The sequence below is a fragment of the Bacillus sp. J41TS8 genome, from assembly GCF_018333035.1.
Taxonomy (GTDB): Bacteria; Bacillota; Bacilli; order Bacillales; family Bacillaceae; genus Bacillus; species Bacillus paralicheniformis.
In genome coordinates this window covers 1-49,255 of the sequence record NZ_BORF01000023.1, presented here as the reverse complement: position 1 = coordinate 49,255, position 49,255 = coordinate 1, and the positions used below count along the sequence as shown (strand labels likewise).

The following is a 49,255-nucleotide window of genomic DNA, read 5'->3' as shown; positions in this document are numbered from 1 at the left end:
CAAAAAGCTGGCGAATTGGACCTGGAAAGGTCCTCATCGCCAGCTTTTTCGTCGAAAAAATAGAACAAAATGGACAAAAATAGGTCGGATCATAGAAATCCGACCTATTTTGTCAACGGTCTGAAAGCTCTCTTTTACAGAGAGCTTGTTTGCAGGTGTTAAATCAATCTTTTAATAATTCATCACCTAACCAAATAGTAACAATTCCATCGTCTCCATAAGGTTCAATTAGTTCGTCCTCCAGACTTAAAATCAAGTCCTCATATGAAGATGATGACATCATCAGCGGATTTTTCTCGATTTAAACAAAAAAGCACTCAATCAGAGATTAAGTGCTCGAATATATTAAATTATTCTTCATCGTCCAACTCTTCGTCTTCTTCCCAGTTTTCTTTCATTCGTTTAAGTTTATCATAAAAAAACTCTATAAAACTGCTGGCTACAACATTTTCATATCCATTTTCTCGATCCCAGATAAATACTGGACATTCCCCATTCTCCATCTTGTTTGTATCTAAACAATAAGCAAAGAAGTCAATATCTTCAATAACTACTAACCCATCTGTAAGGTTATAATGTTTTCTATATTCATTTGTGAATTCAACTACAGATGCTCCACCAAAATCATAACCGAGTATATCTACTCCATATACTCCACCTGATCCATAGTTTCTTAAAAACCATTTATAACTTTCAGGAAGAATGGTTTGTAAGTCATTTTCAGTTTTTGTAATTTTTTCTTCACTAATTCCTCCTGTAAAATCATGGGGAGTAGCATGTTTGTTGTCATTTTCTTTTATAAATATTTCCACTTTAGAATAATCCATTTTTTCATATCCTCTGTTAGGGGGAATTTCATCCCCGGTATCACTCTCATTTTTCGTTAGGCTAAATCAATATAATATTTGTCGTCATCCATCACTTTAATTAGAAATTCTTCTAATGAATCTGCTATCTTTATATCATCATAATAAATCGGATTGTTTTGCTCTTCACTTAATTCAATTAATAATAACGCACTTTCATTCGCCTCAAAAAATATTAATTTATCTTCTTCCAAATCCTCATAAATTTCGATATCAGGATAAAATTCAAAATCATTAGTTTTCAATCTAGCATCTCGTATTGAAGATGGCCCCATAATCCGATTGATGTTATATTCTGATCTTTTTAGAAAGCCATACCCTACTTCCAATAGAAACTTCCGTAATTCAATAGGCATCTTTAATCCCAATGTTTCTTCTACCTCTTGTATTTCTTCCTCACTTACCGGATAAAATTGATTTTCTTGATCATCTTTAATAAAATCGTATTTCATTTTATTTACCCCCTTTAAATAATTCATTCGCAGGTGACCCTGTACCATGGATACCAGATTGATGTTCATTTGGAAATTTAGCAGGGGGTATATTCTACCACTCATGTTCTCCGTGAAAGCTATTTTCAATTATATGATGTGCATCATACTTATCACCTTTTCTTCTAACTGGCTCTCATGATACGATTTCTAATCCAAGTTATCTATTGCTTCTTGAAAACTGTCTTGTAAATACTCATCAAAAATAGAATATCTTTCAATCTCCTTTTTACTTATGTCATCCCACCTTATTACACAGTGATTTTCTTCAGTATTGAGACAATAAACAAATTCGTCCACATTTTGAATAACTAAGTATTTATCAGGTAAACCAAAATTTCTAAATCTTTCTGTAGCCTCAACTACTGAAGCATAGCCATTTCCTTCAACACCCAAAACTTCAACCCCACATATACCTCCTGAGCCATATGCTTTAACAAACTCTTTATATTGCCTTGGAAATTTGCACCCTAGTTTCTCTTCAGCCCTCGAAATATCTTCATCGGGCACTGCTCCGAAAAAATCACCTTTTTCTACATATTCATTTATCATCATTGAAATTTGAGCATTCATTACATATATTTAACTGAACCTAAAAATTCAAATTCACTATCACCAATAGATACCTTCTTTTTGACACCTTTATAGTTGAAATTATATAAGAGTACCAACGCGTTATAATTTTTTGTCAGGTGCTTTCCACATACTGAAATAAATTCTGGGATAATCGTATCATCGTAAGAGAAGTCTTCTAATAATCGCCTTACTGAGTTACTAGACTCTTCATAAAAATCTGCTTCACGAACAGACTCGTCATACCTTTCTATATTAAAGCTATGAGCAAATATTGAAGGAATAAAATCACCATCTTCAGTATAAGAAGTTTTAAGAATCTTTTCTAATTCTTCTGGAGAACTGATACTGCCTACCCAAAGTGATACAAACTCTTCTTTTTGCATAAAGCTACCTCCTCTTCTATAGCTGCGCCTTTAGTGCCGACGACAGACGTAGTAACCATTCCGATAGCCATATTTAACAGATTCTTCCCAAAACGCCTTCAATTCCGCCCTATTCCTTGCTGGCTTTCTCCAATTTGTTCAAAAAACCTTGAAAGGCACTGCCGTTCAAGGTGAAAAACGCATTAAATTTTCGGAACTTCAATCACATTCCCTGGTGACTTATCAAGTAAGCATCGGGAATATGCGGGTTGTTTTTTTTTCAGCTTAAACCTTTGAACCCTTGTTATTTCAGGATCGGATGAAATATTTTGAGATTTAAACTGCAAATATAAGCTTTTGATAAGTTTCGATTAAGAAATCCTTCCATTCTTCTAAAGCAGATGCTGAAACATCGTCTGGGCTTTCGAGCATACGATAACCATCTGCATAATGGAACATTAATAACCCCGTACCATAATTGCAATTTTCATTCTCAAGAATTGCTTTTGGAACTTCAAAACCACTATTCCAATTATAATTCGCTGCAAAAACGTGAAGAATAACAGGGTTTTCAATATTTCTCATCACTCTTACTAGATCGTCTTTATCTGTATTATAAAGCAGCTCCTCGAGGAACTTAATATCTTTCTTATCCAATACTGTTTTACCTCCTAACAAAAACACTTTAAATATTAGACCAATTGTTTAAGCTTTCTCCTTCATAATAAGTTCCCTTAGGGAGCTTATTATGAAGGACTATTTGAATTTAAATACTGTTCTAAGAACCTAATGTTATTTTCATCATTAGGAAAATTGCATAGATTTCAGACCACTTCTTATATGAAGATGATGTCCATCTCGGATTTTTCTCGATTTAAACAAAAAAGCACCCAATCAAAGATTAAGTGCTTGAGATTTAATATATTATTCTTCCTCGTACCAATCTTCTTTAGCTTGATTTAAATATTCCCATAAAAACTCAAGGAAGTTAGGAGCCTTTTGGTGATCATATCCGCTTTGATAAACCCATGTAACTACAGGACATTCTCCGTTATCCATTTTTTGTGTATCTAAGCAATAAGCAAATGCATCTACATCAACGACTACTACAATGTGATTTGGTAAGTCATAGAGCTCCCTATAGTCTTTGGTGAACTCTACGACTTCAGGGGATACAAGTCCATGACCCAATATTTCGACGCCAAAAGAGCCGCCTGAGCCATAGTTTCTTAAAAACCATTTATAACTTTCAGGAAGAGTGGTTTGTAAGTCATTTTCAATTTTTTTGATTTTTTCCTCATTAATTCCTCCTGTAAAATCATGGGGAGTAGCATGTTTATTTATAAAGTCTATAATTAATTCTTTAGTATTCATTGAGATCCACCTTTCAAGCTCTTTTCATATTGTTCAGCTCTCCACATCCAGTATTTTCTTCTGAAACTATCGTATTGTTGTTGCAGTTCAGGATTATTTCTAAAGCTATCCCCCTTCTCCACTAATTGGTGTAGTACTTTATGGTATTTTTTATGAGTGGTATGAAGTATCTCCAACATCGTACCTGGCTCTTTTTGTATTAAATGATGTAAATTAATTGGTTTGCCATCTTCCCCTATGGGCGCTTTTCCGCTTTTCATTAATTCTAAATTAGTTATATTTTTATTTGGATGCTTCATGTTGAAGTCAATGTTTTTAAGTTGATAAATTCTTCTGTCAACATCTTTTAAGTTTCCTTTTGGTTTTACTTTACCTTTAACTTCAACTGCATTGTACTTCTCTTTATTTAACCATGGTACTGAGATTTTACCACCTGTAAACGGTTTTCTGCTTATATCAGAGACTTTCTTCGCAAATTGAATAAGACTATCTTTTATATGCTCCCCATTAAGCACATGATAAGGGACTTTCCCCCCGCCTGCAAGCTGAATTTGCGGCGCAAAAGGGTTGTGTATTTGAATCCCTTTTATGTTTGAAGCAACCCTTTGCATCGATTTCTTGAAAGACGCTACGCTTTTTTCCAAAGCTTGTTTCGATACTTTTTTAGAAGCTTTAGTTGCTTTGGCAGCGACTTGCCCTACCTTCCCCGCTTTGGCAGCTTTTGCTGCTTTGTCAACGCCTTTAGAGCCGACAATCGATGTCCCGACCATTCCAACGGCATAGCTAAACCATCTGGCTTGGGTGTAAGAATCACCATTGACGACATCTCGTTGATACGAGTCTTCAATTCCTTTTTTTATAATATTGAATGTGACATCAGGATGATGAAGCGTAAAGTTAATGCCCTCAATCGTTTCGTCTGCGTGAACGACCATGTCCCATAGGCCTACAGCAGTGTCGACAACTGCATTTTTGAGTCCTTCAGTGCTTCCTTTAATTGCGTTGCCAAAATCACGAGCGCCTTCAATTTGATTGAAATACCGCTGTTGCCAAGGGGAAAGGTTTTCGTAGCCAATTTCCGTGGCCATCTCATAAAACTCTGAAGCCGTTGAAAAATTGAAATCATCAAGCTTCTTTTTTAGTTTAGAAATGTTATTATCCTGTTTGCTAACTTCGCTAACTTCTTTTTCTAGCTTTGCTCTCTTATCCAGCTTATCCAACATGACGCCCATCGCTGTGTCTTGTCCACCACGCAAAGCATCCATTTTATCCGGCTTTAAAATCGCGCCTTTTTGATAGCCGGTGATTTCAATTTTAGGGCCTGTGTACATTTTTTCAAGCCTGCTTATGTATCTCTGCATCGTTTCCAGATCGTTTTCGGCCGTTTTGAGGGCGCTTGCCTGTTCCCTGTCGAACGTATGCAGCTTTTCAATTGTCTGATTAATTTCCTTTAATGCTTTTCGATTTTGTTCATGAAAATCGCTGTCATTCAAATCAGGCAAATCGACAATATGGCTGACCTTCGAGATCGTGGCGTTTGTTTTAGAAACCAAATGTTTCGTTGTTCGATCAGCAGCATTTAAGCCATTCTCCAGCTCGTGTTCGAGAAAGGACTGTGAAATAAATCCGTTGTGGTTTGGTTCGAGAGAGTTCAGCGCGGTTTTCATTTTCTTTAACGCAGAACTGTATTCCTCTATAAAAGTATCATAGAACTGTAGAAAAGGGGTGTGGCACTCCTTATAAAATGCACGAATTGCGTCCCCGCCTTTTCCTTTTAAAGCATCATCAAGAGATGCGATATCCTCAACGCTTTTTTTGACTTGAGCAAATTCTTCTGATTGGTGTTTTAATTGTTCCAGCGTTTGATCAATGGCTTTGTGCAGCGCCTGAACATCCAGAGTCTTCATGGCACTCTCCTCTAATACTAAAGTTACAATCATTTTAGAGTTTACCACTTTATAGAAGGGAATTGGGGAATAAATCCTGGTCATCCATTAAAATGAATCCTTAGAATTAGGATAAACAACCTATTCAAAACAGACGACTAAAAATCCGGTCGTCATGTTCTATAATAATTCTCAGCTGTGTAATATCTCCACTCCCAAAATGGCTGCCCATGACACATAACATATCGGTCTAAAAATATCTCAAAATTTAAATCGAGAGGCTTATACTCAAGACCATCCTCAAGTAAATAAAGGTAGTTGGGATCTCCTTCCTTGAGCCTGTCTCTGTCAATCATTAGGTCGCACTCTTCCAGCAAATGTCCAATTGGAATACCGCTAACTTCCTCATACAATTCTTCATCTTTCAGTTCTGTGTCAATTTCCTTGAGGTTAAATAAATGCAGACCTCCGCCAATATTCACTCCATCTAAAAGACTATCAAAAATTCTAGCTCCATTATGTAGAGTTAAAAATTTTTGATAATCATCAGGAAGAGATAATTGATGATGCGATTCGAAAGCGCGTATATCGCATTGAGAGGCTCCGCTGTCAGAGAATGTGACAAGAGCATCTGTAATTTCACCTTCAGAGCCAAGGCTCCTAATGACTCCATTTTGATCTAATAAACTCTTTAAACCATTCACGGTATTCTGAACGAAACTTGTCATGTGTATCCCCTCTTATTACAGGTGATTTGTTTCTCCACCAACGTGAGACTTTTTTATGCACCTCTATTTACAGAGGAAACAAATTGCTCGGGATTCCGTAATCTTCATAAGTGTCTAGGGGTAAACTGCAGCAAACAAATAGCTGCATGAAATAGCCTCCTTGCAAATCTCCCCTCGACTTTCACGGTGCAGTCTTATCCTCAAATGTTTCCTCTGAAGCACAACTAAATCACTCCAGAAATATAGTATCTTTTATTTTTGCTCTAAATCTTTGCTTTTCACTTCCTTTAATATCTCCCTAAGCAACTGTTGAGTTTCCTCGTTTTGTTTGCGATTTATCTTGTTTTCCTTTATCAGTACGATCAAGTAATATAGAAATAAAATGATAGCGGAAAGGATAAGCTAATTAGGCAGCAGCACACTTAACATTTTATATGGAAACCTCCTCTTAAAAGATGCCAGTCAAACGATATGAACACCTTTTTTCCATTGAATATCTGAACCCCCTTTTTGCTTGAGTGAACAGTTGCACTTTAATAACTTGTTTACATAAAACAACTTCCTCAAGCGCCGCTTACTGATCACGTCAATTTTTAAAATGGAGTTTTTTATTTCTTCAAATTTTGACAAAAACAGGGCAAGTCTTGTTGAAACCTGCGCTTTCCCGAGAAATAATTGTGCGAGTCAAACCAATTTTTCATTTCTGTTTGCCTTTTCTGTAGATCAGCCATCCGGCCAGAATGATCAAAAGGCCTGATGCGTCATAGGCAAGGTCGAATAAGAGGCGGTTCGGGCTTAGCGGGTTGACGTGGTGAATCTGAAGAAGATGATGATTGATGATGCCCTCGAGGAAATTAAACCAGCCCGCTCCCAGCAAAGAGGCTCCCCAAAAGATGTGTTGCGGCCGGCTGCTGCTCAAGTCACCTCTGTTCCACAACAGGATCCCGCCGATAAAAAGAATGACGAGCGAAAACAGATGGAACAGTCCGTCGCTCATAATTTGGTGAGAGCGGTCTGTGTCCATGTACACGCTGTGCCATTGAAGTAATTGGTGAAAAACAATGCCATCGATCATGGCGATGATACCCACACCGAACAGAAAAGGTCCCCAAAACGCTTTTTTGTTTTTCATATGATTTGTCCTCCTTTACTTGCTAATCTGTTATGTACCCGCCGGCTTAAAAGATCAAACCGGTTATGTTTACATTCTCTCCTGAAAGCGATTATCCTCTTTTTACCATATGAGTATTTAAAAAGCTGATCCGAAAAGGTGTCTTCATTCCTTTCAGATCAGCTTTTTTATTTATGAAAGGCGTGAAGCCCGCACACGATTTGTTTCCATTTCATTAATGGTAAGTGTCTCAGGGTCAATCACGACACCGTAATCTTGCAATGCTGATTCAATGCTGACAAACTCGTTGAAGACGTCGTCCAGCACCTTTTCGGGTTCACGTTCCAGCGGATTTCCCCAGCCTCCGCCGCCTGCACGGTAAAATTGGATGATGCCGCCCGCAGGCATTTTGACTTCAAAAGCCGTTTCCTCGATCTCTTTGGCTTCGTCTGTTCCATACCCGACGATCACCTTGTTGCTTGGTGCATCGCCAGCTCCGCAGAAGCCTTTTGTTGTATTTCGGACCCCTGCCATCATGACGCTTGTGCGGCTTTCCTTTAAGTGCTGGATCTGAACATCCAACCCGGGGGTGCCTCTCCATCGGCCTGCTCCCGTAAAATCGCTCGTATATTCATGCTTTAATACACGGCTCGGGTATTGAACTTCAGTCATTTCAATAGATGGCAGAATAACTCCTGTCATAACAGGCGGATAAAGCCCCCATCCGTCCGTTTCGTATGCAGCCCCCGCACCGCCGGTATAGCCGTAAAAATTCAGGTTCACCCACGGCTTCCCATCGTCGTATTTTCCGTGGGAATAAGCGAGAGGAAGCTTATGGGCGTTCACTCCGACGCGTTTTGGCGCACATTGGGAAATGGCCTGGAGAACAGCCTCGGCTATTTCTGCTCCTACGCACGCAGTTGCGTGTCCGCACGGTGCCGGCAGCTGCGGGTTCACAACTGTTCCTACAGGTGCAGTTACTGTTACCGGATTCATATATCCTTCATTGATCGGAATATCCTCATCACAGCAAGTCGAAATACCGACAAAAGCAAATGAAGTCGTATTTGAAAGCGGGCTGTTGATGAAGCCCTTTACTTGCGGAGAGGAGCCGGTAAAGTCAATGTGAAGATCGCTGCCTTTGACGGTCACCGTTGCGCGAACCTTAATATCGCGGTTGCCTTGAAAGTCGTGGTCAGCAAATGTTTCACCGACATAGGTGCCGTCCGGCCAGCTGGTGATTTCATCGCGAACCCTGTTTTCTGTATATTGAATCCGGTTGTCAATGGCCGTAATCACCTTCTCGGCGCCATACTTATCCAGCATCGTTTGGATTCGGGAGGCAGCGACCTTGCATGCCCCGATCATCGCGTTTAAGTCGCCTTCAAGCCAATGGGAAAGCCTGTTGTTTGCAACAATTAAATCGAATACATCCCTGCGCTTTTCTCCCCGCTCATAAATTTTTAATGGCGGAATCCGCAGCCCGTCATGCCAAATGTCTTTTGAGCGCGGATTGTACCCTCCGGCAACCGGCCCTCCATTATCGGCCATATGGCTTCGGACAGCAGGAAGCAGGATCGGCTTGCGATTATAAAAAACCGGCATGACGATCGTCCAGTCAAGGCTGTGCGAGCCTCCATGATACGGATCATTCACCAGGAGAATATCTCCGGGATGAAGATCGTACCGAAAAGCGTCCAATAAATGGTCAACTGCGCCTACTACCGCATAAAGGTGCAGCGTACAGCCCGGGGCTTGCGCGACAAGGCGCGATTTTTTGCCAGAAAGGTCAAAGACGCCCGTCGTAAAATCGTGTGCTTCGTTAAACAATGGTGAACGGGCCGTTCTCGTAACAGTGGCGCTCATTTCCCTGGCAACCGCATCAAGGGAACCGCCGACCACCTGTGATAGAATAAAGTCCTGATTAATCATAGCAGCTCCTCCTTTTGAGAGTACGTAAAGACGAGGAGCTCGCCTTTTTTCACATGTTGGTTTACCGTGCTTTCATAAAAGATTTCGTCACGATCTCCCGTTCTTGACAGAGACCCGTATTCTCCCCTTTCACTAAAAGGCAGAAGAAGGTTGAAATAAATATCGTCCTCCTGGTTAAGCAGAGACACTTTCATTTCCTCCCCATTGTCCGTCCACTCCCGGGAAACCATTTTAAAACCGTGGTAAAGCTCCAATTCCTCTGCAGAGACAAGCATCCGTTGACCAAATAAAGCAGGCGGCCCGAAGCCTTTTGAAGCTGATGGATACCCGGGCGCCAAAACGATTGATTTCGTTTCTGCTTCCGCGCCAAGCTCCGGATAAAAAACGGCCTGCGGACCTGTCCCGTAAATCGGCGGAAATTCTTCATTCGTGCTTTGTCCGTTTTGAATGGCTTTATATACCGCTTCAGCGATGAAATGGCCGGTAATGCTTGGAGCTAATGCTGTCGCTGCAGGAAATCCCGGATCCAAAATCGTACCCAGCCTCGTCTTCGTTTGAAAAGGTTGAAGCGTTCCTTCATTGATCGGTATTTCATCGGCAATTCTCGCCAGGAACGGCCAAACGGCAAACGCCTTCGTTAAAGCGGCAGGCGAATTAACCGGCTTTACGGATTGCGCCGATGATCTGCTCAAATCGATTTCAACCGCATCGTCCTTCTTTGAAATTTGCACATGAATTGTACTCTTGCTTCCTTCGGAAACTTCAAACTCCTGGACAGCGCTCATTTCTGTTTCAGGCAGATAAGAGACATGGTGCTCAACCCTTTTGCGGCTGTATTCAAACATGCTGTCGATCGATTCGGTCACTGTTTTCTGGCCGTAGCTGCCAAGAAACGTTTTCAATTGCTGTTTGGCGCCATGCAAACATGTATACATGGCTTCCAAATCCGCTTTAAAAGAAGCGGGCACCCGGCTGTTTGATAATAAGAAACGAAGAATATCGGTCTGTAGAACGCCTTGCTTATAAAGCTTAACAGGTGTAATTCTGATATTTTCCTGCCATACTTCAAATGCATCGGGATGGAATCCGCCCGGATACTCGCCGGCCAAATCGATCATCTGAGCGCGGACAGCGGGGAAGAGTACGAGCTCCCCTTCAAGAAATAACGGCGCCGCCATGGTGAGCGACTGTCCTTTCGTTCCGCCGCTGTATGGATCTGCGACGAGCAACACATCTCCATCTGCGATATCAAATGAAAAATAGTCGAACAGATTTTCCACGCTTTCTTTTAATGCGAACAAATGTTCAGGCTCATATTGATGTTGAACCGCGATTTTCAGCTCATTCGTAAAAATCGCTGTAGCAAATGCCCGGTCTTGCGAAAGCAAAGGGGAACGGGAGATTCGCTGCAAATTATCCCCGATTTCTCTGCCGATCGATTGCAGCTTGCTATAAAGAATTTGAGCTTGGATCATGCATTTCCACCTCTAGTCGTCTGCTGAGAGTGCTTTACTTCAATGACACAGTTGCGGTAAGAATCGATTAGAGCCTCATGTCCCGGATAAACAACAATGGTCGTACCCCATTGCTCAATGATGGCCGGACCGACAATCAAGTTGCCCGGCTCAAGCATTGATCCGTTGAAAATAGGCGTCCTCGTCGGTTCGATGTCAAAATACATATCGCGTTCACCTGTTTTCGCTTTTGAAGGGTCCTCCTGCTCAAACGGCTCCTCTTTAAGCTTTAACGGCTCTCTGACGCCAACCAGGTCAAGGCGGAGATTTAAAATTTCAATGTCGTGCTCGGGATCTTTATGGACAAACATTCTTTCATGAAGGTCATGGAAATCTGCCGCCGTTGCTTCAAGATTCAATTCTGTAATCCTCCGCGTCCTCGATTTTACCGGTACGGTTACTTCATGGACTTCCCCGGCGTAGCGCATATCGATAAAGCGGCGGGTTTCATATTGATTGGTGACCGACTGGCCTCCAAGTTTTTCGCGGGCCGTCTGTTCCATCTTTTCAAAATCGGCATTCATCGCTTGCAGGTCAACGTTTTTCAGACTTTCAAAGCGCGTCCTGAGCTCCGTTACTTTAAGGTTTGCTGCCACATCGCCGAGCGCACAGAAGACCGGGGCAAGGGACGGAACAATAACGGTTTTAATGCCGAGGTCTTCCGCCTGCTTGCCTGCATGGATGGCTCCGGCGCCGCCGACAGCCATTAGGGCGAAATTCCTTGGATCATGACCCCGTTGTGTCGTCACAAAGTGGACTGCATTTGACATATCGCTATTGACGATTTGTGAGATTGCAAGAGCGGCTTCCACTGTCGATATTCCGAGCGGTTCGGCAATTCGTGTGCGGATCGCCTTTTCAGCCAGTGAACGGTCAAGCTTCATTTCTCCGCCTAGAAAGTTATCTGGGTTAATATAGCCTAAGAAAACATTCACGTCCGTAACTGTCGGTTCTTCTCCGCCTCTTCCGTAGCAGGCCGGCCCCGGATTGGAGCCTGCGCTTCGCGGGCCGACTTGTAAAGCTCCGCCGCTGTCAATCCAGGCGATGCTTCCGCCGCCGGAGCCGATCGTGTGAATATCCATCATCGGCAAGGCAACCCGGTATCTGCTGATCCAGTTCTCAGTCGTGATCGCCGGATTTAACTTTTCGATAACCGAGACATCGTAGCTTGTTCCACCCATGTCTACGGTAATGACGTTCTCGTAGCCCGATTTTTCTCCGATAAAGGAAGCAGCCGTCACTCCTCCGGCTGGACCTGAGAGAAGGCCTCCTGCGGCAAATTTTCCGCTTTGAATGACATTTTGGACCCCGCCGTTAGATTGCATGACAAACAGTTCTCCGGCAAATCCGTCTTCGCGAAGCCGTTCGTCAAGATGGTTCAAGTAGCTTTGCATGGAAGGGCCGGTAAACGCGTTGACAATGGTCGTGCTCACCCGTTCAAATTCCCGAATCTGCGGCAGCACTTCATACGATAACGATACAAACATGCCGGGAGCTTCCTCTTGAATAATCTCTTTAACGCGGACTTCGTGCGATGGATTCATGAAGCTGAACAGAAAGCATACAGCAATCGCCTCGATCCCCTCTTGGATAAACCCTCGGACTGCCCGGCGGACGGCTTCTTCATCAAGCTCAGTTACGACATTTCCTGTATGATCCAGTCGTTCAGGAATCCCCACACGATATCTTCTTGGGACAATTTGATAAGGTGCTTCCAAGCGCGGAGAAAACACGCTTTCTTTGTACGCGCGGCGGAATTCGATTTCGTCCCGAAAGCCTTCCGTTGTGAGAAGCCCCACCTTTGCTCCGTTATATTCCAGCAAAGCGTTAGTGGCAACTGTTGTTCCATGGACCACTAATGGACTATTGGCTAACAGGTCCTTTACGTCTATTCCGATGATTTCAGCCATTTTTTTAATTCCGTTCATGACACCATCAGACTGATCAGGGGTTGAAGGCGTCTTCGTCGAAACCATTTTCCCTCCCTTGTTGACAGCCACTAAATCTGTAAACGTCCCGCCGACATCAATTCCAAATACCCATTGGTTTTTTTCATTCATCATTGAAAACCTTTCCTCCTTATCCGCTTAAAAACCAGACGATTCCTCTGTCGCTTCTCCGATTTCGTAACGGAGATTTAATTTTGTGAAAATAAATGTAAAAACGATATAAATCAAAAATGCAAGTACAGTAGAGTTAATCGGTCCGATGCCGAATGTTACCTTTGAAGCGGTAAAACCCCCGATGATCACCGAAAGAATCGCCGCAACATTCAGCTTCGAATAAGTTGTTCCAGCCCCGAATCGATATTGTTTTTTCTTGATGACAGGTGCTGTGATCCAATGATCTGCGATCATCACGCCTGCGATCGGCGGAACATACAAACCTAAAAATGTTAAGAATGGCACAAACATATTCTGGACACCTAATAATGCAATCATGATGCCGATCACGCCCATGATCGCCACAAGTGCTTTCTTAGGAATATTCACAACATTGCGAAGCCCCAGAGATCCGGTATACAAATTGTTATCATTCGTCGTCCACTGTGCAAAAACGATGATGAAAAATGCCAAAAATCCAAGTCCGAGCTTGCTCATCGCGGCAGGAATATTCGGTGTTGACCCGATATCCGGAACATTCGCAGCAATGGCCATTGCCGCTCCTGCAACAAGACAGAAAACACCTCCAAGGAAATAACCGACAGACGCACCTATTCCTCCTGAAACCGCTCCTTTTGCATATCTCGTCACATCAGGAAAAACAACCGCACCCAATGCAGCATTTCCAACTACGATTGTAATTCCGCCAAATATCGTCATAGGGTCCCCTGTCGGATGAAACGTCAGCAAGTTATGCCAGCTTCCAGAATAATTGACAGCACTCACAATGCCCCATATAGAAAAGATGACGACTAAAGGTACAGCGATAAAGCTTAAAGCGGCAAGTCCGCGATATCCTATAAAAGCGGTAAGGATCATTAAAATACCGCCCCAAACGATGGCGACTTCAGGCTTCGCAAGCCAAACACCCGGAAACATTTCAGAAATGGTCGTGCCGAAAAAAGCAACCTGCCAGCCAAACCAGCCGATTCCCAGCGTCAGCGCCAAGACGATTCCAAAAAGGCCCGATCCGTAGCGTCCAAAAGCCTGACGGGCAAGAACGGTTGTCGATATTCCGTATTTTGCACCCATTACACCTTGAAAAAAGCCATAGACCGCAAGAATCAGCATACCTAAGACGGCAGCCAAAACGGCGTGCGCAAAATTCAATCCCTGGATCAGCGCTCCTCCAGTCACAATCGTCGACAATGAGATAATCCAGGCACAGCTTGTAATCGTAATGTTAAAAATCGATTTTCTCTTATTTTCAGGCACTGATGTAACAGCAAAATCATCAGCATTTGTATAGGAAGGTTTTTTACTGTTGTTTTCCATTTTCATGCTCCTTCGTTTCATCATGTAGGTTGTTACACCATATTCGTATCAATCGTTACCCCTCGTTTTAACGTATTGCCGATTGTACATGCCCTTTCAGCAGAGGTGATTAATTTCTTTTTATAGTCGGTCGGAAGATGCTCGGGCAATTTGACGCTAACCGTACATTTTTCAACACGAGACGGGCCATCGGGCGCTTTAGCGGCGGAAACAGAAACTGAAAATTCATCCTCCTGCACTTCTATGCCGTCCCTTTCAAACATCCTTTGCAAAGAAATGGTGATACACATCCCTAATGAAGCTTCCAACAGCTCAATCGGCGAAAGGCCGTCTGAATTCGGAGTGAAAGACCCCTTGGCCTGCATACCGGCTTCATGAAAAATCCCAAACTCTCCATTTGTTTTTTGGATAATAGACAAATTTAATTCCTCCTTTGGCCAATCAGCCCGAAAAATTCAAAATGAACCAATTCTTCAGTCATTTCATCAACTGAAAACTTAGGGACATAATTCAGATCATGCTTTGGTCCAAACAGCCATTTTGATAGTGTGCCCAACACAAGACTTGTTAACATGGTGGCCTGCAGATCAGTATTATGGGAGGAATTTAGCATGCCAAGCTCTGTAGCCCTTTGGATGTTCTTTTTAAATGCTTGTTCAACACTGATCAGCGCCTCTTCGATTGCCTCCCTGATTTCCGGATCGGCGCCTTGTCCCTTGACTAATAAAAACGTCATTAAGTTTCGGTTCTCCTGTGCAAACGTAAAAATTCTTTTCATAAGGGCTGTCGTGGATTGGATCATATCATCTGTAAGAGCAAACGTCTGCCTGTAGCCTTGATGAATGGCTGCAAGAAGGTTTTCTTTCCCCTTGTCTATGATTTCCTTGGCGATTTCTTCTTTGCTTTTGAAGTGCCAGTAAAAAGTTCCCTGTGCAACGCCAGCCTGTTTTACGATGTCTGATATTTTTGTCGCATGATATCCTTTCGTAGCAAAAATCTCAAGCGCGATATGTAGCAATTCCTCTCTTGTATCCGTATTTCCCAAGTGTTTTCCTCCTTACCCTGAATCTCGATTGACAAGTCAGTCAGTTTTAGGGCCGTTATTCCTATTGGATTTGTAAGAATAATCTTATACAATGTTCTTTTCCTAGTCAAGTTGATAACCTTTCCATTTTTCGCGCAATTACAAAATATGAGCAAAGCAAAACCTCTATTTCATTCTTTCATCCCTCTCACGGCCACTGGATCAAACGGCTTTTGGTTTATTTTTTCAAGAGATTTACAGTTTCATCGACTAATTCTAATAACGTTTTTTTATGATGTGATGATGAAACTTTTTGACAATCTAATTCCCGCAGCCTGGAATAAATGTCTTTCCGCTCATTTTGGAGTTCGCGTATGGCTTGTATCTCGGCATTGTTCAGTTGTTCCAGTCTTAATCGGAGCGCCTCTCTTTCGTTGAACACGTTCCCACCCCCTAACAAAATATTACTTGTAGTTTATAGGACTTTTTTCAGTTTAACAATTCTTCTTTCTTAAAAATTTGCGTGTTCGATTTGGATGAGCGGGATTTTGCGAGATTTCAATTCACTTTTTATGGTAAAATATTTATGATATGTAAAAATGAAGGAGGGTTTTTCATGAAAAGACTATTAGCTTGTACAGTATTGACATTCTTATTGGCTTTAAATTTCAATGTGCAGAATGCAATGGCAAAGATCACAAAAGAACAGACAAAAGTGAGCTTTACAATGACTGAGGATACCATAGGTTTTTTTATGGCGGATAGCAATAATCCAAATTATTATCCCACTTGGCCTTACTACAGATTTACGATATTTAATGCGGAAGGATGCACTCTCAACATTAAATTGCAGAGGATCACAATAAGCAATAGATATTTTACATTAAGCGAAAAAGAGTTTACTGGAAATCACTTCGACTTCAGTGCCACTGACAAAGTAGCAGGAACACCGAATCGAAACCATTACTTAGAAATCACTAAGGTGTCTGACGGCTGTGGAGATGTCAAAATTAAAGGATTTTACGGCTTTGAACACGAGGAACCGGACTGGAATGAACTAAAGCACTAAGAAACATAAGAGGACTCATGTTGAGTCCTCTTTGGCTTTTTTTAAGGCCTTCAAGCGCCGCTACATCACCTTGTTGAATCTCAGCATCTTCTTAAAACATGATTTTCAAAAAAGAAAAACATGATATAGATACAAAGCTGCAAATTTTGAATTCTTTTCATCAATCAGCACTTGCATCATGAACTCCTTTTCGCCAAAATACAAAGTGTCCCTCAAAAACAGCAAGACTTTCAGCTTTGAAATAATCGTTCCAATTACCGCAAAAAGGAGTTTTTAAAAATATGATCATTTTAATACTTATAGCCGGGATTTTGGCCGGAATGGCCATTCCTGTTCAAACCTCAATTAATTCACGGCTAGGCATGAAGATCGGGTCTCCTTACGGGGCGGCGGCCATATCTTTTTTTGCCGGTACGCTTATCCTGGTCATTGTCGCCTTAGTGACAGAGCGCCATTTTTTGTCTATCATCGGACTTCTCCCTTCCATCCCCTTGTGGATCCTCATTGGAGGCGGATGTTTAGGCGTTTTTTATTTAACTTCAAATATTTTGTTGCTTCCGCGTCTTGGATCAGCACTGACAGTTGTCGTCACTTTGCTTGGACAGATGGTGATGGCTCTGGCCATCGATCACTTCGGATGGTTTCATATTCCCGTTCATGAATTAAACTTTCCTAGAATCATCGGCATTTTGTTCATCATCTCCGGGGTTTTCATTATCAAAAAATATTAATAGCAAGGGAGTTCATCAACGATGAAAAACAACACTATGAACGTTTTTCTTTACATGATGCTCGGGCTTTTTGCCGGAATGGCATCACCGATTCAAACATCTATTAATTCAGAGCTGAGAAATGCTCTCCAATCACCTTTTATCGCTTCACTTATTTCGTTTTTGGTTGGAATGGTCATTCTTCTCTTTCTTACGTCGATCATTGAACATCGGCGGTTATTTCATTTAAACAATTTACATACAGCAAAAACCTTTATCACGGGCAGCCCTTGGTGGCTCTGGACTGGTGGAATACTTGGCGTCATCTTTATCACATCCAATATTTTGCTTTTGCCGATTGTCGGAGCGTCACTTACTGTTGTTTTGGCTTTAAGCGGCCAAATGATCATCGCCCTCATCATCGATCATTTTGGCTGGTTCGGAACCCCCAAACACCGCTTAAATGTGCAGCGCATGCTGGGAATTGTCCTGATGATCACGGGAATTATCATCATTCAGCATTTTTGATGCCAGTCATTTTTGCACCTTCTACCTTTAAAATGAATAAAAGGGCGGTGTCCGCCCTTTATTTACAGCAAGTTAGTTTACATAAAACATTTACAGTAAACCGATTTTAAGCAAATAAAAAAAGCCATTTTATTCAAATGACTTAAGTGAAGTGCTGCAATTGCCGTATGCAAGTAAGAAAGTTTTAAACCACACTCCTCAAAGTGGGTGTCTGCAGAAACGTTCCTGTCGTCCTTTCGAGGAAGGCATGACATTCCGGTTCCGATATAAAACTCCCTATTACAGCTTAAAGGTTAAAACTTAATTATCATTACGTACAATGCAGCGTAATTGAATTATATGATAAAAACATTAAAAATGCAACCTCTTGCCTGAAGAGAATATGACGCTCTATAATAAGTTGAATATTTACAAAATTCTGCAATATTGTGGCGTTCGTACAACCCTTCATGTCCATCTGTTCATAGACTGTCTATTGAGGTGATGTCTTGTGGTAAAAATTTTTATCGATCCCGGCCATGGCGGGTCTGATACAGGTGCTTCAGCTAATGGTTTGCAAGAAAAACAGTTAACATTGCAAACCGCCTTGGCTTTAAGAAACATGCTGCTGAATGAATATCAAAATGTTTCAGTCCTGTTGAGCAGGACAAGCGACCAAACCGTCAGTCTGACGCAACGCACGAACGCCGCGAACAGCTGGGGAGCGGACTACTTTCTATCGATTCACATGAATGCCGGGGGCGGGACAGGTTTCGAGGATTACATTTATCCCGGCGTCGGCGCACCTACCACCACCTATCGGGATATCATGCATGAAGAGATTTTAAAAGTTGTCGATTTCAGGGATCGCGGCAAGAAAACGGCCAATTTTCATGTTCTTAGAGAAACAGCCATGCCCGCACTCCTTACGGAAAATGGCTTTGTAGACAATACAAGCGACGCCGAGAAACTGAAGTCTTCCGCGTTTATTCAATCCATTGCCAGAGGCCACGCCAACGGACTCGCAAGGGCATTTAACCTTTCCAAAAACGCAGCAGCTCTCTATAAAGTGCAGATCGGCGCTTTCAGGACCAAAGCCAATGCCGATTCGCTTGCCGCTCAAGCGGAAGCGAAAGGGTTTGATGCCCTTGTGATTTACAGGGACAGCCTTTACAAAGTGCAAATTGGCGCTTTTTCTTCAAAAGAAAATGCCGAAGCGCTCGTTCAGCAAGCCAAAAACGCCGGATTTGACGCTTTCATTTACCAGGAATAGGGACAATCATCAAGAAAAGCCCGCGATCTGTCTCGTATAGATCGCAGGCTTTTTTTATGCTTTTGCAGCTTTACTTTGAATCGCCGGCTTTTGCGTTTGATTCGATGCATGGCTGTTCAACACCATTCCGATAATCACAAGTGCCATGCCGCTCCATGAGATGGCACCAGGAAGCGGACTTGAAAGAAGCAAAATTTCACCAGCGGCAGCAAACAGCACTTCAAACGATTGTGTGGCCTCGACAGCCCCTAATTTTCGCATATCCCCTTTTACAAGATCGGTTGCGGCAAAGAACAGCACAGTTGCGCATATTCCGGAAAAGACAGCCACCAAACCTGACTGAATGACTTGTCCCCGGCTGGGCGCACCCGCCGATGCCAGCCCGTACAGTGAGAGGATCAGCCAAAACGGAAGGCTTGCCAACGTCATCCCCAATACCCGCTGATAAGCATCAAGGCGCCCGGCGCATGCTTCCATCATTTTTCTGTTCCCAAGCGGATATGCAAATGAAGCCAACATAACCGGCACGACGCACAGCAGCATCTCATGCAAAGAAAGCTGTGCCGCATGCTCAGCCTGCATCAGCGCCACCCCGATTAAAATGATCAACGACATCGCCAGCCCTTTACAGGGAATTTTGCCCCTCATCTGTACGGGACCTGTTTTTGTTTGGATGGTTTCGTAAAAAAGCGGCGCCAAAAGGGAGCCGGAAATAATCGTGATTTGCCATGTTCCTGCAATCAGCCAGCCCGGCCCGTAAGCCGCCGCAAAACAGAGCGGCGCATAAAAGAGGCCGAAGCCGACGATGCTCCATCTCAGCCAAATGCCCGGTGCTTTTTTGATTTCCTGAAAAAGTTCTTTTACGTTCCCCCTCAGCCAAACAATGACAAATAAAAGAGGCGCCATAAAGATAAATCTTAGCGATGCGCTCCAGATCCAGCTTCCCCCTTCAAGCTCCATCGCCCTGTTTAAAACGAATGTAAAAGCAAAAAAGAAGGCTGCAAAAACGCCCAGTATAATCGGCCTCACAATCCCCTCACTCCTTTTCCTGATGTCCGGCCAATCGGTCTCCAAGACTGAGCCAGTTTTCCTCGGCAAGCTTGATGGCCGCATTCCGATCCCCCTGTCTGCAGGCATCGATGATGTTCTGATGCTGTTCGACAGATTTCAAGCTGCCGATCGAGGAAAACTGCGACATCTCAAGGCGGTAAATTTTTGAAGAAATTCTCTCCAATGCCCGGGTAATTTCCGGGTTTTTTGATGCTTGTAAAAACACCTCATGAAAAGCAGCATCCGATTCGATTGCTTCGATAATGTCTTCTTTTTGAATCGCTTGCTGCAACGTTTGATTATGCGCCTCCAGTTGATCAAGGTCTGAATCCGTTAAAAAAGGAAACGACAGCTTGACAGCCAGCGCATGCAGTGCTGCAGTGACTGTAAAAGCATGTTCAGCTTCCTCGCGATTTAACGGTGCTACACGTGTTGCTGAACCCGGAACAGTTTCAACAAGTCCTTCATCTTCCAGGCGTTTGAGCGCCTCCCTGACAGGTGTGCGGCTGATGCCAAACTGCTCTGCAAGCTCCTGATCATGCAAGCGCTCCCCCGGCTTTAGTTCCAAATGTACGATGGTGCGCTTCAGCGTTTGATACACTTCTTCCCGAAGCGAAATTCGTTTGATTCGTTTAATGTTATTTTTCATCATAAAACCAATATATCGGATTTTGGTTTTATGCACAACCAAATTTTTTATCTAACCCCTTTCTCTTTAGCGGCGTATTTTCTTTTCGCCTGGCAATCTTTGCAGATGCCGTACAGTTCCAATCGGTGATGTGTCACTTTAAATCCGGTCAGCCGTGCCGCAATGTCTTTTACTTTCTCCAGTTGCGGACAATGAAAATCGACGATTTTCCCGCATACTTCGCATATGACATGATCATGTTCCTCTAGAGCCAGATCAAAACGAAGCGGATCGGTAAACCCCATTTCTTTTATAAGGCCCTCTTGTTTAAAATAGCGGATGGTGTTGTATATCGTCGCTGTACTGACGGCAGGATATATCTCCCTCAATGATTGTTGAATTTCAGCTATTGTAGGGTGGTTCCTGTTGGCTAAAAAATAATGGTAGATGGCCAGCCGCTGCGGCGTCATTCGAATGCCTTTCCGTTTAAGCTGCGCCATCGCTTCCTGCTTTACATTCGTTTCGTTTTCCATACCTCTTTCGTCACTGCCCCTTTTTTCCCTTGAATCTTCCGATATTCTTTGCCTGGCTGCCTTAGAAACGGAGTGCTTTAGATGTGATGTTCATTTAATAAACGTTCTCCTTGATCCGATCGAGCGCCTGCCAAGGCATCAGGGCACAGTTATGGCGGGCCCGTAACGGATGGACGCCAATCAGGGAAACGGCATCTCCCAGCAGATCCTCTGCCGGTTCTTCTCCTTTTCTGATCATATTTTCCATCGCTTCACGCATTAGCCCGGCTTCTTTTAACGTCTTTCCTTTTATCAGTTCAGTCATGATTGATGAGGAAGCCATGCTGATGCTGCACCCATCTCCGATAAAAGCTGCGTCTTCGATCTTTTCATTTTTAATGTCGATAAACAAAGTCATCACATCACCGCATGTTGGATTTTTGTAATGGACGTAATACGCGCTGTGTTTATCGATTTTTCGAAAATTTCGCCTGTATCTTGCATGATCCATAATGACGGACCGATACAGCTCTTCCAGTTTCGGCATGAAATGATGCTCCTTCCCTTTTAAACAGTTGTATTTTGGTTGAAAGAACAAACGGATTTAGTTATACTTCCGTTATTAAATCGTAATCATTACGATTTAATAATAACCGATCAAGAAGCTCACCGCAAATGAAAAGACACAATGAAACTGCCTCTTCTAATAAAGAGACAGATCGGTCAAACGCAAAGGGGGAAGATTTATTATGAAGGAGCCAGACCGCATTCAACTCGATTCTTTTCAAATGACAATTTTATCTGATGGAGCATTTCGAGTTTCAAGGGATTTCTTTTTGGCGGGAGGAGACCCTCATGAAGCAGAACATTATCCTGAAGAATTTGAAGTAGCGCTGAACTTTATCTGCCTGGAAACGAACGAAAAACGGATACTGATTGATACGGGATTTGGCGAAACAGGCGGACAAGAAAGCGGGCACTTGATTCATCACCTGACACAGGCGGGAATTATGCCTGACTCCATAGACTATGTCATTTTGTCACACAGTCATTTAGATCATACGGGAGGTCTTCTGAATAACGGGAAACCCGCTTTTCCAAACGCTGTTCATCTGATCAGTGAAGCAGAATGGCTGTACGCAAAACAAACGCCGGCTTCTAAACAGTTTCGCATTCTCTCCACTGTCCGGCCGCTTCTGAAGCTGCTGACAGAAGATACCGAACTGCTTCCCGGACTGAAGCTGATCCATACGCCCGGACATACGCCTGGACACTTGACTATTGAATTACAGACAAAAGACGGGGTCTGTCAGATCATCAATGACGCATTTCACATTCCCGAAAGCATCTCCAATCCAAAGCTGCGGGTTTCGCTTGAGCATGACCCTAAAGAGGGAGAAAAGACAAGAAGACTGCTGGCCCGGCAGGCTTATAACGGACAGGTCCTGCTCCACGGGTGTCATTTCCCCTACCCTGGTTTCGGGTTAATCGAAAAGCAGGGCTCACTTTTTCAATGGAAACCGGTCCAATACGAAAAGAAAACTCGCTGAATCAGCGAGTTTTCCCATTTAAACTAAGATATCAACGACAAACTGTGACCAAGATTCAAGTCTGTCATAGACGCTTTTATCTTTCAGATCACTGGCTTTCATCCACCGGCCGGCAATCTGCTCCTTTTCTTTAACTTCAACGTGTGCGCCCGGTTTTAATTCAAGCGCTGAAAGGATTCCGATATGTACTTTTCCGACGCTGTTTTCATCATCATTAATCAGTCCGAGCGTCACCATTTTTTCTTTATCTGATTCCTCAATCAGAAGCTCTTCATCAAGTTCACGGTCTGTGTTTAACTTCAGAATACCGGAAAAATCAAGCCCTTCGGCAAAGTTCATGTGGCCGCCGAAGCCGAGTGACAGCTTGTTGTGAAGCCGCGCTTCCCCTCCGCCTTCGAGCCGCTCGTATACAAATATTTCGTCTTCTCTTTTGATGACAACATAAGGGATCGGCTGTTTAAACGCAGGATCTTCTTCGGCGTCTCCCCTTCTCATTTCACTAAAGTGCTGTTCAATATGCGCCATGATCTTCCCGACCTTCTCACCGTCGCTGTTGACGCCTTGGAAGGTCAGCGTTTCATTTGCAAATACGTTTTCCCGCGGGACCACGAGAATGATTTCATCCATTTTTCCCATTGTATCCGTTTCCTCCTCAAAGTGAAAAGAGCAGATTCGTTCTGCTCTCATTTTGCCGTGTATCTATAACTGAAAGGCGGGGCTTGGGCGCGGATGCGCCCTTTTAGCCCGGCCGGCTTACTTATCGTCAAAGTAAAAATCGTCGTCTCTTATCGGTTCAACTGTTGCTTTTTTGTAGCCGTTCCCTTTCATTGAGAAGAAGTCGTGTGACTTTGTTTTCGTATTCAACCCGTTCAACACGATCGGATTGATCTCTTCTTCTTCAAAATAAGCTTCAAAGCCAAGGTTCATCAGCGCTTTGTTGGCATTATAGCGGATGAACTTCTTCACGTCGTGTGAAAGGCCGACCTGGTCGTACAGATCTTCTGTATATTCAAGCTCATTTTCATAAAGCTCTTTTAATAGATCAATGGCAAACGCGTACAGCTCTTCTTTTTTCTCAGGTGTCTGCTGATTGTAAATTTCCTGAGCGAGCAGGCCGACATAGACGCCGTGAATCGCTTCGTCCCGCAAGATCAGGTTGATGATTTCGCCGCTTTGCATCAGCTTGCCCTGTCCGTAAAAATAAAGCGGGTAGTAGAAGCCGCTGTAGAACAGGAAGCTTTCTAAATAAACGGATGCGACCATCGCTTTAAACAGCGAAATTTTATCGCCCTGGCGGATTTTCTCATAGAGTCCGACAATGACCTGAGCTTTTTTCTGCAAATATTTGTTTTGTTTAACCCATTCAAAGACTTCGTTGATCGTCTCTGTCGGGGCAAGCGTCATGAAAATGTTTGAATAGGACTTGGCGTGGACCGCGTTTTCCATCATCGCCATGAAGTTCAGCACCGCTTTGCGCTGATGCCCTTCCACATGCTCAGCGACAAGGGGCATTCCCGTGTTCCCCTGCTCTGTATCGAGAAGCGTCAGCCCCGCGAGCACCTTCATGTATGTGTCCTGTTCATTTTTACCCAAGTACTTCCATGTCAGAAGATCTCCATTAAGCGCAATCTCTTCCGGAAGCCAAAATTGCTTCACATTTTGGTTGTAAAACATTTGGGTAAAATCATCTTCATGCTTTGACCAGTTTGCTGCATCATAAATTTTCGTCACTTTCGCATACTCTCCTTTAATCAAACGACACAAGAAAGGCAGCCTTCTTGCCCTGTATCCTTCGTTCTTGCATAGTAAAGTGTTTTGATTCCTTTATGGTGGGCATAAAGATCGATCCGGTTCAGATCGCGTGTCGTCATTGTATCTTTCAGGAACAATGTAAAGCTTATGCCTTGGTCAACGTGCTGCTGAATCGTCGAGATCATGTCGACAACTCTGAACATGTCCATATCATACGCTTCTTTATAGTAGAACCAGTTGCTCGGCGCAAGTCCAGGCATCGGATAATACGTCTTGGAGTTGCCGTAAGTTCTTTCTTCAATCCGCTCCATGATCGGCATGACTGATGCCGTGCTTGACTGTACATATGAAATGGACCCGGTCGGTGCGATGCACAGCCTGTAGCTGTGGTACAATCCGTGTTCTTTGACAAACTGTTTCAGCTGTTCCCAGTCTTCTTTTGTCGGGATGTGCATGCCTTCAAAAAGCTTGGCCACTTTTTCGAATTTAGGCGAGAAATCTTGTGTAACATACTTTTCGAAGTATTCACCCGTTGCGTAAGCCGAACCTTCGTAGTTATGGTACGTCTCACCTTTTTCTTTGGCGATTTCGGCAGACCGTTCAATCGAGTAAAAGTTCATCATCATAAAGAAAGTGTTCGCGAAGTCCCTCGCTTCCTCACTTTCGTAGGCGATATTGTTCTGTGCCAGGAATCCGTGCAGGTTCATCGCTCCAAGGCCGATGGATTTCATCGCTTTGTTCGCTTTTTTGACCGCCGGTGCGTTCGTGATGTTCGTCGTTTCAGAAACGTGCGTCAGCGAATCGGTTGCAAGCTTAACCGTCTGCTCAAGCGATTTGTTTTTCATGACGTTCAATATGTTCAATGAACCAAGGTTGCAGGAGATGTCAAGGCCGATCTCATCTTCTTGACCGTAGTCTGTGTATGAAGAAACCTGTGAAGCCTGAAGCACCTCTGAGCAAAGGTTGGAAAATTTAACCTTGGAAATATGATTGTTCGCATGCGCGTTGTTGACATTGTCCCGGAACATAATGTACGGATATCCTGATTCCGATCTTAACATCGCAAGCTTTTCGAGCATCTTGCGCGGGTGGATTTTTTCTTTTTTGACGCGCGGATCTTCCACAAGCCGGTCGTACATCTCGTTCATGTCCATTTCATCGAGGTGCTCGCCGTACGCTTTATAAACGGTGTGCGGATAGAATACGTATGCCGCTTTATCCTCTCTTGCAAGCTCGATGAATTTATCTGGAATGACGACTCCGATGGACAATGTTTTCACCCGGACATCCTCATCAGCGGAAATCTTCTTCGTATCAAGGAAATCGTTGATGTCGCGGTGGAAAATGTTTAAGTATGCAGCCCCTGAGCCTTGTCTTTGTCCCATCTGATCAGCGTAACGGAATGCGTTGTCAAGAAGCTTCATCACGCCGACAACGCCTTTTGTCGCGTTTTCGACGTCTTTGATCGCTTCGCCTTTCGCACGCAGTTTTGAAAGGTTCAACGATACGCCTCCGCCTAGCTTTGACAGCTGCATTGAAATATCAATCGCTCTCGAGATGTCGTTCAAGGAATCATTGACTTCCAAGAGGAAGCAGCTGACCAGCTCTCCGCGGCGTTTGCGGCCGGCATTTAAGAACGTCGGCGTGCTCGGCTGATACTCCTGGTTGATCATCATTCTGACGAATTCCTTCGCCTTCTCCTTATCCCCGTTTGCAAAAAATAAAGCTACGATAGAGATTCTGTCTTCATAGCGTTCAAGAATTTTTTTCTTGTCGTTTGTCTTCAGCGCATAGTCATTGTAAAACTTAAAAGCGCTCATAAAGGACGGGAATCTGAATTTTTTAGCGTAAGCCTCTTTGAACACTTCCTTGATTTCTTCGAACGTGTAGCGGCTTAAAAACTCTTCTTCATAGTAGTCATTCTTGATTAAGTAATCGATTTTCTCTTTCAGATCATGGAAAAATACCGTATTTTGGTTGATATAGTCTACAAAATAACTATGTACAGCTTCTTTATCTTTATCAAACTGGAATTTCCCGTCTTTTTGGATCATGATCTCATTGTTTAACTGGATCCATTTTGGCACTTGATTTTGTGACAATTCTTTCTACCTCCTGAGTAAACAGTTCAACGTCTTTGGCCGTCCCGCTGAGCTCAAATTTGCCGAGAATCGGAACCTGATACTGCTTCGAGATTTTTTCTGCGCTTTTCGCAAAATTGTCTCCCCACACTCTGTTTCCGCTTGCCGCAACTCCCAAAAGAAGATGGGCGTTTTTCTCAAGAAACATCTCAGTCGTTTTCGGAACTTCCCCAAACCCTGTCGTGTACGTGATCAAAACAAACGGTTCGTCTAGATACTCCTCTGTGCTGACTTTCCGTTTATTGCGAAAAGGCGTCTTATCCACAAAGCGCTGAACGTTTCCCGTTTTTGAATCAAATACGATCTGAATCATCATTATCACGACCTAGTAAAATTGTTTCCGAGTCTTTCAACTCGAACCTTACACAATATATAGTATACTATCATTCAAGAAAACACAATATATTGTGCTCAGGTTGATGAAAGTTCACAATTTGCTTCAGCTTAGGAGGCCTAAGGCCAAAGAAATATGAGTAGAATGAGAGCCGTTCGCTCATCCTACTCACAAACCGAAATCTATCATAACACGAAAAAAATTGAGTTAGTAGACTAGACTTTTTCGCTTATTTTTTGTAAGTGTCACAGCACTTGTTCTCGCATACCTCTTTAATATCGGCTTCGATGCCGAGTTCCTTAAGAACCGACTGAACAGCCGTCATGATCGACGCTTCCCTGACAAGTTCTTTTCCGTTGACGAGAATACTTGTGCCGTATTCATAGCAGGAATCATCTTCACACGTCTCTTCCCAATGGTTGATGACGATCTTAGGTTTCATTGTTCGCTCATTCCTTTTCATTTTCAAACTGAATTGATGTAAACACTACTTAGTTTAGCGATTAGATGCCGCTTTGTAAATTTGAATGCCTCGGTCTTTCACAGGACGTGATGACGGCGGCGTTTTAGACAGGATGTCCGGCAATTGGCCGCCGTTCCTTTTATTCCCAGACTCCTGCTCGGCAGGACCGGCAACGGCCGCAGTTGATTGTAAAGTCGCCTCGAAAACGACAAAATCCCAAAACAGTAAACAGTAAACTGTTTCAGGATTTTGTCAGGCAATCTGAAAAGACCATGCCAGGCATGGTCTTTTAGCCGTAAATCGCTATTCGAGTTCGAGTTGAACGTTTTTTTGCGGTGCAAATGTGGAAATGGCATGTTTGTATATAAGCTGCTGCTTTCCTTCCGATTCAATCAACACTGTAAAGTTGTCAAATCCTTTTACTTGTCCGCGCAGCTGAAATCCATTCAGTAAAAAGACCGTGACAAATGTACTTTCTTTCCGAATCTGATTCAAAAACTGATCTTGAATATTTATCGATTTCATGTTTCTGGTCCTCCTTGTTTCTCTATACCATACTGTTTCGATTAAAGTTCGAGCTTTCCTGCTATGTAAGTGAAAATTTCCTGTTTTTTCTGCTCGATATTGACAGGGGGCGTCATGTCATACCAGGCGACATCCATTTGATTTCTGAACCATGTCAGCTGTCTTTTGGCGTAGCGTCTCGAATTCCGCTTCAACGTCTCAACCGCCTCTTCCAAGGACGCTCTGCCTTCAAGGTGCGCATAAAGCTCTTTGTACCCGATGGCCTGAACAGACTGGCAATTTCTTATGTTTTCATCATAAAGCTGTTTCACTTCATTCAGCAGCCCCTCATCCATCATCTGGTCTACGCGGCTGTTGATCCTGTCATACAGCACTTCCCGCTCCATCGTCAAACCGATGAGAGCCGTGGTGTATAAAAGCTCTTTCCGCTGTCCTTCAATATGTTCAGACATCGTTTTTCCTGTCGTATGGAAAATTTCAAGCGCCCTGATGACCCTTCGTTTATTGTTTGGATGTATGGCTTTTGCCGCTCCGGGATCGCGCTCTTTCAATAGACAGTGAACATATTCGGCTCCTCTCTTGTCAGAGAGCGCCTCCATCTCCGCTCGGAACTCAGGGTCGCCCGCTTCCTCTGTGAATGAATAGTCGTAAAGGACAGACTGGATATAGAGCCCTGTCCCCCCCACAATCATCGGAAGCTTCCCTCGCCTGCCAATCTCTGCGATTTTTTGTCTGACGATCTCCTGATATTCAGCAACCGAGAAAGATTCCGTCGGTTCTTTAATATCGATCAAGTGATGCGGAACCCCGTTCATTTCTTCTTCTTTAATTTTTGCTGTGCCGATATCCATTCTTTTGTAAATCTGCATCGAATCTCCGCTGATAATTTCCGCATTCAAATGCTCGGCCAGCATCACGCTTAATTTTGTTTTACCGACAGCGGTCGGTCCGATCAAAACGATGACCGGCGGTTTCGTTTTATTCACTGCTGATCACTCTCTTTAAACAAGCTCCTCCCATTATACCATTTCACGTTCAAAAACATCCATTTCATTTTACCCGTTTTCATTGCTTTCCAAACATTCCCTCACCACCCTATCGGCTCATTCCCCACAATTTCTCTAGTGGAACCTTTAAAAGTATGCCGGTGCCTCTCCTTTCTTCCATCGCTTACATACACGACTCCGCCAAATCTGATCGGGGGAGCCGCAGAATATGCCAGATAGGTCGTGCCCCCGATTTCATGATAGTGCGTGCCGTCCGCCCGCGGAATCGCGGGCCCCGTAATCGCGTAATACCTGTGATAATGTCCCTTATCGAAAGAAGTGATGCCGGAATAAAAATGAACGTGCCCATCTGTATTGCTCCCGTTTGCCGGCTGGGAAAAGCCTTCAATTAGGTGGTAATGGCCATTGGCAGTCGATGTTCTCGCCCTGTAGGCGTGGGCATGGGGAGGCGCTTTTGACCAATCCGACTGATACAGCGTCATGTTTCATTCACTCCTTTTTAAGGGCGGCTTCACTAAAAAATACGACGGGCGCCCAAGCAAAAACGGCTGGGCAGAATACAGTGATGTTAGTCAGGTTTCATTTTATTATTGGAGGGATTTTTTTATGAATCATTTCGAGCACGCTCCTGTATACGGCGACGACAACCAGCGCATCATCGGCAGACCTTTCTTTGGCGGACCTTTTGGGCGCCCGTTTTTCGGCCCGCGTCCGTTTTTCGGTCCGGGCCCCTTCTTCGGAGGTTTTTTGGGCGGACTTACTGCCGGAGCGCTTCTCGGCCCTTGGGGATATCCGTATCCGCCGTATCCTTACTATCCTTTTTTCTGACAGATAAAGGCTCTTCCAGGGGCCTTTTTACATAACTTTTTTCTTGACTTAGAACTTTTGCATCAATTAAGATGGATTTTACCAACCGGTTAGTAATACGGGTTTTTTTTATGTCTAAAAAAGAAGAAATCTTTGAAGCGGCCTCATGACGATTGCGGAATACACCTTTAACACTTTAAGATCGTTTATGGGCTGCGTTTTTTGATATTCGAATGAAAACTAACTTTGTACAAGCGCCCTTGCTGCGGCAGCATGTCTTAAACCGCAGCGTGAGTTGTGTGAAAAGAGCGCTGGCAAATGGTCAAAGTCTTTTGTTTCAATTGGAACTGCTGGCTGACGAAGAGAAAGCTCTCCTTTTGAATCATGGAATAACATTGATAGAGGAGGATTTCATATGATTGCAGGCTACATTTTTCTAATGATCGCCATCTTGTCAGAAGCGGCGGCAGCCGCCATGCTGAAAATATCTGACGGGTTCGCGCGCTGGCGGCCGTCGGTTCTCGTAGTGATCGGCTACGGTCTCGCATTTTACATGATGTCGCTCACATTGCAGGTCATCCCGCTAAGCCTCTCCTATGCGACTTGGAGCGGAGCGGGCACCGTACTGACTGCAATCATCGGCGTCTTGTGGTTTCAAGAAAAGCTGAACCGGCGAAATATCGCCGGCATTATTTGTCTCGTGTCAGGCGTTGTCCTGATCAATCTGTCATAAGGAGGAGAATGTCATGAAAGGCATGATCTTTTTGGCGGCTGCCATTTTGTCCGAAGTATTCGGAAGCACGATGCTGAAGCTGTCAGAAGGCTTTAGCGCCCCCCTGCCCGCGGCCGGTGTCATGATCGGTTTTGCGGCTTCTTTTACGTTTCTGAGCTTTTCATTAAAAACACTGCCTTTATCTGCGGCTTATGCGACTTGGGCCGGCACCGGGACGGCTTTGACAGCTGCGATCGGGTATTTTATATTTCAGGAGCCATTCAATCTCAAAACTCTTATTGGGCTTGTATTGATCATCGGCGGCGTCTTTTTGCTCAATTCAAAGCATGCTGACGCCGCAGACCAAAAGGCTCAGCTCACGATCGAAATCTAATCCGCTTTGGAGACGACAATCTTGGGGTCTAATTCAATGGCGACATTGCCCTGAACCGCCCTTGATATCATACAGGATGTCTCCGCCTTTTCAGCCAGTCTTTCGGCAAGTTGGACCTCTTTTTCCGCCGCTTCTTTCGGAAGGCGGATCAGAGGTCTGTGAATGATTTTTTCGTACGTAAACACCCCGCCTGTCACATCGACAACAGCCTCGGATTCCATCGTCAGGCTCTCTTTTTCCAATCCGCTTCTTTCCATCATGGCTGCAAGCGTGATGATATAGCAAGTCGCAGCGGCGCCGAGCAGCATTTCGTCAGGGTTTGTCCCTGCCCCCGGACCGTCCATTTCCTTTGGAATTGAAATTTCTGTTTTTAAATTCCCGCTTTCAATCCTTCCGATGTCGTTACGTTTTCCAGGCCAGTCTGCCTGAAGGTAAAAATGATGTTTAGCCATAAAAAATACCTCCTTTTTTTATCCTGCTTAAAGTCTACCGGTATTTGACCTTTCTGTCTGTTGATTTGCCTAAAAAACCGGTAAACCGTGACAGCCGTCTAACACACGGGGCATGAGCGGAACATAGAATACAACGAAAATCCGCGCAAGAAAGGACGAAAAGAAATGGAGAATGTAGAACATTTACAGCAGACACCGGCTCCCGAACAGCATATGCATATCCCCCAGTATCAGCACGCCGAAGCAGCCGTGCACCACATCAAATGTCCGTTGTTTCCGCACTTGAAACATAAGACGTTGTGCACAGTTGCGCCTTTTGTTCATTACGGTTTAAATGAAGCGCAAACCACTTCCTATCACCACGCCATGGAAGAAGTAGCGGCAATGGCTTATTTAATGGGCATGGGTATGGACCCTCACTTGGCCTACTGTACAGTTGAGTCATGGGAAATCAACGAAACATTCTACTAATTAGACTGAATGGTCAAAAATAAAGAGAAAAGACCGTTCAGTCTCAGGAACGGGTTAAAGCAGACGCCAGCGTCCGGCGTGTTCATTGGCGAAATCAGCCAGTGAACGCGGTTTTTTTCCCGTGATGCGTTCTACTGTATCTGTGATGCGGTTTTCTTTGCCATTCTTGATTTTCTCGTCTAGTTCCGACATGAATCCGGCATAATCGGGAGATAATCCTGCTTTTATATACCTTTCCCTCAAAGCGGGCACTTCGACATTGACATGCCTGACGTCGCGGCCTGCCGCTCTGCCGATGATTGCCGCGGCTTCAGCATAACTCAAGGCTTCCGGCCCGGTCAAGATATGGCTCGTATTATGCGGCTTTTGATCAAGCAATGCGCGCACAGCCACTTCAGCAATATCGTCTGCCTCTATAAACCCGACTTTGCCGCTGCCTGACGCCGTGACGATTTCATTTTTCTTCCGAATCGAAGCGCCATGCTGATGGTCAAAATTCTGCATGAAATATGAAGGCTTTAGCACCGTCCATTCAGGAACATATCGCCTGACCGCGTGATGAAGCTTCCCGAATACATCAGTCAAGAATTATCCGTTTCACAGATCTATTTACCATTCCGAATGAGAAAATCGGCGCATGATCCTTCAGCGCCGGTCATAGACATAGCATAAAACCCCTGTCACATACAGAGGAACAAAAGGAAGTGTGCCCGTTGTTTATTTATACGGTTCAGCCGGGAGATTCATTATTTGTCATCGGTGCCAGGTTCGGAATTTCGATTGACCAGATCCGATTGGCAAACGGGTTGGTCGAAACAAACATTGTCCCCGGACAGGCTCTTTTAATACCGCTTTATACATATACGGTTCAGCAGGGAGACAATTATGATTCGATCGCCCGCCGGACGTTTGTATCCGCCGTAGCATTGCAAAAAGCAAATCCGTCTGTAACGCCTGCCAATATGAGGCCGGGGATGAAAGTGACGATTCCGGAATTGCCGAAAAAACCGATCACCGCTTTAGGATATTACACATTGAGAAACCCCGGCTTAGACCAGGAATTGATTCATAATTTTGCCCCCTACGCCACATATCTGGCATTTTTTGAATACCATATTTCAAGCGACGGATCGTTAAGCGAGCTGAATGATTCACCGGCGGTACAAACGGCCTGGAGGCGGCGCGTTCCTCCCCTCATGACAGTCACCAATCTGACAGAAACAGGCTTTAGTCCGTCTCTTGCGCACCGCGTATTAAATCAGCCTGACGTAAGAAACCGACTCATCGACAATATTGTTCAAACGATTTCCAGAAAAGGATATGCTGGCGTCAATATTGATTTCGAACAGAGGAAGACTGAGATTTATTTTCAGGTTTTCTCCGCCTGTTGAAAGAGCGGCTGAAGCCGTCCGGTTATGTGCTGACAGTTGCCGTTCCGCCGAAAACAAATGAAAATATCGCCTAGCTGAAAGGGTATGACTATGGCGGAATCGGTGCAGTGAGCGACCTTATCTTTATTATGGCATACGACTGGCACCACGGAACAAGCGAGCCGGGCCCTGTTGCTCCGATCAATGAAGTCCGGCAAACGATTCAATTTGCCCTTCGCCATATCCCAAAAGAAAAAATCATTCTCGGCTTTCCGCTTTACGGCTATAATTGGACGCTGCCCTATCAGCCCGGTGCCGTGTACCCGGGAATCGCCAATCAAGACGCCGTTCAGCTCGCCATGAAGCACCAGGTACCGATTCAATATGATACAAGGTCTGAGTCCCCTTTTTTCAGATATACCGATGAACAAGGCAGACGGCATGTCGTATGGTTTGAAGACGCGCGCAGCATCGGAAAAAAACTGCAGCTGATCATCGAATACGGACTTAACGGCGGCGGCGTATGGCAGCTCACACTCAGTTTTCCGCAAGGAACATGGCTCTTGACCAAATTCTTTCGCGTCCGAAAAGTCTGACACAGTATGTAATTTATTGTAAAATAGCAGACAGAATAATCCCGCTAACAAACCTGATACTAATGATGTGTCCTTCGCACAATAACAAATCTGAAAGGAATGGTTGCAATTGAATAATGCGATTCATGAAACATTGGAGCTCCATGAGCTGTTAATGTTTAAAAATCTTTGCCTGACTAAGTCATCAACAATGACGGGAATGGTGCAGGATCAAGAGCTTCGCGACATCTTGGAGCGTGATGCATCCCAAACAAAGCATCAGATCGAGCATTTGCAAGGTCTGCTGTCAGTGAGAGGTGAAAACATATGAACGAATTCATCCAAAACATGACAGGGATGGGCGCGATGACTGAACAAGTGATTGCCACCGACTTTTTAATCTCGGCGAAAACCGGTGTAAAAAACATTGCCACAGCTATCACGGAAACATCTTCTCCAGAAGTGCGCGAAACGCTTAAGCAGTATTTAAACGACGCGATTGACACTCATGAACAGATCGCAAACTATATGATGTCAAAAGGTTACTACCATCCTGCCAATTTATCTGAACAAATTCAGATTGATACCAAAGCTGCCGAAACGGCTAAAGATCTTCCGCAACTGTAATGAAAAAAACACATGAATACCCCGCAGTCCATACAGCGGGGTATTCTTATTTAAACGGTTTCTTCTTTTTTCTCATCATAATCAATGACTGCCTTTGGCAGTGCCGTATATTTCGCCCAGTAAAATACCGCAATGGATCCTAGCGCGATCAAGATTAAATCGACCGGCGTTCTCAATAGACCCAGGCCGTTACCGAATGAGCCCAGATACGACAAAACCAGGAGCATCATATAATACCCGACAATCCACCAGCTTGATTTAAGTTGCTGTGCAAACGGAACATCGTCTTGCGGAACGTATTTTTTACACGCGCAATAAACAGCAAACATCACAAGCTGTGATCCGAGCAGCCACGACACAGTGTTCCAGCCTGACCAATAGACGATATACGACGCAAATACGAAGGAGACAGGGGCAATGACAGCCATCCCCTTGATTTGCAGAGGCTTGTTGAGCTGCTTGGCATTCACATTCAGCGCTGCGGCTGAAACCGGAGCGATCGCATAGGAAAGAATCAGGGCTACAGAGCAAACATTGACGAGCGCGTCCCAAGACGGAAAAGGAAGCGTCCAAAAAACGGCGAGCGCAAACGACAGCCACAACGACGGACGCGGAATTCCCGTCGGTTTATTGACCTTGGCAAACACTTTGAACAACGTGCCGTTCCGCGCCCATGCATAAACCAAGCGCGATGTCGTATTCATAAAAATATTGCCGTTTCCGCCGGGTGATAAGATCGCATCCAGAACGACAAGAGTGGCAAGCCAGCCCATCCCAAGAAGCACCGCGATGTCTTTGAATGGAAGAGAAAACTCCTTGCCGATCGCTTTCCAGCCGTTATTCAACATATCAGTCGGAATGGCTCCGATAAACACCACTTGCAGTATCGTATAAATGCAAGCCGAAACAATGATGCAAATCAGCAAAGCAACCGGGATGTTCCGCTGCGGATTTTTCACTTCGCCGGCGACCGAAACGATCGGATGAAGACCGAGGTATGCGAACATCACCCCGCCGGTCGAAATGGACGCCTGCACCCCGCCAAAGCCAAACGGCGCAAATTCTCCCGCAAAGTTGGCCGACTTAAAATGGAATATCAACACGACAATGATCGTCAAAGGAACAAAATACTTAAAAACCGAAATAATTAAATTTGATTTCGCAAACGCTTTGACACTCCAATAATTGAGTAAAAAGAACAAACAAAGCAGCGCAAACTGCAAAAGCCAGCCGATAATCGTCGGCGATTCAGAACCTTTTATCGTCAAACCGGGAAACCAATAAGCTACATATTGCCTGACAGCCGTCACTTCGATTGAAATCAGGCTTGTATAGGCAACGATCGTGATAAATGAAATCAAGTATCCGACAAGGTGGCCGTGGGTATACACCGGATAGCGGATAATTCCGCCCGTCCGCGGCAAAGCAGCTCCCAGCTCAGCATAAACAAGGCCGATTAGAAGGATAATGACACCGCCGATAATCCACGAAAAGCTTCCCGCAGGCCCGGCTTTTGAAACGACATTGCTGACGGCAAACAGCCAAGCCGATCCAAATATCGCACCCATGCCGATCAAAATCAGGTCAAGCAGAGAGATCGTTTTTTTGAAATTGCCCTGATTTGACAAATCACTTCCTCCTTTTTAATGCATTTAATAGAAGGTAGTATATTCAAAAAGCGCCTCTGTATACTTTTCCCGCTTCCTTTCGGCTGCAACAAAAAACCCGGGGATTTCCCGGGTTCCTTCATATGGTTATTTCACTCCTGCCGGTGCTAAAAATGCCTCAATTTCATCTGCGGCTTTCTCGGCCCCTCCTGCTTGTTTAATATACTTTTGCATGTCCTGTACTCGTTTCAGGACATCCGGGTTACCGTCCGTCTGGGAGACGGCTTCCCGCAATGAAGCAACTGTTGTGTCCTCCGGCTGCAAATGCTTGCCAAGTCCGAGTTCTTCGACACGGCGGGCAGTGATTTCCTGTTCAATCATTTGCGGGACGGCAACAAGCGGTACACCGGCATTCAATCCTTCCATCGTGCTGTTCATACCCCCATGGGTGATGAACAGCTCCGCTTTCTTCAGGATTTCCAGCTGGGGAACGCGCTGATGAATCGAAAAGTTATCAGGTATGTCGTCAAAGCTTTCAGGATCGATTGTCGCGCCGACAGCCATGACCACCTGCCACTTCGTGTCCCTGAATGCTTCGATGCACATATGATAAAATTCCGTCCAGGCATTGAACGCCGTTCCTAAAGAAATGAGCATGACAGGACGGCCGCTGTCCGAAATAACCGGCGTGTCTTTTTCCTGAAACTTGCGTTTGGCTAGAGAAGGACCGACAAAAGAGAACCGTTTATCAAACGTTTCGCCATAAGGCTGAAAAGCACGAGGCATAAAGACAATGTTCAATTTTGCCGGTTCGAACATCTCTTCAAAACTAAATGACGGAAGATTCGCATTTTTCAAAGCGGCTTCTTGCTCAGGCGTGAGCTCGATCTTAAACTCTTCAGACATTGATTTGAATGAAAAATGTTCGTTCTGTGCATATGAAGAACAAAGGCGAACCGCCTCTATTCCAAACTTTTCAGCCAGCATTTTTCCCGCCATGGCCATAAAGTCAAAAAGGATGAGGTCAGGCTTGTCATTCTCATAAAGCGCTTCAAGCTGAGGAAGAACCTCCTCCATTTCTTTCATAAACATCATCGGAGCCTGCGTCATATCTTTTTTATTTTTCATCAGCTCCCGAATTTGCTGCGGATCGATATTTAAAGTTGAGCGGTAGTTAAGCGGCTCTGCCCCAGTTTCCTCAACAGCTTTCACAAACTCATCCGTTACCGGATATGTTACCCGATAACCGCGTTTGACAAGGCTTGCCGTTAAAGCAAGCGTCGGATTAATATGCCCGTGAGCGGGAATATTAAAAATCGCGATATGTTTTTGGCCCATTTTTTAACCTCCCGTTATTTTTCATTTCATAACAGTAACGATGATTTTAAATCTCTTTCACTATGTTAAACAACATATTATAGATAATAAAGGAAAAACCCTTCAAAATTAAATTAAAATTAAAAAATACTAATATAGTCCTTTTTCTCACAAAAAAACACCGAACTTTAGCCCTTAGTTTAAGGCAACACTCGACTTTATTCCCCTTTTTGTTACCGTCGACTTATATTTCAATCGTTTTAAAACAAAAAACATCCGTCAAAACAGCACTCGTTTTAACGGATGTCATGAAATTGCCATATTTTAAATTTAGTTTAAATTATTCTGTAAATGATGGTAAATCCAAAAAAATTTTTATAATGTTATTTTGTCGCGCTTCCTGCTTCATTTCCTTTCAAAACTATCGTTTATCGTTTCCTTCTCATCATAATTAGATATGAAAGGACTGTTGTTATTGGTATATACAGCGGAACATCTTGATGATTATTTAATGGAACAAGCATCCAACAATCATTTTCACGGCAGCATTTTGCTGGCAGACTCAAACGGTATTCTGTTATCGAAAGGATACGGTTATGCTAATTGCAAGGACAAAGTGAAGAATAAACCGTCTACACGCTACCAAATTGCTTCGCTGACAAAGCAATTCACAGCCATAGCGGTCATGCAGCTGCAAGAAAAGGGACTGCTTCGTACAGATGATCCGGTACAAAACTATTTAGAAGGCTATCCGAACGGGGACAGCATTACCATCAAACATTTATTAAGCCATACGTCCGGAATTCCCGATTTTCTAGAGGATGAATTGCTCGATATTGAGCTGGAGCGCGCACCGTTAGACCAATTTATCGGCCGTTTTATTGACAAGCCGCTCGAATTTCGCCCGGGACAAAGGTTTAATTACAGCAATTCAGGATACATACTGCTCACAAAAATCATTGAAACAATCACAAATGAAGCTTATGGAGACGTCATTCAACAATTGATCTTTGACCCTTTAGGCATGAAAAACTCCGGTTTCTTCACTTCTCCGGAAGATATTTCGCCCACAGTCGGATATTTATGCCTGAATCGCGAAATGATCAAAGCGCCTATCGTATACGGCTACGGGGAAAGCGGGCTGTATTCAACCGTTGAAGACTTGTACTTATGGGACAGGGCGCTTTACACTGAAAAGCTTGTCACAAAAAGCGCTTTGAAAGAAGCGCTTTACAGCTGCGTCAAAAAGCCGGCTTTTGCAGCCGAGGGCCCTTCTCCGGCACTCATTCAAAACAATTCGATCGGATACGGATGGTTTATTAATCATCAAAACAAGTATAAAATATGGCATGATGGAGAAATCCACGGTTTTATCAGCTCGATTAACCGATACATGGATGAGAAAAAAGTGCTGATTATGCTCAGCAATTGCAACCTGTCAAAAACAGACGAGATTTTGGCAAACTTGGAACAAGCTTTATTGCAAATGTAGAAGCTAAAAACAATGAAAGGCAGCGGGAACGGTATGATCAGAAAACTATTCACTATCATCATCATGGCAAGTATCATCGCGATCGGATTCGTCTTTAAAGATTCCTGGCTCGGTGTCATCAGGGACGGAGGCGTTTATTCGGTGCTATTCAGCATGCTGCTTGTGGCGGCCTGTGTATTTTTCCCAATCGTCCCGTTTGCGCTCATTGCCGGATTAAACGGCGCTTTGTTCGGAATCGCAAACGGCGTGCTGATCACGCTGACAGGGTCGATGCTCGGCACCATGCTCCTGTTCTTCCTCTCACGTTACGGATTCAGAGATTTGGCTCGCAAACGCTTAACGAAATACCCGAAAATGAGCGCATATGAAGCCTATTTTAACCAAAATGCTTTTACAGCCGTACTATTGGGCAGACTGATCCCCGTTATCCCCGCCGTTGTCATGAATATTGTCTGCGGTTTAAGCAAGGTGAAATGGGCTGTCTTTTTCACGGCTTCGACACTTGGAAAAATCCCTAACGTTCTCGTCGTCTCTATCGCAGGTGCCAATTTCAGTGAAAACAAGCTGATCTCTATCGGTGTCTACGGCTTATACATGGCGATCATCGCGCTTGTCATCTACAGAAAGTATCCCCATCTGACTCAAAAACATAAAGAGACGAAACAGACAGGGAAACCTTCTTGACCCGCTGAGGCGGCAATGATAGCCGCCTTCGTTTTTCAGTTGAACGTCAGCCGATTACAACAGCCGTACCATATCCGATGAGTTCGGAGGTACCCTGGCCTGCAGATAGTTCGAACCTTAGACCGACGATCGCGTTTGCTCCGAGTTCTTCAGCTTGATTCACGAGCCGTTCCCTCACAGCTTTTTTCGAATCCTCAAGCATTTGGGTGTAATTTTTTAATTCTCCGCCAATGACCGACTTCAATCCTGACAGAATATCTTTTCCGATATTCCGCGACTGAACGATGCTGCTGGTGACAAGCCCTTTGACTTCGACGATATTTTGATTCGCGATTGTATCTGTTGTGACGATGATCATTAATATCCTCCCTTTTCCTAAACTTACTAGCTACCATACCATATCCGCCGGAAGCGTGCAGTTATTTATCCATCATATCGGCTGGATTTTTAAAATGTTAAGTTTTTCATGCAAAGTTTCACCATGCTGCATAGCCGGACCGTTTTAATCGCCGGCCTTAAGAAAAGGCTGCCGCTTGCCGTAAGTCAAACTGAATCAAGCCAAAAAAGAGAACCGTATATAGAAGTGAGGTAAACGATGTATAAAGAACGGATGGAAGAATTCCAAAGAGCACTCTTGGATACTAATATTTGCGATTACACAATTGATGAATTTGATGGAGATACACTTGTTTTAAAAGGCAGTTTTGACTTAGCTTATTATTATGAAGTTAAAATAACTTTTCGGGAAGTTGATTATATCAATTGTCCAGTTTATTTTGATACAGATAGAATTAGACTTGCATCGACTGAGGAAAGAGAAAAGTACAGGGTACAGTGCCAGCTTGAAAAAGAAGATTTAATGATTGTCTTTGACCAGGATGTTTTAAACACTTTTTATTTTGTTATCTGTCAAGATTTCGAATTTGAAATGGGTCTACATAAGCAGTAGCTCAATAGAAGAAAAACCTGCTTTTTGCTTTTTATCAATATGCTTCGCAAATTGGAAAGTCAAAAAATTTTTCATTTATATTAAGTTATTCTCTTGAAACATGGCATCAAAGTTTCCTAACCCAGTTGATTCTTCTTCCACTTTCTTATTTTAGTCCTGAAGCTTTTAAATGGAGCCACAGAGTTGATGTGAATGAACCTTATAGCAGGCCACTTCGGGTTTTCACCTGTCCAATTCAAAGTACCTTGGGTGAATAATTCTTCATCTGTGAGCGTATCAATCCAAGACTGAAGTTGTGACTCTGCTTTCTTGAATTCTTGGCGAAGCTCGGTTAACGAAAAGTGAGCATACAGATCGTAAAAAGATTGATAAAGGGCCCCCAATTGGTTCCATTTATAATGAGGAGAGGGAGTTATAACGGTTTTCCCCAAGCGCTCATCCCTGTCCCAGCTCATCAACAGGTTTAACCATCCGAGCTGATAAGCAAGGATTTCCCCTGGCGTTCGATCTACATCTCGATCCCGAACATCTCTCAACTGATCGGGGATATCGTCAAACTCCCCATCTAGTAACAAATAGCGCTTATGAATTTCTTCTTTTAAATGTTTCTTGGACTCGTACACCGTAATCCCTCCTTGATCATAACTATAGTGTACAGGATTCGTCCGACTTGTTTTAAACTTTTTAATAAAGAACAGTTGAATTTCCGTGTCAAGAGGTAATGTGAGCGGTTCCCTGCCGTCGACCCTTCAGAGGAACTCTCGATCCCAAAATTCCTTGCGGCCATTCGAATACCCTCCGCGCATCACAAGAATCGGCTTCCCTTCACCTACTCGCGAAAAGCGCCTATCTTTCTTTTAAAATATTTTTCTTAGGAAGTTTTACGTCAAATACGATTTTCTTTTTTCACATAAAAAACGGCTGGGCTTAGACGCCCAACCATCCAAAAATCTCAAAACCTTTTGTGTTTGCAAGTCAATAAATAAAGCAATCCGCCAACCAAGTAACCCGCTGCTCTCTGCTCCATGATTTCCGACAACGTGCCCGCCCGTATGCAGCAAGCGATTCGCTTATGTTATCTTCGACAAAAGCGGCGCCGGCCGTATCTTTCAACCCCCCGGCTTCGGCAGCGAGGACATTCAGGACGATCAGAGCAACCGGAACGAGCAGCGCAAACCATGCCCATTTTAGCACGGATATTGATTTTATATTACTGAATAAAAGCAGCAAAACACCAGTCAACGAATAGACCACCAGGATGTCACCGTACCAGATGCCAAAGGCATGAATCAAACCGACCAAAAGCAAGATGAACAGCCTTCTGCAAAAAAGCATACGCGGGTCGCAAAAAAAGACATATTGACTAAAAGAATGCCAAGCAAAGCAACTCTCTTCCCTGGGAAACCGGTGTCAACGGTAATTCCCGTACCTGTACCCCCAATCGGCATAGATTCTTATACATAAGTTTCCCTTGTGCTCCGAAAGCAGGGGAGGACTTCTCATTCATCTTATTTGCAATTCTTGTACGATATTCATCAGATCTGTTCGGAAAGATCGTTCTGTTCTTGATTAAAAAATTGCACTACATCATTTGCGGGTGGGCTGCGACCCTACAATTTTATTCATCTTATGATCAAGATGATGTGGTTTTTAAAAAGCTGATGACCTTCTGCGAGATAGATTTACCCTCTGTTCCCAGCCAAATGAGATGACCCCAGCTGTCTGCCTGGTAGACTTCTGAAAAAGGGATCAGTTCTTTTGCATGATAAGCATGCTCGGCTGGAACAAGACGATCATATCGGCAATGCATAATTAATACCGGACAAGAAATCTCCTGCAAATGATGGCAAGATAAATCGTCTATATTTTTTAAATCAAGCAAAAACCCTCGACTTGAACGCTGTCTGTTGTTCATTTTTCTCATTTCTTCAATATCTTCCTCCGTTACTTTCAGCATCGCCTGATCAACAGGGAGTGTAGTAAAGGAGGATAGCATTTTCTTAAAGATCCATTCCGGAAACCGATTGTTAAGCGCCGATATCAGCTTCCATACGGCCTTTTCAACAGGCGGTCGAAAGATGATCTGACCAACTTTATATTCAATATCCTTCGCTGTCAGCCACTGCTTTGTGACAGCACTTTGCAAAATTAAGGATTCTACTCTTTCCGAGTATTTGGATGCAAAACATATTCCGCTTGGCCCGCCGGCTGACACCGCAACCACATGAACTTTCTCGATATTCAAATGATCAAGCAGTTTCATATAGTAATAGCAGGCAAGTTCCAAACTGTCCCCGATTTCTTTCGATGTCCGGCCATACCCTGCACGGGAAGGCGTGATGATAGAGAATCGGCTCTCATAAAGATCTCGATACCCAAATTCCTCGCGGCAATTCGAATGCCCACCGTGCATCACAAGAATCGGCTTCCCTTCACCTACTCGCGAATATTCAATTGTCAGTCCGTCAATTTCAAAGGTGCCGATGCTTCTTTTCATCATTTTCATCCTCTCAGGAAGCTTTATATTAAATACGATTTTCTTTTCATTATGTTTCAGAAAAACCAGTCAACATAAAAAACGGCTGGGCGGTCCCGCCCAACCATTCGAATATGTTAAGATTTTTTGCGTTTGCAAGTCAATAAATATAGCAATCCGCCAGCCAATACAAAGACTGTGAATATGGCAAACGAGCGGCTGAATACAGCGCCCCAGGCATTGTCCATTGCCGGAAGCGCAGAATAGCCGAACCCGCGCACTGCCATCAAGCCTCCTGCAAATGCCACGCCTATTCCTTCAGATAAAAAACAGGCAAAATTCAGCATCCCCATTCCAGCGCCTGCAGCCTCTTCTTCCAAGCTTTCTGCGGCACTATTGGAAATCGACGTCTTCACAAATGAAAGACCGCCAAATATAAACACGAGCAGCATCGTCATCAACCATGGTGTCCGGTCACCGAACTGTGACGCGGCCGCTATGGTTGCCAAGATCAATAACCATCCAAGAGTAAAAACAAACCGGCTGCCGAAGCGATCGGTAAGGGCTCCCCCCGCGACGCCGAAAAAGATAACGCCCACACTACCCGGAAGCATAATGCCGCTTCCGATAATATCGGCATTTAAACTGAACAAGACTCTCATCATATATGGAACGACAGAGACGATTCCCGCAACGCTTCCCAATACGACACATCCTGCCAAAACGACGCCTATATATCTGCGATTCTTGATTAAAGACCGGTCAATAAAAGGATGTTCCGCATATCGGGTATGAACCGCAGCTCCAATCAAGCAAAAAATGCCCGCCGCTAAATAAAAGACATGATACAGCGATATATATACAGCGAACATCACAATGCTGATTGTCAGCAGGACGATCCCAATGATATCCAGATTTGCTTTTACAGCGGCTTCAGCAGGCATATTTCTGAGGAAGAAAGGAATCGACATCAGCGCCGCCATCGGAAGAAGGAACAGAAACGACCAATGAATATGATGTACAATCATTCCGCCGATAGCCGGACCTATTCCCTCGCCCATTGCCACTAGTGATCCGACAAGGCCGAACGCTTTGCCCCGGCCCTCCGGACGAACATAGCGTGTAATGATGACCAGGATAAGCGCGGGTACAGCGGAAGCCCCGGCTCCTTGAACAAAGCGCGCAAAGATCACGGCCGTGAAATAAGACTGAGCCGAAAGACCTATTAATGAACCTCCGCCATAGATGATTAGTCCGGCCACAAACAGCTTTCTGACACCATACATATCAGAAAGCCTGCTGTAAACGACCGAACCAGCAGCAAAGGAAATGATAAAACTCGTATTCACCCAATTTGCCGCGGCAGGCGACACGCCAAATTGATTTTTTATGTCCGGCAATGCAACATTAAATACGGTTTCGTTCATCACACTGAAGAAAGCGACAAAGCTAAGCCACCAAAACGCCTTCTTTTGATGCTTGAAGGACTGCATTTTAATGTTTTTCAATTGAATGATACCCCCAAAATTATAGGGGAATCACGCAGTTTATAGGGTTAATGATGCGCTTTCCCCTCGAATGTTAACCCATTTATTTTTTTGCACTTCATCATTCATGCGCCTCCTCATATTTGATTTTTAAATTATACAATTGATCAACAAAGGGATCAATGTAAGGAACATAAGCTGAACTTTCACATTGCAAAAAAGGCCAATGAAGAATACCGGTGCAGTACCCTTCATTGACCTTTATTCGTGACATACTGAGCAAGCCAGCCTTGTCCTGTGCTTTTCCGAAAGCTTAATCAAATTCCCTGTTTAATAATTTTTTCAGTTCCTTTTTTTGTTTTTTCGATACGAGAATATACAAAATATCGCCTGATTTAATTTTCGTTTCTCCGTGCGGCGTGACCAAATCCCCGTTTCGGATGATCGCATTGATCAGGGCATCTTTCGGAAAGCTGATGTCTTTCAGTGCCTGCCCGGTGATGGCTGTTTGGTCATCGACTTCAAATTCGATAATTTCGGCGTTCGCCTTGCCGATGGAAACAAGCTCGAGCGAATGCGGCGCTTCGACTTTCTGCGGTCCGTTCAATTTCAATTTTTCTGCGAAGACCGATATGGTTGATCCTTGGATCAAAGCAGATGTTAAAACGACGAAGAATACGACATTGAAGACCAATTGGCTGTTTTCAAGCCCCATCGTCATGGGGAATGTTGCGAGAACGATCGGAACGGCCCCTTTTAATCCGGCCCACGACAAGAAGATTTTTTCGTTAAAATGAAAGCCCATTTTGATGGTCGACAGAAAAACGGCAACCGGTCTGGCGATAAAAATTAAAATCAGCGAAAGCAGGAAGCCTTTGAAAATGATATCGAAAGATAAAAATTGGGCAGGAAAAACCAATAATCCTAGAATAATAAACATCAAAATCTGCATCATCCAGGCAAAGCCTTCATTAAACCTGAAAATAGAATGTCGGTAAGTCAAATCTTGATTTCCGATGACAAGCGCAGCAATGTAGACGGCAAGCAAGCCGCTCGCCCCGATGACATCTGTAAGACTGTAGGTAAGAAGCGCAAAAGCAAGAGCAAAGATCGGATAAAGTCCGCTTGAATCCAAGTTGATTTTATTGATGGCAAAGCTGGCGAACCGCCCGAGTACATATCCGAGCAAAAGCCCCATTCCCATCTGCCAGAAAAATGAAATCACAAGCATGAAATAAGATGAATGATCAGCCGTCAGCAGCTGGATGAGCGATAAAGTCAAAAACATCGCCATCGGATCATTTGTACCCGACTCTGCTTCCAGTGTAGAGCTCAATCTGTCTCTAATATTCTGGCCTTTCAAAACGGCGAAAATCGCGGCCGCATCTGTAGAACCGACAATCGCTCCGAATAAAAAGCCTTCCATCCAGGAAACATTAAAAATCAGTTTGGCCGCAACCGCAACCACACAGGTGGTCAGCAAAACGCCAATCGTTGCGAGCGACAATGAAGGAACGGCGACCGCTTTGATTGAAGACCATTTTGTTTGCAGACCGCCTTCAAAAAGGATGACGACGAGTGCGATAACTCCGATCAGCTGGGCTAACTCGGGATTATTAAAATAAATAATTCCGAGACCGTCGCTCCCCATGATCATCCCGACAATCAAGAACAAGACGAGAGCGGGCACTCCGAGCCTAGTCGAAAATTTCGTTGTCAGTACACCGATAATCAGCAATAAGGCCGCTAATAAAATAAACTGCTCCATATTAATGTGTTCCAACCATTTATCCTCCTCCCAATCTTAACCGATACTGGTGCTGTCCCCCGTTCTTTTACCCGAACAGGCACCCTCATAAAACGTATGTAACAAACGATGTTCGCGTATGCTCGTGTATGGGACCGTCCTTCAGTCTTCACTCCGTCCGTGAAACTTTGTGCCTGCAATCGCAATAATCCCAATAATGATTGTGATTGGAATCCAAATCACGGCAAACGGATGCGCAGGCTCAGCAAGTGCGGCGATGACGGCCCCCAGGCAATAGAGCACAATCGTCAAAGCGCGAAGCCATGCGTCCTTATGGATGACCTTTTGGTCGTTTTTGCTGAGGAACCGTTTTGTCACATCTTCGAAAAAGTTTGCGAGCGTCCCCGTTAGGACAGTAGTGGAAATCCCTGCAATGCCGAGCTTTCTGGCTGCTGTAGTCTGAAGCCCCATCGCCATGCTTAACAGCAAGATCAAAAAGTGTGGCGAACTTTCATAGAAAGTCAGACAAGCAAATAGAAGCAATACGGCTGCTTCAACAGCAAGTGCAATCGTGACGCCTGACGGCCAGAACGATTTTTCTTGTTTTCCGACAATGGCTGCTGAAATAATCACGCCGATGATAAATCCGAACAATGCGATCAGCGAGTACACGGCGGTCGCATGAAGAGAATTGCCGATTGATAATCCTAACAGTACGATATTCCCGGTCATATTAGCAGTAAATACGTGACCGATACTTAAGTACCCAATCACATCTACAATACCTGCTGTCAAACAGAGAAGCAAAAGCATGATGTTTCGTTCAAGAGCAGCATTCAATGTGATTCAATCCTTTCGAAGCTATTCTGCCCGGCGGAATGTTAAACCATTCCATCCGGTATGTCATGAGCCTTTCCTAAGGGAAAACTCGATTTGGGGGCTTTTTTATTGTTAGAAAAAGAGGGGTTCTTAACGAAAAAATGCGGGCGATCCGATCATGCACCTCAGCAAAACACTTATCGCTCATCGTGTTACATCTACAATTCAATTGTATCATAAGCATTAAAATTTTTTATAAATGAAGTTCTTAAAAACTTGTTTTTAAGAACCGGGAACACATTTCTTACTGTTTAGGAAGCAGCCGATCGGCGTTTATTGCATGATCCGTCTGTTTGCCTTAAATAAAAACGAACGAGCCGCCTTTTAAAAGCGACTCTTTCCCATTCCTTCAATACTTGCAAAGTTCATGGTTACACGCGGGAGGACTGATTCACTTCATATGCCGCCCGTATTCCCGATTCAATCGCTCCCTGCATCCACCCGTGAGTGAGGGAAGCGTGCTCCCCGGCAAAATACACCCTTCCCTCAGGCATAGGAATATAAGGATACAGCTCCAATTCCTGACCAGGTTCGAAAGCTGTAAATGCTCCCGCTGAAAAAGGATTTTGCGTCCAGCTGAAAGAAGCGCCTGATACAAACTCGGAATACACGATATCTCCATATATTCTCGCTAAATTTTTCAGCGTATAGCGGATCCGCTCTTCTTCCGGCTGACTGTCCCATATCAGCGCTTCATCAGCCCACGTATAGCTCGCTAAAATAACAGCATGACCGTGTGCCCCTATGCCGCTGCTTGGGTAATATGAAAAGCGAATCGGCAAATCGGTAATGGATCTCCCGCCGCGCTGCCCGACTCTTTCCCAAAACCTGCTCTTAAATTCGATTCCTATTTTTGTCGCGGCAATATAGTTAAGCTCCCGAATCGCTCTCCGCTTATGGTAGGAAAACGAATCAAACGGCTCAAATGTCACAAATCGCAAAGTTGAAAAAGGAATTGTTACGATTGTGAAATCACTTGTCAGAGCTGAATGTTCTGCCGACTGTTGGTGGATACAATGGGCTGTCACACTGTTTTCAGTTTGAGATATTTTCATCAATTTATGACCAAATAAAATATCGCCCTTTAATTGCGGAAGAAAAGCTTGCGTCAGCAAGTCCATGCCACCTGTAATCTCATAGAAACGAGACGGCGATGTAAAAAAGATCGATTCCCTTAATACTTCAACAAGTGACAATCCCATGTACGCTTCCATGTCCAAAAGCACACCAATCATATCAATGGAGCCGTGTGAAAAATGAGTGTTGAGAAAAGAGCCCAACGATTCGTTTCTGTATTGTTTTTCAACAATACGCCAATTTCTCGCCGGATCTTGGCTGATAAAATTGAGGATAGGCTGCAATGCAGAAAGCATCAGCTGTTCAGCCGTTTTCCCCTGCTCATGGGGAGCAGCCGGGAATCTTAAAACACCCGGATGTCTTTCAAACTCATGAAGACGAGTTTTCACGCCGTTGACGTAAAGAATATCCATGGGGGTTCTGTTGATAAACTCATTGACAGGCAGATTAAATTTCTTAATGTATTCTATCGTTAAAGTATGAATATCGGGGATGCGCATCGGACCGGCATTGAAATACAACCCTTCGCTAAAGGGCGCACGGGAAGTAAAAACACGTCCTCCCGCTCTGTCATTCGCTTCCACGATCGTCACTCTGTGCCCGGCACTCTTTAATAAAGACGCTGCGACAAGCCCGGACAACCCGGCACCAACGATCATTACTTGCTTGGGATACTGTGTTGTTTGAAGGCCGTTTCTAATGATATGAAGCATGTCTCCCTCAGTTAATTGAAAATTCAATTTACTCAGCGCCCTTTTCGGTGGATTTATTGCATTATATTCCGTTTAAAGGGTGCCAATCACCATTTTCATCCTCTCTGCACGAAGACTCCGCATAAGGGCGCAGTTGCAAATGGGTTATCTATTTTTAAAAATGTAAATCAATATCCTATACCGAATTTATGAAGTGACATAGGATAAACTATGTATCTTTAGGGAGGTGAAACATATGAGCGGAGGTTACGGATACGGAAGCGGTTTTGCTTTAATTGTTGTCCTGTTCATTCTCTTAATCATCATTGGTGCCAGCTGGTTCGGCGGTGGTTATGGAGGCTATTAAGTTCTAAAAAGTTTCCGTTTTAAATAAAAGTCAGCAATAACCTATGACCTTCTCCTTATTTTACATGTTCTCCTCTCTTGCTTATCGTTATTGACTCCATTATGAAAGGCTCTTTTTAAAAAGAGCCTCAGACCGTTGACAAAATAGGTCGAATTTTTATAATCCGGCCTATTTTTGTCCAATTTATTCTGTTTTTTCGATGAGAGTTCTGGCGATGAGGACCTTTCCAAGTCCAATTCGCCAGCTTTTTG

The 49,255-nt window shown here is 44.0% G+C and carries 53 protein-coding genes, 1 other RNA gene and 5 pseudogenes; 16 read left to right on the top strand and 43 right to left on the bottom strand.

Features of this window, described 5'->3' with window-relative positions:
- Window positions 1-350: 350 nt before the first annotated feature.
- The 17 genes and pseudogenes from KI350_RS22010 to KI350_RS23500 form a co-directional block, all read right to left on the bottom strand.
- On the bottom strand, window positions 351-827 hold the full coding sequence (locus KI350_RS22010; protein ID WP_026579685.1) for an SMI1/KNR4 family protein: 477 nt from the start codon (window positions 825-827) through the stop codon (window positions 351-353).
- A 56-nt stretch (window positions 828-883) separates the two neighbouring features.
- Window positions 884-1,318 (bottom strand): SMI1/KNR4 family protein, encoded by a 435-nt coding sequence (locus KI350_RS22005; RefSeq protein ID WP_026579686.1) that lies wholly within the window; start codon window positions 1,316-1,318, stop codon window positions 884-886.
- 1 nt (window position 1,319) lies between these two features.
- Window positions 1,320-1,487: pseudogene (locus tag KI350_RS22000) on the bottom strand (WXG100 family type VII secretion target); the annotation flags it as partial.
- A 20-nt stretch (window positions 1,488-1,507) separates the two neighbouring features.
- Window positions 1,508-1,930: an SMI1/KNR4 family protein gene (locus KI350_RS21995; RefSeq protein WP_059231911.1), complete on the bottom strand. Its 423-nt coding sequence runs from the start codon at window positions 1,928-1,930 to the stop codon at window positions 1,508-1,510.
- Window positions 1,930-2,316 carry an immunity 22 family protein gene (locus tag KI350_RS21990; RefSeq protein ID WP_059231913.1) on the bottom strand — a complete coding sequence of 129 codons (387 nt, stop codon included), beginning with the start codon at window positions 2,314-2,316 and terminating at the stop codon, window positions 1,930-1,932. Before KI350_RS21990 ends, KI350_RS21995 begins: the two co-directional genes overlap by 1 nt.
- Before the next feature lie 182 nt (window positions 2,317-2,498).
- Window positions 2,499-2,952, bottom strand: a pseudogene (locus KI350_RS21985) (DUF4274 domain-containing protein).
- A 267-nt stretch (window positions 2,953-3,219) separates the two neighbouring features.
- A complete protein-coding gene (locus KI350_RS21980) occupies window positions 3,220-3,669 on the bottom strand; it encodes an SMI1/KNR4 family protein (RefSeq protein WP_026579690.1) in 450 nt (149 codons plus the stop codon).
- Window positions 3,666-5,576, bottom strand: a complete 1,911-nt coding sequence (locus tag KI350_RS21975; RefSeq protein ID WP_059231916.1) for a T7SS effector LXG polymorphic toxin — start codon at window positions 5,574-5,576, stop codon at window positions 3,666-3,668. Before KI350_RS21975 ends, KI350_RS21980 begins: the two co-directional genes overlap by 4 nt.
- 152 nt (window positions 5,577-5,728) lie before the next feature.
- Window positions 5,729-6,283, bottom strand: a complete 555-nt coding sequence (locus tag KI350_RS21970) for an SMI1/KNR4 family protein (RefSeq protein ID WP_059231918.1) — start codon at window positions 6,281-6,283, stop codon at window positions 5,729-5,731.
- A 697-nt stretch (window positions 6,284-6,980) separates the two neighbouring features.
- Entirely contained in the window at window positions 6,981-7,415 is a 435-nt protein-coding gene (locus tag KI350_RS21965; RefSeq protein ID WP_020451523.1) for a DUF2243 domain-containing protein, read from the bottom strand.
- Window positions 7,416-7,586: 171 nt separating this feature from the next.
- Entirely contained in the window at window positions 7,587-9,326 is a 1,740-nt protein-coding gene (locus tag KI350_RS21960; RefSeq protein ID WP_023857639.1) for a hydantoinase B/oxoprolinase family protein, read from the bottom strand.
- Entirely contained in the window at window positions 9,323-10,801 is a 1,479-nt protein-coding gene (locus KI350_RS21955) for a hydantoinase B/oxoprolinase family protein (protein ID WP_025811503.1), read from the bottom strand. Before KI350_RS21955 ends, KI350_RS21960 begins: the two co-directional genes overlap by 4 nt.
- A complete protein-coding gene (locus KI350_RS21950; RefSeq protein ID WP_025811501.1) occupies window positions 10,798-12,903 on the bottom strand; it encodes a hydantoinase/oxoprolinase family protein in 2,106 nt (701 codons plus the stop codon). The genes KI350_RS21955 and KI350_RS21950 overlap by 4 nt, the downstream gene beginning before the upstream one ends.
- A 24-nt stretch (window positions 12,904-12,927) precedes the next feature.
- On the bottom strand, window positions 12,928-14,277 hold the full coding sequence (locus KI350_RS21945; protein WP_023857642.1) for a cytosine permease: 1,350 nt from the start codon (window positions 14,275-14,277) through the stop codon (window positions 12,928-12,930).
- Window positions 14,278-14,309: 32 nt separating this feature from the next.
- A complete protein-coding gene (locus KI350_RS21940; RefSeq protein ID WP_020451518.1) occupies window positions 14,310-14,696 on the bottom strand; it encodes an OsmC family protein in 387 nt (128 codons plus the stop codon).
- Window positions 14,697-14,698: 2 nt separating this feature from the next.
- The gene (locus tag KI350_RS21935) at window positions 14,699-15,322 is read right to left on the bottom strand and encodes a TetR/AcrR family transcriptional regulator (RefSeq protein ID WP_025811499.1); all 624 of its coding nucleotides are present in this window, start codon (window positions 15,320-15,322) and stop codon (window positions 14,699-14,701) included.
- A gap of 298 nt (window positions 15,323-15,620) precedes the next feature.
- Window positions 15,621-15,743: pseudogene (locus KI350_RS23500) on the bottom strand (hypothetical protein); the annotation flags it as partial.
- Window positions 15,744-15,917: 174 nt separating this feature from the next.
- On the opposite strand from KI350_RS23500, the gene KI350_RS21925 reads away from it, so the two are divergent.
- From KI350_RS21925 to KI350_RS21915, 3 genes are all read left to right on the top strand, one after another.
- On the top strand, window positions 15,918-16,370 hold the full coding sequence (locus KI350_RS21925; protein ID WP_059231935.1) for a hypothetical protein: 453 nt from the start codon (window positions 15,918-15,920) through the stop codon (window positions 16,368-16,370).
- Between the two features lie 281 nt (window positions 16,371-16,651).
- Window positions 16,652-17,101: a DMT family transporter gene (locus tag KI350_RS21920; RefSeq protein ID WP_023857645.1), complete on the top strand. Its 450-nt coding sequence runs from the start codon at window positions 16,652-16,654 to the stop codon at window positions 17,099-17,101.
- Between the two features lie 21 nt (window positions 17,102-17,122).
- Window positions 17,123-17,608, top strand: a complete 486-nt coding sequence (locus KI350_RS21915) for a DMT family transporter (protein WP_020451514.1) — start codon at window positions 17,123-17,125, stop codon at window positions 17,606-17,608.
- A gap of 147 nt (window positions 17,609-17,755) precedes the next feature.
- On the opposite strand, the gene ssrS is transcribed toward KI350_RS21915, so the two are convergent.
- Window positions 17,756-17,939, bottom strand: a non-coding RNA gene (gene ssrS / locus KI350_RS21910) — 6S RNA.
- A gap of 159 nt (window positions 17,940-18,098) precedes the next feature.
- Here ssrS and KI350_RS21905 point away from each other — a divergent pair.
- Window positions 18,099-18,860: an N-acetylmuramoyl-L-alanine amidase gene (locus KI350_RS21905; protein ID WP_023857646.1), complete on the top strand. Its 762-nt coding sequence runs from the start codon at window positions 18,099-18,101 to the stop codon at window positions 18,858-18,860.
- Window positions 18,861-18,914: 54 nt separating this feature from the next.
- Here KI350_RS21905 and KI350_RS21900 read toward each other — a convergent pair whose 3' ends face one another.
- The 4 genes from KI350_RS21900 to sufU all read right to left on the bottom strand — a co-directional run bounded on the left by KI350_RS21900 (window position 18,915) and on the right by sufU (window position 21,597).
- Complete coding sequence (locus tag KI350_RS21900) at window positions 18,915-19,889, bottom strand: DMT family transporter (RefSeq protein WP_023857647.1); 975 nt, start codon at window positions 19,887-19,889, stop codon at window positions 18,915-18,917.
- 7 nt (window positions 19,890-19,896) lie between these two features.
- Window positions 19,897-20,562 carry a GntR family transcriptional regulator gene (locus tag KI350_RS21895; protein WP_026579697.1) on the bottom strand — a complete coding sequence of 222 codons (666 nt, stop codon included), beginning with the start codon at window positions 20,560-20,562 and terminating at the stop codon, window positions 19,897-19,899.
- A 44-nt stretch (window positions 20,563-20,606) separates the two neighbouring features.
- On the bottom strand, window positions 20,607-21,071 hold the full coding sequence (locus tag KI350_RS21890; RefSeq protein WP_026579698.1) for a Fur family transcriptional regulator: 465 nt from the start codon (window positions 21,069-21,071) through the stop codon (window positions 20,607-20,609).
- Window positions 21,072-21,165: 94 nt separating this feature from the next.
- The gene (gene sufU / locus KI350_RS21885; protein ID WP_020451508.1) at window positions 21,166-21,597 is read right to left on the bottom strand and encodes a Fe-S cluster assembly sulfur transfer protein SufU; all 432 of its coding nucleotides are present in this window, start codon (window positions 21,595-21,597) and stop codon (window positions 21,166-21,168) included.
- A gap of 202 nt (window positions 21,598-21,799) precedes the next feature.
- On the opposite strand from sufU, the gene KI350_RS21880 reads away from it, so the two are divergent.
- Window positions 21,800-22,600 (top strand): MBL fold metallo-hydrolase, encoded by an 801-nt coding sequence (locus tag KI350_RS21880; RefSeq protein WP_020451507.1) that lies wholly within the window; start codon window positions 21,800-21,802, stop codon window positions 22,598-22,600.
- Between the two features lie 18 nt (window positions 22,601-22,618).
- Here KI350_RS21880 and KI350_RS21875 read toward each other — a convergent pair whose 3' ends face one another.
- The 8 genes from KI350_RS21875 to KI350_RS21840 all read right to left on the bottom strand — a co-directional run bounded on the left by KI350_RS21875 (window position 22,619) and on the right by KI350_RS21840 (window position 29,304).
- On the bottom strand, window positions 22,619-23,236 hold the full coding sequence (locus KI350_RS21875) for a hypothetical protein (protein WP_020451506.1): 618 nt from the start codon (window positions 23,234-23,236) through the stop codon (window positions 22,619-22,621).
- A gap of 117 nt (window positions 23,237-23,353) precedes the next feature.
- Window positions 23,354-24,331 (bottom strand): class 1b ribonucleoside-diphosphate reductase subunit beta, encoded by a 978-nt coding sequence (gene nrdF / locus KI350_RS21870; protein WP_020451505.1) that lies wholly within the window; start codon window positions 24,329-24,331, stop codon window positions 23,354-23,356.
- A 20-nt stretch (window positions 24,332-24,351) separates the two neighbouring features.
- Window positions 24,352-26,454 carry a class 1b ribonucleoside-diphosphate reductase subunit alpha gene (gene nrdE, locus KI350_RS21865; RefSeq protein WP_059231938.1) on the bottom strand — a complete coding sequence of 701 codons (2,103 nt, stop codon included), beginning with the start codon at window positions 26,452-26,454 and terminating at the stop codon, window positions 24,352-24,354.
- Window positions 26,411-26,806, bottom strand: coding sequence for a class Ib ribonucleoside-diphosphate reductase assembly flavoprotein NrdI (gene nrdI / locus KI350_RS21860; protein WP_020451503.1), 396 nt, complete (start codon window positions 26,804-26,806; stop codon window positions 26,411-26,413). Before nrdI ends, nrdE begins: the two co-directional genes overlap by 44 nt.
- A gap of 250 nt (window positions 26,807-27,056) precedes the next feature.
- Complete coding sequence (locus KI350_RS21855) at window positions 27,057-27,269, bottom strand: hypothetical protein (RefSeq protein ID WP_020451502.1); 213 nt, start codon at window positions 27,267-27,269, stop codon at window positions 27,057-27,059.
- A gap of 324 nt (window positions 27,270-27,593) precedes the next feature.
- Entirely contained in the window at window positions 27,594-27,815 is a 222-nt protein-coding gene (hfq, locus tag KI350_RS21850) for an RNA chaperone Hfq (protein ID WP_020451500.1), read from the bottom strand.
- A gap of 41 nt (window positions 27,816-27,856) precedes the next feature.
- Window positions 27,857-28,801 (bottom strand): tRNA (adenosine(37)-N6)-dimethylallyltransferase MiaA, encoded by a 945-nt coding sequence (miaA, locus tag KI350_RS21845; RefSeq protein WP_026579701.1) that lies wholly within the window; start codon window positions 28,799-28,801, stop codon window positions 27,857-27,859.
- Window positions 28,802-28,902: 101 nt separating this feature from the next.
- Complete coding sequence (locus KI350_RS21840; RefSeq protein WP_025811480.1) at window positions 28,903-29,304, bottom strand: YmaF family protein; 402 nt, start codon at window positions 29,302-29,304, stop codon at window positions 28,903-28,905.
- A 124-nt stretch (window positions 29,305-29,428) separates the two neighbouring features.
- On the opposite strand from KI350_RS21840, the gene KI350_RS21835 reads away from it, so the two are divergent.
- The 3 genes from KI350_RS21835 (at window position 29,429) to erbB (ending at window position 30,735) form a co-directional block, all read left to right on the top strand.
- Window positions 29,429-29,650, top strand: coding sequence for a hypothetical protein (locus KI350_RS21835; RefSeq protein ID WP_020451497.1), 222 nt, complete (start codon window positions 29,429-29,431; stop codon window positions 29,648-29,650).
- A 394-nt stretch (window positions 29,651-30,044) separates the two neighbouring features.
- Entirely contained in the window at window positions 30,045-30,362 is a 318-nt protein-coding gene (gene erbA / locus KI350_RS21830; protein ID WP_023857655.1) for an SMR family multidrug efflux transporter EbrA, read from the top strand.
- Between the two features lie 13 nt (window positions 30,363-30,375).
- A complete protein-coding gene (gene erbB, locus KI350_RS21825) occupies window positions 30,376-30,735 on the top strand; it encodes an SMR family multidrug efflux transporter EbrB (protein WP_026579703.1) in 360 nt (119 codons plus the stop codon).
- On the opposite strand, the gene KI350_RS21820 is transcribed toward erbB, so the two are convergent.
- On the bottom strand, window positions 30,732-31,187 hold the full coding sequence (locus tag KI350_RS21820; RefSeq protein WP_059231941.1) for an OsmC family protein: 456 nt from the start codon (window positions 31,185-31,187) through the stop codon (window positions 30,732-30,734). The genes erbB and KI350_RS21820 overlap by 4 nt on opposite strands.
- Window positions 31,188-31,352: 165 nt before the next feature.
- On the opposite strand from KI350_RS21820, the gene KI350_RS21815 reads away from it, so the two are divergent.
- Window positions 31,353-31,658: a hypothetical protein gene (locus KI350_RS21815; protein ID WP_020451493.1), complete on the top strand. Its 306-nt coding sequence runs from the start codon at window positions 31,353-31,355 to the stop codon at window positions 31,656-31,658.
- A 54-nt stretch (window positions 31,659-31,712) separates the two neighbouring features.
- Here KI350_RS21815 and KI350_RS21810 read toward each other — a convergent pair.
- A pseudogene (locus tag KI350_RS21810) lies at window positions 31,713-32,234 on the bottom strand (NmrA family NAD(P)-binding protein); the annotation flags it as partial.
- Between the two features lie 137 nt (window positions 32,235-32,371).
- Here KI350_RS21810 and KI350_RS21805 point away from each other — a divergent pair.
- From KI350_RS21805 to KI350_RS21795, 3 genes and pseudogenes are all read left to right on the top strand, one after another.
- Window positions 32,372-33,624, top strand: a pseudogene (locus tag KI350_RS21805) (glycosyl hydrolase family 18 protein).
- 109 nt (window positions 33,625-33,733) lie between these two features.
- Window positions 33,734-33,934 carry a hypothetical protein gene (locus KI350_RS21800; RefSeq protein ID WP_043929021.1) on the top strand — a complete coding sequence of 67 codons (201 nt, stop codon included), beginning with the start codon at window positions 33,734-33,736 and terminating at the stop codon, window positions 33,932-33,934.
- Window positions 33,931-34,230: a spore coat protein gene (locus KI350_RS21795; protein ID WP_059231943.1), complete on the top strand. Its 300-nt coding sequence runs from the start codon at window positions 33,931-33,933 to the stop codon at window positions 34,228-34,230. The genes KI350_RS21800 and KI350_RS21795 overlap by 4 nt, the downstream gene beginning before the upstream one ends.
- 50 nt (window positions 34,231-34,280) lie before the next feature.
- Here the strand turns inward: KI350_RS21795 and KI350_RS21790 are convergent, their stop codons facing one another.
- Together KI350_RS21790 and KI350_RS21785 are read right to left on the bottom strand one after the other, a co-directional pair.
- Window positions 34,281-35,858, bottom strand: a complete 1,578-nt coding sequence (locus KI350_RS21790) for an APC family permease (RefSeq protein ID WP_059231945.1) — start codon at window positions 35,856-35,858, stop codon at window positions 34,281-34,283.
- Between the two features lie 126 nt (window positions 35,859-35,984).
- Window positions 35,985-37,175, bottom strand: a complete 1,191-nt coding sequence (locus KI350_RS21785; protein WP_059231947.1) for a macrolide family glycosyltransferase — start codon at window positions 37,173-37,175, stop codon at window positions 35,985-35,987.
- Between the two features lie 454 nt (window positions 37,176-37,629).
- Here KI350_RS21785 and KI350_RS21780 point away from each other — a divergent pair, with 454 nt between their 5' ends.
- Entirely contained in the window at window positions 37,630-38,646 is a 1,017-nt protein-coding gene (locus KI350_RS21780) for a serine hydrolase domain-containing protein (RefSeq protein ID WP_059231949.1), read from the top strand.
- 33 nt (window positions 38,647-38,679) lie between these two features.
- Window positions 38,680-39,330: a TVP38/TMEM64 family protein gene (locus KI350_RS21775; protein ID WP_059231961.1), complete on the top strand. Its 651-nt coding sequence runs from the start codon at window positions 38,680-38,682 to the stop codon at window positions 39,328-39,330.
- Window positions 39,331-39,376: 46 nt separating this feature from the next.
- Here KI350_RS21775 and KI350_RS21770 read toward each other — a convergent pair whose 3' ends face one another.
- Window positions 39,377-39,688 carry a YbjQ family protein gene (locus KI350_RS21770; RefSeq protein ID WP_003182008.1) on the bottom strand — a complete coding sequence of 104 codons (312 nt, stop codon included), beginning with the start codon at window positions 39,686-39,688 and terminating at the stop codon, window positions 39,377-39,379.
- Window positions 39,689-39,925: 237 nt separating this feature from the next.
- On the opposite strand from KI350_RS21770, the gene KI350_RS21765 reads away from it, so the two are divergent.
- Window positions 39,926-40,279, top strand: a complete 354-nt coding sequence (locus KI350_RS21765; RefSeq protein ID WP_059231950.1) for a hypothetical protein — start codon at window positions 39,926-39,928, stop codon at window positions 40,277-40,279.
- A gap of 116 nt (window positions 40,280-40,395) precedes the next feature.
- Here the strand turns inward: KI350_RS21765 and KI350_RS21760 are convergent, their stop codons facing one another.
- The 7 genes from KI350_RS21760 to KI350_RS21730 form a co-directional block, all read right to left on the bottom strand.
- A complete protein-coding gene (locus KI350_RS21760; RefSeq protein ID WP_059231953.1) occupies window positions 40,396-40,908 on the bottom strand; it encodes a ClbS/DfsB family four-helix bundle protein in 513 nt (170 codons plus the stop codon).
- 346 nt (window positions 40,909-41,254) lie between these two features.
- The gene (locus KI350_RS21755; protein ID WP_059231955.1) at window positions 41,255-41,587 is read right to left on the bottom strand and encodes a hypothetical protein; all 333 of its coding nucleotides are present in this window, start codon (window positions 41,585-41,587) and stop codon (window positions 41,255-41,257) included.
- A 325-nt stretch (window positions 41,588-41,912) separates the two neighbouring features.
- A complete protein-coding gene (locus tag KI350_RS21750) occupies window positions 41,913-42,776 on the bottom strand; it encodes an alpha/beta fold hydrolase (RefSeq protein ID WP_059231963.1) in 864 nt (287 codons plus the stop codon).
- Window positions 42,777-42,892: 116 nt separating this feature from the next.
- Entirely contained in the window at window positions 42,893-44,263 is a 1,371-nt protein-coding gene (locus KI350_RS21745) for an MFS transporter (RefSeq protein WP_236808556.1), read from the bottom strand.
- A 292-nt stretch (window positions 44,264-44,555) separates the two neighbouring features.
- Window positions 44,556-46,025: a potassium/proton antiporter gene (locus tag KI350_RS21740; RefSeq protein ID WP_020451480.1), complete on the bottom strand. Its 1,470-nt coding sequence runs from the start codon at window positions 46,023-46,025 to the stop codon at window positions 44,556-44,558.
- Between the two features lie 126 nt (window positions 46,026-46,151).
- Window positions 46,152-46,829: a YoaK family protein gene (locus KI350_RS21735; RefSeq protein ID WP_020451479.1), complete on the bottom strand. Its 678-nt coding sequence runs from the start codon at window positions 46,827-46,829 to the stop codon at window positions 46,152-46,154.
- A gap of 410 nt (window positions 46,830-47,239) precedes the next feature.
- Entirely contained in the window at window positions 47,240-48,658 is a 1,419-nt protein-coding gene (locus KI350_RS21730) for a flavin monoamine oxidase family protein (RefSeq protein ID WP_059231959.1), read from the bottom strand.
- A gap of 235 nt (window positions 48,659-48,893) precedes the next feature.
- Here KI350_RS21730 and KI350_RS21725 point away from each other — a divergent pair, with 235 nt between their 5' ends.
- A complete protein-coding gene (locus KI350_RS21725) occupies window positions 48,894-49,004 on the top strand; it encodes a YjcZ family sporulation protein (protein WP_020451477.1) in 111 nt (36 codons plus the stop codon).
- A gap of 41 nt (window positions 49,005-49,045) precedes the next feature.
- Here the strand turns inward: KI350_RS21725 and KI350_RS21720 are convergent.
- The coding region (locus KI350_RS21720) for a hypothetical protein (protein WP_212930587.1) at window positions 49,046-49,255 on the bottom strand (210 nt) is incomplete at its 5' end.

What these genes read in the sequence shown, in the direction of transcription:
- KI350_RS21980 (WP_026579690.1), bottom strand. Translation starts at nt 3,669, where the DNA reads ATGAATACTAAAGAATTAATTATAGACTTTATAAATAAACATGCTACT.
- KI350_RS21750 (WP_059231963.1), bottom strand. Translation starts at nt 42,776, where the DNA reads ATGAAAAGAAGCATCGGCACCTTTGAAATTGACGGACTGACAATTGAA.
- KI350_RS21725 (WP_020451477.1), top strand. Translation starts at nt 48,894, where the DNA reads ATGAGCGGAGGTTACGGATACGGAAGCGGTTTTGCTTTAATTGTTGTC.
- KI350_RS21970 (WP_059231918.1), bottom strand. Translation starts at nt 6,283, where the DNA reads ATGACAAGTTTCGTTCAGAATACCGTGAATGGTTTAAAGAGTTTATTA.
- erbB (WP_026579703.1), top strand. Translation starts at nt 30,376, where the DNA reads ATGAAAGGCATGATCTTTTTGGCGGCTGCCATTTTGTCCGAAGTATTC.
- KI350_RS21795 (WP_059231943.1), top strand. Translation starts at nt 33,931, where the DNA reads ATGAACGAATTCATCCAAAACATGACAGGGATGGGCGCGATGACTGAA.
- KI350_RS21965 (WP_020451523.1), bottom strand. Translation starts at nt 7,415, where the DNA reads ATGAAAAACAAAAAAGCGTTTTGGGGACCTTTTCTGTTCGGTGTGGGT.
- KI350_RS21915 (WP_020451514.1), top strand. Translation starts at nt 17,123, where the DNA reads ATGAAAAACAACACTATGAACGTTTTTCTTTACATGATGCTCGGGCTT.
- KI350_RS21840 (WP_025811480.1), bottom strand. Translation starts at nt 29,304, where the DNA reads ATGACGCTGTATCAGTCGGATTGGTCAAAAGCGCCTCCCCATGCCCAC.
- KI350_RS21785 (WP_059231947.1), bottom strand. Translation starts at nt 37,175, where the DNA reads ATGGGCCAAAAACATATCGCGATTTTTAATATTCCCGCTCACGGGCAT.
- erbA (WP_023857655.1), top strand. Translation starts at nt 30,045, where the DNA reads ATGATTGCAGGCTACATTTTTCTAATGATCGCCATCTTGTCAGAAGCG.
- sufU (WP_020451508.1), bottom strand. Translation starts at nt 21,597, where the DNA reads ATGCCGAAACTGGAAGAGCTGTATCGGTCCGTCATTATGGATCATGCA.
- hfq (WP_020451500.1), bottom strand. Translation starts at nt 27,815, where the DNA reads ATGAAATCGATAAATATTCAAGATCAGTTTTTGAATCAGATTCGGAAA.
- KI350_RS21730 (WP_059231959.1), bottom strand. Translation starts at nt 48,658, where the DNA reads ATGCTTCATATCATTAGAAACGGCCTTCAAACAACACAGTATCCCAAG.
- KI350_RS22005 (WP_026579686.1), bottom strand. Translation starts at nt 1,318, where the DNA reads ATGAAATACGATTTTATTAAAGATGATCAAGAAAATCAATTTTATCCG.
- KI350_RS21820 (WP_059231941.1), bottom strand. Translation starts at nt 31,187, where the DNA reads ATGGCTAAACATCATTTTTACCTTCAGGCAGACTGGCCTGGAAAACGT.
- KI350_RS21950 (WP_025811501.1), bottom strand. Translation starts at nt 12,903, where the DNA reads ATGATGAATGAAAAAAACCAATGGGTATTTGGAATTGATGTCGGCGGG.
- KI350_RS21855 (WP_020451502.1), bottom strand. Translation starts at nt 27,269, where the DNA reads ATGAAACCTAAGATCGTCATCAACCATTGGGAAGAGACGTGTGAAGAT.
- KI350_RS21875 (WP_020451506.1), bottom strand. Translation starts at nt 23,236, where the DNA reads ATGGGAAAAATGGATGAAATCATTCTCGTGGTCCCGCGGGAAAACGTA.
- KI350_RS21920 (WP_023857645.1), top strand. Translation starts at nt 16,652, where the DNA reads ATGATCATTTTAATACTTATAGCCGGGATTTTGGCCGGAATGGCCATT.
- KI350_RS21960 (WP_023857639.1), bottom strand. Translation starts at nt 9,326, where the DNA reads ATGATTAATCAGGACTTTATTCTATCACAGGTGGTCGGCGGTTCCCTT.
- KI350_RS21925 (WP_059231935.1), top strand. Translation starts at nt 15,918, where the DNA reads ATGAAAAGACTATTAGCTTGTACAGTATTGACATTCTTATTGGCTTTA.
- KI350_RS21955 (WP_025811503.1), bottom strand. Translation starts at nt 10,801, where the DNA reads ATGATCCAAGCTCAAATTCTTTATAGCAAGCTGCAATCGATCGGCAGA.
- KI350_RS21995 (WP_059231911.1), bottom strand. Translation starts at nt 1,930, where the DNA reads ATGAATGCTCAAATTTCAATGATGATAAATGAATATGTAGAAAAAGGT.
- KI350_RS21815 (WP_020451493.1), top strand. Translation starts at nt 31,353, where the DNA reads ATGGAGAATGTAGAACATTTACAGCAGACACCGGCTCCCGAACAGCAT.
- KI350_RS21890 (WP_026579698.1), bottom strand. Translation starts at nt 21,071, where the DNA reads ATGGAAAACGAAACGAATGTAAAGCAGGAAGCGATGGCGCAGCTTAAA.
- KI350_RS21990 (WP_059231913.1), bottom strand. Translation starts at nt 2,316, where the DNA reads ATGCAAAAAGAAGAGTTTGTATCACTTTGGGTAGGCAGTATCAGTTCT.
- KI350_RS21880 (WP_020451507.1), top strand. Translation starts at nt 21,800, where the DNA reads ATGAAGGAGCCAGACCGCATTCAACTCGATTCTTTTCAAATGACAATT.
- nrdI (WP_020451503.1), bottom strand. Translation starts at nt 26,806, where the DNA reads ATGATTCAGATCGTATTTGATTCAAAAACGGGAAACGTTCAGCGCTTT.
- KI350_RS22010 (WP_026579685.1), bottom strand. Translation starts at nt 827, where the DNA reads ATGGATTATTCTAAAGTGGAAATATTTATAAAAGAAAATGACAACAAA.
- KI350_RS21765 (WP_059231950.1), top strand. Translation starts at nt 39,926, where the DNA reads ATGTATAAAGAACGGATGGAAGAATTCCAAAGAGCACTCTTGGATACT.
- KI350_RS21975 (WP_059231916.1), bottom strand. Translation starts at nt 5,576, where the DNA reads ATGAAGACTCTGGATGTTCAGGCGCTGCACAAAGCCATTGATCAAACG.
- KI350_RS21775 (WP_059231961.1), top strand. Translation starts at nt 38,680, where the DNA reads ATGATCAGAAAACTATTCACTATCATCATCATGGCAAGTATCATCGCG.
- KI350_RS21895 (WP_026579697.1), bottom strand. Translation starts at nt 20,562, where the DNA reads ATGATGAAAAATAACATTAAACGAATCAAACGAATTTCGCTTCGGGAA.
- KI350_RS21770 (WP_003182008.1), bottom strand. Translation starts at nt 39,688, where the DNA reads ATGATCATCGTCACAACAGATACAATCGCGAATCAAAATATCGTCGAA.
- KI350_RS21835 (WP_020451497.1), top strand. Translation starts at nt 29,429, where the DNA reads ATGAATCATTTCGAGCACGCTCCTGTATACGGCGACGACAACCAGCGC.
- KI350_RS21945 (WP_023857642.1), bottom strand. Translation starts at nt 14,277, where the DNA reads ATGGAAAACAACAGTAAAAAACCTTCCTATACAAATGCTGATGATTTT.